Consider the following 57,671-nt stretch of genomic DNA (forward strand, 5'->3'; position numbering starts at 1 on the left):
AGGTGAGCCTCGTCATCGACGCCGTGGCGCACTCCAAGGGCCCCCACGAGCTGCCCGACACCGGCAGCCTCGAGGGCGACCTGAAGGCCATGTTCTGCGGGATGGGCGGCCTGGCCGACCAGGAGACGGTCGCGACGTTCGCCGCGGTCGTCACCGCCCTCACCCGGGACCCGGCCTTCGCCGAGGCGTTCCGCCGCGACGTCATCGGCCCCAAGATCGCGGCCTCCCGACTCGTCTGGGAGCGCGCCGCCGCTCGCGGCGAGCTCAAGGACGGCCTCGACCTCGACCTGTTCGAGCCGGCCCTCGCCGGCATCGTCATGCACCGCCTGTTCGTGATGGGCGAGATGCCCGACCCCGACCTGATCACCCGCGTGATCGACCAGATCATCCTGCCCTCGGCGACCCGCTGAGCGTGCGAGCAAACCCTCCGGCCACCACCCCGGAAGACCCAGAGAAGGAAATCCCTCCCATGACCGACACCGCGACTCCCCCGGTGCACGCCGCCACGGGCAAGGCGCTCCACCTCGGATGGGCCCTCGTGCTCATCTCGATGGCGCAGCTGATGGTGGTGCTCGACGCCTCCATCGCGAACATCGCGCTGCCCTTCATCGGCAACGACCTGAACATCAACGACGCCAACCTGACCTGGATCGTCACCGGCTACGCCCTCGCCTTCGGCGGCCTGCTGCTGCTCGGCGGCCGCCTCGGTGACCTTTACGGCCGGCGCCGCGTCTTCATGATCGGCCTCGCGGTCTTCGCGATCGCCTCGCTGCTCGGTGGCTTCGCCCAGAACGAGGCGCTGCTGCTCGCCTCCCGCGGCCTCCAGGGCCTCGGAGCGGCCCTGGCCTCCCCCGCCGCCCTGGCGCTGATCACCACGACGTTCCCGGCCGGCCCGGCGCGCAACCGCGCGTTCGCGGTCTACGCCGCCATGTCGGGTGCCGGCGCGGCCGTCGGCCTGATCCTCGGTGGCTGGCTCACCGGGCTCGACCCGGTCCTCGGCCTCGAGGGCTGGCGCTGGACCTTCCTGATCAACGTCCCGATCGGCCTCGTGGCGGCCTTCCTCGCCCCGCGCTTCCTCAACGAGTCCGAGTCGCACCCGGGCCAGCTCGACATCCCCGGCGCCATCACCGGCACCCTCGGCCTGCTCGGCCTGGTCTACGGATTCAGCCGGGCCGGCGAGGAGGCGCACGGCTGGGGCGACACCTGGACCATCGCGTCCCTGGCGGCCGGCGCCGTCCTGCTCGCCGTCTTCGCCGTCGTCGAGTCCCGGGTCGCGCACCCGCTGCTCCCCGTCCGGGTCTTCGCCAACCGCACCCGCGCCACCAGCTTCCTGGTGATGGCGCTCGTGCCGGCCGCGATGTTCGCGATGTTCTACTTCCTCAGCCTCTTCATCCAGCTGGTCGTGGGCTACAGCCCGCTGCACACCGGCTTCGCGTTCCTGCCGTTCTCGGTCGGCATCGTGATCGGCGCGGGTCTCTCGTCGAACCTGGTCAACCGGGTCGACCCCCGGTTCATCGCCGGCATCGGCACGCTGATGGCCGCGGTCGCCCTGTTCGGGTTCTCGCGCCTCGAGGTCCCCACCGGTGCAGCCGACCTGCTGGCCGTCACCCAGGACAACTTCCTCGGCGACGGCGTGAACTACTGGAGCTCCATCTTCCCGTTCATCGTCCTGATGTCGGTCGGCATGGGCATGGTCTTCGTGCCGCTCACCCTGACCGCGGTGCACCACCTCCGCGCCGAGGACTCCGGCATCGGCTCGGGCGTGCTGAACACGATGCAGCAGGTCGGCGGCGCGCTCGGCCTGGCCATCCTCAGCACGGTCTCGCTGCAGGCCGCGGACGGCACCAAGACCGACCTGTTCCGCGACCTGGTCGCCCAGGGCGCGACGCCCGACCAGGCCGGTTCGCTCGCCTTCCTCGGCTCGTTCACCGAGGGCGCGACCGCCGCGTTCCTGGTGGGCGCGGGCCTGATCGCCGTGGGCTCGCTCGCCACCTGGCTCTTCCTCAACGTCAAGCACGAGGAGCTCGCGACCGACGGTCCCGAGGGTGGGGTCCACGTGGGCTGACCGCCCACCACGCTCCACGTCGTACGACGGCCCGCCCGGTGATCCCGGGCGGGCCGTCGCTATTTGCTTGGCAGGGAGAACCGGTTCCACCTACGCTGATCGCCGACAGAACGGAACCGTTTCGTTCCATCTGCGGCCGCGACCGCCGAGGAGTGCCGATGACCCCGACCGAGGCCGCCGTCCAGCGCCCCCGGGTCGAGGGCGACCGCGAGCTGGAGATCCTCGCGGCCACCCTCGCCGTGCTCGCCGACGTCGGCTACGACCGGCTCACCATGGACGCCGTCGCCACCCGGGCCAAGGCCTCCAAGGCGACGCTCTACCGGCGCTGGACCAACAAGGTCAGCCTGGTCATCGACGCGCTCGTCCATTCCAAGGGCCCCCAGGAGGTCCCCGACACGGGCAGCCTGCAGGGCGACCTGGAAGCCGTCTTCTGCGGCATGGGCGGCCTCGTCGATCCCGAGACGGTGGCCACCTTCGGTGCCGTCGTCACCGCGCTGACCCGCGACCCCGCGTTCGCCGAGGCGTTCCGGCGCGACGTCCTCGGGCCCAAGATCGAGGCCTCCCGACTGATCTGGCAGCGCGCGGCCGAGCGCGGCGACCTCCGCGACGACCTCGACCTCGACCTCTTCGAGCCGGCGCTCGCCGGCATCGTGCTGCATCGCGTCTTCATCATGGGCGAGACCCCGGACCCGGGCCTGATCACCCGGGTCATCGAGCAGATCATCGTGCCGTCCGCCTCGCGCCCGGCCCCCTCCCAGCAGGCAGGAACCCCGTCATGACCGACACCACACGCGACACCGAGTCGAGCTCCGCCGCCGCGGGCCAGCACCTCGGCTGGGCCTTGGTCCTCATCTGCGTGGCCCAGCTGATGGTCGTGCTGGACGGCACGATCGCCAACATCGCCATCCCGTTCATCTCCAACGACCTCGAGATCGACGAGGCCAACCGGACCTGGATCGTCACCGGCTACGCCCTGGCCTTCGGCGGCCTGCTGCTGCTCGGCGGTCGCCTCGGCGACCTCTACGGCCGCCGCCGGCTGTTCATGACCGGCCTCATCCTGTTCGCGGTCGCCTCGGGCCTCGGCGGCCTGGCGACCAACGAGGCGATGCTCATCGGCTCCCGCGCGCTGCAGGGCGCCGGCGCGGCGATGGCGGCGCCCGCTGCCCTCGCGCTGATCACCACCACGTTCCCGGCCGGGCCCTCGCGCAACCGGGCCTTCGCCGTGTACGCCGCCATGTCCGGCGTCGGCGCCGCCGTCGGGCTGATCCTCGGGGGCTGGCTGACCGGCCTCGACCCTGAGCTCGGCTGGCGCCTCACCTTCTTGATCAACACCCCGATCGGCCTGGCCGCCGCCCTGCTGGCGCCCCGGTTCCTCGCCGAGTCGGAGCCGCACCCGGGCGAGATGGACGTCCCCGGCGCCATCACGGCCACCCTCGGTCTGCTCGGCGTCGTCTACGGCATCACCCGCGCCGGCGAGGACGGCTGGGGCGACACCTGGACCATCGCGAGCCTGGGCTCCGGCCTCGTGCTGCTCGTCGCCTTCGGCGTCATCGAGAGCCGGGTGGCCCACCCCCTGCTGCCGTTCCGCGTGTTCCTGAACCGCACCCGGGCGTCCAGCTTCGTGGCGATGTTCCTCGCGCCGGCGGCGATGTTCGCGATGTTCTACTTCCTCAGCCAGTACATCCAGCTGGTCATGGGCTACAGCCCGCTGCACGCCGGCGTCGCGTTCCTGCCGTTCTGCTTCGGCATCATGGCCGCGGCCGCGATCGGCTCCAACCTGATCAACCACGTCGACCCGCGCTTCCTCGCCGGGGTCGGCACCCTGATGGCGGCCGGCGGCCTGTTCGGCTTCTCGCGGCTCCCGTACGACGACACGTTCCCGCTCGGCCACACCGAGGCGAGCTACTGGACCGACCTGCTGCCGTTCATCCTGGTGATGTCGTTCGGCATGGGCATGACGTTCATCCCGCTGACCCTCACCGCGGTGCACCACCTGCGGACCGAGGACTCCGGCATCGGCTCGGGCGTCCTCAACACCATGCAGCAGGTCGGCGGCGCGCTCGGCCTCTCGATCCTGGCGACCGTCTTCACGACGGTCCTCAACAACCGCCAGGACGACGTCGCGGCCGCCGGGGCCAGCGGCACCAACCCCGGCGATCCCGCGGCGATCGCGTCCCAGCTCTTCACCGAGGGAGCGACCCACGCCTTCCTGGTGGGCGCGCTGATGATGCTCGCCGCCTCGGTCATCGTGTGGGTCTTCCTCGACGTCAAGCACGCCGAGCTGGCCACCGACGGCCCCGAGGGCGTGCACGTCGGCTGATCGTCAGGCGAGTGCGTCCTGCAGCGCCTTCTCGAGGGCACCGATGAACGCGGGCAGGTCGTCGGGGTCGCGGCTGGTGATCAGGCTGCCGTCCACGACGACCTCCTCGTCGACCCAGGTGCCGCCCGCGTTGCGGACGTCGTCGGCCAGCGAGGCGTAGCTGGTCAGCCGACGCCCCTCGGCGAGCCCGGCGGAGACGAGCAGCCACGGCCCGTGGCAGATCACCGCGGTCGGCTTGCCCGCGGCCAGGGCCTGCCGGACGATCTCCTGCGCGCGCGGCTCGGTGCGGATCCGGTCGGCGTTCACCGTCCCGCCCGGGACGACCACCGCGTCGACCGAGGCGACGTCGAGGTCGTCGAGGGTCCCGTCGACCTCGACCTTCCGCGTCGGGGAGGTGTCGCCCTCGACGGCCTGGATCGGGTCGGTCCCCGTCGAGTGGACCACCACCGTCGCCCCGGCCTCGCGCAGCGCGTCCCGCGGCTGCACGAGCTCGGCCTCCTCGAAGAAGTCGGTGGCGATGATGGCGACGGTCTTGCCGGTCAGGTCGGTCATGGCGGACCCGTACCCGACAGCGACCGCCGCGTCCCTCACCCGGTCAGGTGACCGGCGGCCTTCCCGAGCAGCGCCAGCGCCGCGCGGGGGTACGCCGAGCCGGCCCCGGCCAGCCCGCACGCCGGCGTCAGCACCAGCCGCTCCCCGACCTCCTCGGGGTCCAGCCCGAGCATGTCGAGCCACCGCAGCACCGACTCGGTGACCTGGGTGTCGGTCGGCAGGCTCGCGGGGTCGGTGCCCGGCAGCACACCGAGCGCGACCGTGTCCCCCGCCTCCAGCGCCTCGGCCAGCGGGTCGTGGTCGGCCGCGGCGAGCATCGCCAGGTCGACCGAGAGCCCGCGGGCGCCGGCCTTGCGGAGCAGCTCCCACGGCGCGCCCGGCGCGCAGGAGTGCACCCACGGCTCGGCCCCCTCGCCGCTGATCGCGTCGAGCACCCAGCCGAGGGTCTCGGACACCTCCGGCGGGTGCACGGTCCGGTGCCGGCCGAAGCCGGACGCGGTGCGCACCTGCCCGCCGAGGACGGCCGCGACGGACGGCTCGTCGACCTGCACGACCAGCCGCTCGACCCGCGGCAGACGGCGCCGTACGTCGCGGACGTGGTCGCGCAGCCCCTCGGCCAGGGCCTGGGCCAGCTCGCGCCGGGCGCCGTGGTCGGAGAGCACCTTGTCACCGCGCGGCTTCTCCACGCTGCTGGCCAGGGTCCAGGGTCCGGCGACCTGGACCTTGAAGGCCCCCGCGCACTCCTGCGCCTGCTCCTCCAGCCCGTCGAGGTCCTGCGCGAGCAGGCTCCGCGCGCGCCGGTGGTCGACGCCCGAGGAGCCCCCGCTGCCGGTGAGCCGCCAGCCCGCGGGCTGCAGGTCGACCCCGAGCTCGGCGACGAGGCCGAGCGCGCGGCCGACCATGCCCGCGGTGACGCCGCGCCCGGGCAGCTCCACGAGGTGGGGCAGGTCGCCCAGCTCGCCCAGGACGACGCGCTGGGACTCGGCGAAGTCCTCACCCGGCATCGACCCGACCCCGGTCGCGGTGCTCATCGGACGCTCATCGGACGGTGCTCACGATCGTCGCCGAGCCCACGACGCGGGTCCCGTCGTACACGACGGCGGCCTGGCCGGGCGCGATGCCGTACGCCGGGGCGTGCAGCTCGACGTCGACCTGCTCGCCCGCGACCGTGACCGTCGCCGGCAGCTCCTCGCCGTGCGCGCGCAGCTGCACGCTGCCGTGCAGCACCGCCGGGACGGTGCCGCACCAGCGCGGCTTGGTGCCGCTCAGCCGGTGCACGGCCAGCCGCTCGCGCGGGCCCACGGTGACCGTGCCCGAGACCGGCTCGATGTCGAGCACGAAGCGCGGCTTGCCGTCGGGCGCCGGCCGGCCGATCCGCAGGCCCTTGCGCTGCCCGATGGTGAAGCCGTAGGTGCCGTCGTGGCGGCCGACCTCCTCGCCGGTGGCCTCGTCGACGATCGCACCGCCGTGGTTGGGCGCGCGATTGCCGAGCTTCTCGCGCAGCCAGCCGGCGTTGTCGCCGTCGGCGACGAAGCAGATGTCGTGGCTGTCCGGCTTGTCGGCCACCAGCAGCCCCCGCCGGGCGGCCTCCTCGCGGACCTCGCTCTTGGGCGTGTCGCCGAGCGGGAACAGCGAGTGCGCGAGCTGCTGCTGGTCGAGCACGCCCAGCACGTAGGACTGGTCCTTGCCGTGGTCGACCGCCCGGTGCATCTCGATCAGCCCGTCGGCGCCGGTGCGGAGCTGGGCGTAGTGGCCGGTCGCGACCGCGTCGAAGCCGAGGGCCAGGGCCCGGTCCAGCACCGCGGCGAACTTGATCTTCTCGTTGCACCGCAGGCACGGGTTGGGCGTGCGGCCGCCGGCGTACTCGTCCATGAAGTCCTCGACCACGTCCTCGTGGAAGCGCTCGGAGAGGTCCCAGACGTAGAACGGGATGCCGATGACGTCGGCCGCCCGGCGGGCGTCGTTGCTGTCCTCGATGGTGCAGCAGCCCCGCCCCCCCGAGCGGTACGACGCGGGGTTGCGCGAGAGCGCGAGGTGGATGCCGGTGACGTCGTGGCCGGCCTCCGCGGCGCGCGCGGCCGCGACGGCGGAGTCGACGCCTCCGGACATGGCGGCGAGGACCTTCATCAGATCCGGGCCGCCCGGGCTCGTTCGACGCACGGGCCGATCGCCTCGACCAGCGCGGCGACGTCGGCGGCGGTGGAGGTGTGGCCGAGCGAGAACCGGAGCGAGCTGCGGGCGTCGGCCTCGGAGCGGCCCATGGCCAGCAGGACGTGCGAGGCCTGCGGGACGCCGGCCGAGCAGGCCGACCCGGTCGAGCACTCGATGCCACGGGCGTCGAGGAGCATCAGCAGCGAGTCGCCCTCGCAGCCCGGGAACGAGAAGTGGGCGTTGCCGGGCAGCCGGCGCTCCGGGTCGCCGTTGAGCACGGCGTCCGGCACCACCGCGCGCACGCCGCGCACCAGGTCCTCACGCAGCGTGGCGACCCGGGTCGCGTGCTCGGCCTGCTGCTTGACCGCCAGCTCCACCGCGGCCGCGAAGCCGGCGATGGCGGGGGTGTCGAGGGTGCCGCTGCGGATGTCACGCTCCTGACCGCCGCCGTGGACGAGCGGGGTGAGCTGCAGCTCACGTCGTACGACGAGCGCACCGACGCCGTACGGGCCGCCGACCTTGTGACCGGTCAGGGTGAGCGCGTCGACGCCCGAGCGGGCGAAGTCGACCGGCACCGCGCCGACGGCCTGGACGGCGTCGGTGTGCACCGGGACGCCGTGCCGGGCGGCGAGGGCGACGACCTCCTCGATCGGCTGGAGGGTGCCGACCTCGTTGTTGGCCCACATCACCGAGACCATCGAGACGGCGCGCTCGGCGAGCAGCGCGGCCAGCTCGTCGAGGTCGACCCGGCCGTCGCCGTCGACCCCGAGCAACCGGACCTCGGCCTCCTCGCCCTCGGAGAGCCAGTGCAGCGGGTCGAGCACGGCGTGGTGCTCGACGCTGCTGGAGACCAGCCGCGGGGCCGGGCCGAGCTCGGCGGCCCGGGACCAGTGCAGGCCCTTGATCGCCAGGTTGTCGGCCTCGGTTCCCCCGGAGGTGAAGACCACCTCGCCGGGGCGGCAGTTGAGCGCCTGCGCGATGGTCTCGCGCGACTCCTCGACCACCCGGCGGGCGTGCCGCCCGGAGGCGTGCAGGGAGCTCGGGTTGCCGACCTCGAGGAGGTGCTTCGTCAGTGCCTCGACCGCCGCGGGCACCATCGGGGTGGTGGCGGCGTGGTCGAGATAGACGGGACGGGCCATGACGGCTCCAGCGTACGGCGCGGTGCCCGCGCCGTACGCATCCGCTCAGCTGGCGACCGCGGAGGCCAGGTTGCCGAGGGAGTCCTCCAGCTGGTCCTCGGTGACCAGCGGGAAGCCGATCTGCCGCAGCAGGGCCCGGTCGGTGACCTTGGACCAGTCGTAGGTGAGTCGCACCTCGGTGCTCTCGCTGCCCTGCGCCTCCAGCTCCCAGACCCACTCCCAGCCGGGAGGCTCGGTGTCGGCGGGCGCGGTCTGCCAGGCCAGCAGGTGGTTGAGGTCGTAGCCGGTGACGGTGTTGTCGGTCTGGTAGTCGCCACCCATGTGGTCGCCGGTCATGTTCATCCGGAACACCTGGCCGCTGCCGGTGATCCGATCGGTCTTCTCGTCGCTGACGACGAAGCCGGAGCCGTCCAGGTCGACGTGACGCTCGGGGTTCGAGAGCACGTCGAACACGACGCTCGTCGGCGCGTCGATGGTGCGGCTGACGGTGATGCTCGTGTCGGAGGTCATGCCTCGACCGTTGCTCGCTCGACCGCCCCGTTCAAGCAAGTCACCCCGACGGGTGGGTCAGGTCCGGGCGACCTCGGCGACCAGGGCCCGGTGGTCGGAGCCGTCGATGCCGACGGTCCAGGTGCGGGTGGCCGTCCAGCCGTCGTCGACCAGCACGTGGTCGATCTGCACGACGGGGGGCAACAGGCCGCGGATCCCGGATCCGTCGGCGGGCCAGGTCGGCTGGAAGCCGCCTCCGGACAGCTCGGTGGCGTCCCGGTAGCCCGCCGCGAGCAGCCGCCGCACCGGCGCGTGGTCGAGGGTCGCGTTGAGGTCACCCACGATCAGGTCGGGTGCCTGCTCCTCGGCCGCGGCCAGCAGGGCGGCGTGCTCGTCGCGCCAGGCCTCGATGTGCAGCGGGTACGCCGGGTGCACCACGAACACGTCCGTCTCGCCGCCGATCCGCACCGACCACGACCCCATCACCGTCGGGAGCTGCTCGACGTCGGTGATCGGCTCGCGCGCGAAGACCATGGTCCCGGGCACCCCTCCCGGGTCGGGGGCACCCGCCCGGTAGGGGAACAGCTCGTCGAGACCGGCCGCCTCCATGTCCGCGAGCGCTCCGGTGCTCAGCTCCTCGACCGCGAGGACGTCCGCGTCGGCATCGGCCGCCGCGGCCACCAGCCCCGGGCCGTCGCCGACGTCGCCGAGCAGGTTGGAGGTCATCACCCGCAACGGCTCGCCGTCGGCCGCGGCCGCGCCGTCGACGTACCAGGGCGCGACCCAGGCCAGGTGCAGCACCAGGCCGGCCAGCGCGAGCACCGCCGTCAGCCCGGGCAGTCGCCGCGCGCCCCGTCGTACGACGAGCACGAGCAGCAGGACGAGCACGCCGGCGTACAGCAGGACGCCGGCCGGCGTGAACGACACCAGCTTCACCACCGGGGACGCGTCGCTGCCGGAGAGCCGGGCCGCGGTCAGGAGCACGGCGGGCACCAGCAGCAGTCCCGTGAGGAACCAGAGGACCACCCGCACGCGCACGCCCAGAACCTAGCGAGCGGCCACTAACGCACGGACTCCCGCACCCGGCTGGCCTCGCGGACCGCGGCCGCGTTGCGGACGCCGACCCGGGACCCGGCCAGCTTGGCGCGCACGTGCTCGTCGACGGTGACCGGCTCGTAGAGTGCCGGGTGCTCGTCGTCGATGCAGGAGGCGAGCGGTCCGACGACGGCGTCGGCGTTCCCGTCGTGGAAGAACGCGGCCGAGCGGCGCCGCTGGATGGTGCCGTCGACGACCGGCGGCTTGACCCGGTGCAGGGTGGAGAGCCAGCGCTCGTTGGTGAGCCGGGCCGTGAGGTCGCCGAGGTTGACCAGCAGCGCGCCGTCCTCGGGGCTCACGTCGTGCCACCGGCCGTCGCGCCCGAGCACCTGCAGCCCCTTCACCTGGTCGGCCCAGAGCACGGTGACGATGCCGTAGTCGGTGTGCTCCCCCATCCCCGTCAGGTCGCCGTCGAGGGTCACGTCGGTGCCCTCGGGCAGCGCGTAGTTGTTCATCCGCAGCACGTCGATCGAGTGGTCGGCGAGCGCGTCGAAGAACCCGGCCGGCAGGCCCAGCGCGTCGGCGAACACCTCGGTCAGGGTGACCGCCACGCGCGCGGCCTCCTCGAAGTACGCCGAGACCTGCGCCTCGAACCCGGCCACCTCGGGCCAGGTGTTGGTCGCGTAGTGGCCGGCGACCGCCTCCGGCAGGCCGGGGTAGTCGGCCACCGAGCGGCCGACGTTGTAGGCCTCGAAGAAGTCGTTCATCCGGGTCGCCGACTCGACGCCCAGGCTGAGGCTCAGCGATTCCGACTTCGGCGGCGTGTAGCCCCGGTTCTCGGCCGGCGGCCGGATCCAACCCCGCTTGGCGTCCAGGGACTGCGCGAAGAACGCGTCTATGGCCGCCCCGAGGCCGCTCAGCACCTCGGGCGGGACGCCGTGGCCGTGGACCTGGATGAAGCCGACCTCGCGGCAGGCGGTGTCGACGGCTGCGGCCACGGCCGCACGCTCGTCGGGGGTGCCGTCGGCGACGTAGGCCGTGAGGTCGACGGCGGGGACGGTGAACTCGGTGCTCATGGGCGCTCCTGCGGGATGGAGAACGGGACGTGCCCGGAGGTGTCCGTATCCCGACCCGGAGGGTCGCGTCTCTCGTTGAACTCGGGCGGTCGCCAGCGTACGGCGACCGCGTTTCGCCCGTGTGAACGCCGGCGGCCCGGTGCCGAAGCACCGGGCCGCCGGGTCGTACTGAGGGTCAGGTCAGCGGACCTTGATCTTGCCGATCTTCGCGTTCTCGCCCGGGTTCAGCGAGCAGCTCGCGTTGCTGATCAGCGCGTTGCCGTTCTGGTCCTGGGCACTGAACTTGAACTTCGTCGGCGCCTTGACGACCTGCGTGCCGCGCTTGCGGAGCTTGAAGGCGGCGGTCTTCCCGGAGGCCTTGATGGTCATCGCGCCGCTGGCCGGGACGGCCTGGTCCTTGAAGGCGACGTTCTTCAGGGCGACCTTAGTCTTGCCGACCGTGGCCTTGGCGCCCGCCGCGTTGCCGGACAGGCTGGTGATGCCGAACCCGCGCAGCGCGGTCGCGAGCTCCGGCGACAGCACGACCTTGAGCACGACCGTCTTGGCCGGAACCTTCTTGCCCTTCTTCACCTTCTTGGGGAGCGGCGCCTTGGTCGTCACCGTCACCACCTGCGGACCGAAGCTGGTCTGGCAGGTGTAGTCGGCCTTGCCGGAGACGGCGGCCTGCGCCGACGGCGAGACAGCGACGAGGCCGGCGGAGCCGACGGCGAGAGCCGCGCCGAGCGCGGCGAGCCTGGACGTGATCCGAGTGGTCAAGATGTTCCTCCTGGTCGTGGCGCGCCCTCCCGGCACGCCGCTCCCCCGACCGTAACGCGCGTCACAAACTGTCCGACAGTGGGGTCAGAGCAGGACGAGGTCGTCGCGGTGCACGACCTCCCTCTCGTACGCCGCCCCGAGCTCGCGCTTGAGGTCCTGGCTGGACCGGCCCACCAGGCTCGGCACCTCGCTCGCGTCGAAGTTGACCAGCCCGCGGGCCACCGGGACGCCGTCCGGCCCGACCAGGTCGACCGGGTCACCCGCATGGAACTCGCCCGTGCACCCGGTGACCCCGGCCGCCAGGAGCGAGGCCCGGCGCTCCACCACGGCGCGCACGGCCCCGGGGTCGAGCTGCAGGGTCCCGTGCGGCTCGGTGGCGTGCGCCAGCCAGAGCAGGCGGGTGGGCCGACGCTTGCCGGTCGCGTGGAACAGGGTTCCGACCGGCTCGCCCGCCACCGCAGGCCCGGCCTGGTCGGCCGAGGTCAGGACGACGGGGATGCCGGCCCCGGTGGCGATCCGGGCGGCCTCGACCTTCGTCTCCATCCCCCCGGTGCCCACCCCGGCGGCCCCGGTCCTGCCGATGCTGACCGCGGCCAGGTCCTCGACGCCGTGCACGTCGGTGACCCGCGAGGCGCCCGGCGTCCGCGGGTCCGCGTCGTAGAGGCCGTCGACGTCGGAGAGCAGGACCAGCAGGTCGGCGTGGACCAGGTGGGCGACCAGCGCGGCGAGCCGATCGTTGTCGCCGAACCGGATCTCGGTGGTGGCCACCGTGTCGTTCTCGTTGACGATCGGGAGCACGCCGAGCTCCAGCAGCTTGGCGAAGGTCTGGTAGGCGTTGCGGTAGTGGGAGCGGCGGGTGACGTCGTCGACGGTCAGCAGCACCTGGCCGGCCGTCAGCTCGTGACGGCGCAGCTCCTCGGTGTAGCGGTGCACCAGCAGCCCCTGGCCCACCGAGGCCGCGGCCTGCTGGGCGGGCAGTCCCTTCGGACGGCGCTTCAGCCCGAGCGGGGCCAGGCCGGCCGCGATCGCCCCGGAGGAGACGAGCACGACCTCGGCCCCGCGGCTCCGGGCCGCGGCGAGGACGTCGACCAACCGCTCGACCCGGGCGGGGTCGATGCCGCCGGCCGCCGTCGTCAGCGAGGAGGAGCCGACCTTCACGACGATCCGTCGCGCGTCGAGCACCTCCCGACGCAGGCTCACCCAGCCGTCCCGGGGTCGTCCTCGGCCCAGTCCGGGTCGTCGGCGGAGCCGATCTCGTAGGACATCGGGCCGACGCCGGAGCTGCGGGCGCTCTTGTCGATGCGCCGGGCCACGTCGGCCCGGGTCTCGCCCTCGGCGCGCTCCCCCAGTGCCTCCTGGATCTCGCGACGGCGGCCGTGGGCGGGCCGCTTCTCGTCGAAGCGCTGGTCCTCGCCGCGCCGGCCGAGCATCTCCGCACCGGCCTCGATGCCGGGCTTGAAGTCGAAGACCACCGCGTTGTCGGGGTCGCCGATCAGGACCGTGTCGCCCTCGACCGCACCCAGCTTGACCAGGCCGGTCTCGACCCCGAGCCGGTTGAGCCGGTCGGCGAGGAAGCCCACGGCCTCGTCGTTGCTGAAGTCGGTCTGGCGCACCCAGCGCTCGGGCTTGGTGCCGCGCACCCGCCAGCCGTCGCCGTCCTGGGTGACGGTGAAGTCGTCGCCGCCGTCGGCGCTCGGGGGGCGCAGCACGATCCGGGTCGCCTCGACGACCTCCTGCTCGGCGCGGGCCCGGGCGACCAGCTCGGCCATCGCGAAGGTCAGCTCGCGGATGCCCTCGCCCGACGCGGCGGAGATCGGGAACACGCGGTAGCCGCGCTCGCGCAGGTCGTCGGCGGTCATCTCGGCGATGTCGCGACCGTCGGGCACGTCGATCTTGTTCAGCGCGACCAGCCGCTCGCGGCCCTCGAGCCCGCCGTACTGCGCGAGCTCGTGCTCCATGGCGTCGAGGTCGTCGGCGGGGTTGCGGCCCGGCTCGATGGTCGCGGTGTCCACGACGTGGAGCAGGGCGGCACAACGCTCGATGTGGCGCAGGAAGTCGTGGCCCAGGCCGCGGCCCTCGCTGGCCCCCTCGATGAGGCCCGGGACGTCGGCGACCGTGAACGTCGTGTCGCCGGCCTTCACCACGCCGAGGTTCGGGACCAGGGTGGTGAACGGGTAGTCGGCGATCTTGGGCCGGGCCCGCGAGATCGCGGCGATCAGGCTGGACTTGCCGGCACTCGGGTAGCCGACCAGGCCGATGTCGGCGACCACCTTCAGCTCGAGGACGACCTCGATCTCGTCGCCGGGCTCGCCGAGCAGCGCGAAGCCGGGGGCCTTGCGCTTCGACGAGGCCAGCGCGGCGTTGCCGAGCCCGCCGCGACCGCCCTGGGCGATGACCATCTCGGTGCCGGGTCCGACCAGGTCGGCCAGCACCTCGCCGCCGCGGGTCTTGACGACCGTGCCGTCCGGGACCGGCAGCACCAGGTCGGCACCGTGCCCGCCGTTGCGGTGGGCGCCGGCGCCGTGGCCGCCGTTCTCGGCGGAGCGCTTCTTGCTGTGGTGGTAGTCGATCAGCGTGGTGACGTCGGGGTCGACCCGCAGCACCACCGACCCGCCCGGGCCGCCGTTGCCGCCGTCGGGCCCCCCGAGCGGCTTGAACTTCTCACGGTGGACCGAGGCCACGCCGTGGCCGCCCCGACCGGCGCTGATGTGCAGCGTCACCTCGTCGACGAAGGTGGGGACGGCCATGGTTGGTTCCTTGCTCTCAACTGCTCATGAAATGGACGAAGGACGCCCCGGAACGGGACGCCCTTCGGTGCTGCAGGTGGGGGTGAGCGTCAGCTCACGCGCCCGGGACGATGCTGACGACCCGGCGACCCCGACGGGTGCCGAACTCGACCGCACCGGCGGCCAGCGCGAACAGCGTGTCGTCGCCGCCACGGCCCACGTTGGCGCCCGGGTGGAAGTGGGTGCCCCGCTGGCGCACGATGATCTCGCCCGCGTTGACGAGCTGACCGCCGTACCGCTTCACGCCGAGGCGCTGCGAGTTGGAGTCGCGACCGTTCTTGGTGGACGCGGCGCCCTTCTTGTGTGCCATGAGTTCAGTCCTTTTGGGTTGCTGCCCGAGCGGTCGCTCAGAGGGAGATGTCGGTGACCTTGACCTGGGTGTACTTCTGGCGGTGGCCCTGGCGCTTCTTGTAGCCGGTCTTGTTCTTGTACTTCTGGATGATGATCTTCGGGCCCTTGGTGGCGCCGAGGACCTCGACGGTCACCGAGGCCTTGTCGAGGGCCGACGCGTCGGAGGTGACGGTCTCGCCGTCGACGGCGAGGACGACGGGCAGCGTCAGCGTCTCGCCGACCCCGGTCGTCACCTTGTCGATCTCGATGACGTCGCCCACGGCAACCTTCTGCTGCTTGGCGCCAGCGCGCACGATCGCGTACACCGCGGTCTCCTTCGTCGAATCTCGTCTAGCTTCGGGTGGTTCGTTCAGCCTGCAGCATGCTCCGGGGCGCCGACCGTCCGCTTGGATCAGCGGTGGGCCACGCAGAGCGGCACGCATGAACGCACCGAGGGTCAATAGTACGGATGGGGACCGGCCACAGCAATTCGGCGGCCGGCCCCGCACCGCCTACCGCTTGCGGGTGCCCTTCTTCTTCACGGGCACGTGCTCGATCACCGGGGTGTCCTCGCCGTCCTCGGCCTCCCCGGTCTCGGGCTCGATCGCCGCCGACTCGTCGACGGGCGGGCCCGCCGGCCGGTTGGCCGCGCGCCCACGGGTCCGGGTGACGACCTTGGGGGGCTCGGGCGCCGTCGCCGGAGCGGCGGGCTCGGCCTGCTCCTCGGGCTCGGGCACCGGCGCCGACTCGACGACGATCGGCTCCACGGGCACGGTCGCCGCCTCGGGCTGGCCGGCAGGGCGGTTGGCGCTGCGCCGGCGCGTCCGGGTGACGACCTTCGGGGCCTCGGGCTCGGCCGGGGTCTCCACGACCGGCTCCACGACCGGCTCGGCGACCTGCTCGGGGGTGGCCTCGACCGGCTCGGGCGTCGGCTCGGCCTCGACCGCCTCCGGGGCGGACTCGGTCCGGCCACCGCCGCGGCCGCCACGACGGCTGCGGGTCCGGGTGACGACCTTCGGGGCCTCGGGCTCGGCCGGGGTCTCCACGACCGGCTCCACGACCGGCTCAGCGACCTGCTCGGGGGTGGCCTCGACCGGCTCGGCCGTCGGCTCGGCCTCGACCGCCTCGGGGGCGGACTCGGTCCGACCACCGCCGCGACCGCCACGACGACCCCGGGTCCGGGTCACGACCTGGGGGGCCTCGGGCTCGGAGGCAGCCTCCACGGCCGTGTCGGCGGCAAGCTCGACGGCGGGCTCGGCGGCGGAGTCCTCCGCGGCCGCGGCGTCCTGACGGGCCATCGCGGCCACGTCGGCCGGCGTGGGGGGCTTGGGCGGCTGCGGGGCGGGAGCAGCGGAGCCCTCGTCACCACCGCGACCACGTCCGCGACGGCGACCACCACGGCCACCGCCTGCGGAGCCGGCGCTCGAGCCGGAGCCACCGTCGTCGCCGCGGCCACCGGACTCGACCGGGTGGTCGTGCACGACGACGCCCCGGCCGTGGCAGTGCTCGCAGTTCTCGCCGAACGCCTCCAGGAGGCCGGTGCCGATCCGCTTGCGGGTCATCTGCACGAGGCCCAGCGAGGTGACCTCGGCGACCTGGTGACGGGTCCGGTCGCGGCCCAAGCACTCGACCAGGCGGCGCAGCACCAGGTCGCGGTTGGACTCCAGGACCATGTCGATGAAGTCGACGACGATGATGCCACCGATGTCGCGCAGCCGGAGCTGGCGCACGACCTCCTCGGCGGCCTCGAGGTTGTTCTTGGTCACCGTCTCCTCGAGGTTGCCCCCGGAACCGGTGAACTTGCCGGTGTTGACGTCGACGACCGTCATCGCCTCGGTGCGGTCGATGACCAGCGAGCCGCCGGAGGGCAGCCAGACCTTGCGGTCCAGCGCCTTGGCGATCTGCTCGTCGATGCGGTGGACCGCGAACACGTCCTTGCCGTTCTCGCCCGGTGTGAACCGCTCCAGGCGGTCCTGCAGGTCGGGGGCGACGTGGGCGACGTAGCCGCTCACGGTCTCCCAGGCGTCGTCGCCCTCGATGACCAGCTTGCCGAAGTCCTCGGTGAACAGGTCGCGGACGACCTTCAGGGTCAGGTCGGGCTCGCCGTACAGGAGCTGGGGCGCGCCGCCCTTGGCCTTCTTCTCGATGTCCTCCCAGCGGGCCTTGAGGACCTCGACGTCGCGGGTGAGCTCCTCCTCGGAGGCACCCTCGGCCGCGGTGCGCACGATGACGCCCGCGCTGTCCGGGACGATCTCCTTCAGGAGGGTCTTCAGCCGGGTCCGCTCGGTGTCGGGCAGCTTGCGCGAGATGCCGCTGGTGGTGCCGTCGGGCACGTAGACCAGGAAGCGGCCGGCCAGGCTGACCTGGCTCGTGAGCCGGGCCCCCTTGTGGCCGATCGGGTCCTTGCTGACCTGCACCAGGACCGACTGGCCCGAGGAGAGGACCGACTCGATCTTGCGCGGCTGGCCGTCCTTGTGGCCGAGGGCCGACCAGTTGACCTCGCCGGCGTAGAGGACCGCGTTGCGGCCCTTGCCGATGTCGATGAAGGCCGCCTCCATGGAGGGCAGCACGTTCTGCACGCGACCGAGGTAGACGTTGCCGATCAGCGAGGTCTGCGACTCGCGGGCGACGTAGTGCTCGACGAGGACCTTGTCCTCGAGGACGCCGATCTGGGTCAGCTCGTCGCGCTGGCGGATCACCATGACCCGGTCGACCGCCTCGCGGCGGGCCAGGAACTCGGCCTCGCTGACGATCGGCGCCCGGCGCCGGCCGGCCTCACGGCCCTCCCGGCGGCGCTGCTTCTTGGCCTCCAGGCGGGTCGAGCCCTGGAGGGAGGTGATCTCGTCCTCGGCGTTGCGGGTACGGCGAACCCGGGTCACGGTGTTCTCGGGGTCGTCACCGCCCTCGCCGCTGTCGTCGCCCTGCCGGCGACGGCGGCGCCGCCGACGCGAGCTGCCCTCGCCGGAGGACTCCTCCTGCTCGTCGGCCGGACCGGAGCCGCTGTCGTCCCCGGACTCCTCGGAGGAGTCGGCGGCCTTGTCGCCGGCCTTGTCCTCGCCCCCGGAGTCGCCGCTCTTGCGGCGGCGGCGGCCGCCGCGACGGCGCCGGCGACGGCCGCCACCGGAGCCCTCGCCCTGCTCGTCGTCGCCGTCGTCGTCACCGTCCTCGTCACCGTCGGCGGCGTCCGTCTCGACGTCCTGGTCGTCGTCCTGCTCGTCGGGGTCCGCCGGCGTCTCCGTGGCGGGCTGCTCCTCGGAGAGGAGGTCGTCGAAGGTCACCTCGTCCGTGGACGCGGCGGCCACCTCGGCCGCGGCCTCCTCGGTCTCCTCCTCGGGAGCCGGCTCCGGCGCGGGAGCGGCAGCCTTCTTGGCGGCCGTCTTGCGGGTACGGCGGGTCCGGGTCGTCGTGACCACCGGCGCCTGGAACAGCGGGGCCACGCCGGGGGCGACGGGAGTGTCCGAGGCGGCCTCGGGCGCGGGCTCGACCACCGGCGTCGCCTCGACGACGGGGTCCGGCTCGGCCTCGGCGGCCGGCGCGGCCGCGGTCTTCTTGGCCGCGCGCTTGGCCGGGGCCTTCTTCGCGGCGGCCTTGCGGGCGGTCTTCTTGGCCGGCGCGGCGGGTGCCTCGTCCGGCGCCGGCGCGTCGGTGGCCGGCTCGAGAGCGGCCTCGACCGGAGCGGCGTCGACCGGAGCGGCGTCGACCGGGACGTCGAGCGGGAGCTCGGCCGGAGCGTCGGCGGGGGCGGCCGCGGCCTTCTTCGCGGCCCGCTTGGCCGGGGCCTTCTTGGCGACGGCCTTCTTGGCCGGCGCCTTCTTCGCCGCAGCCTTCTTGGCGGGCGCCTTCTTGGCCGCGGCCTTCTTGGCGGGCGCCTCGGCCTGGGTCTCGGCCGGCGTCTGGGCCGCGGACTCGGTGGGGGTGATGTCGTCGGGCATGTGCTGCTCCTCGGGCCCGTCCCGGGACGGGGCGGGTGTCGTGCACCGCGACCCGCGAGCTCAGGGCCGTCGGCGCAAAGCCTGGCGGTGGCGGCGACCCCCTCCGCGTGTGCGCCGCCGGGAGCCGATACGTCACCTGCCGCGGTCGCTGGGCCCCGTCCCCTGTCCGGGACGGTGTGGCCGACCCGCTGTCACCGAGCCTGCCGAGCCGCGTCGCGGTCTGGCGACGACCTGCACCCGCCGTGCCGCCCCTTCTCTGGGACCGGCGAGAACGTCGTCGGATCGGTTCCGGCGGAGGCTTCCGCGCGTCATCGACCGTGGCGAGTATCGCACACGGGTCGTGAATGTCCGCTAACTCGACCCGCCGAGCGGGTCGCCGACCGTGCCGTCCGCCCCGAGCGGACCCTGCGCGACCCGGGTCAGCCGCGGGGCCTGCCCGGCCTCCAGCCCGGCCACGGACCGGAGCCCGGTCAGCACGTCGTCGGGTCGGACCGAGGGCACCCCGTGCCGCAGCACCAGGTCGAGCCGGGCACCGCCGTCCCGCGGGCCGGCCGTCAGGCTGACCACCGCGCCCCGGCAGTCGAACTCACGCAGTCCCTTCTTGGTCATCCGCTCGACGCTCACGGACTCCTCGGCCAGGAACGCCTCGACCGCCGCCGCAGCGGCCTCGGGGTCGGCCGCGACATCGAGGGTCCAGTTGCTGGCCTCCAGCAGGTCGCTCAGCGACCCGCCCGGGGACTCGGCGATCGCGACCACGTCCAGCCCGTCCGGGAGCGCCTCCTCGAGGGCGACCCGGACCTCGACGAGGTCGACGACCTGGGCCAGCCCGATCTCGAGGTACTCCGCCTCGCTCGCCGACCCGGTCGGCGCGGCGCCGGCGTACGAGATCCGCGGGTGGGGGTTGAAGCCCGACGAGTAGGCCATCGGCAGCCGGGCCCGAAAGACCGCCCGCTCGAAGGCCCGACTGAAGTCACGGTGGCTGGTGAACCGGAGACGGCCGCGCTTGGCGTACCGGATCCGGAGTCGCTGGACCGGTGGAGCCTGCTGCTCGGGTTGCTGACGCACCGGCCAAGGCTACGCGCGGTCGCGGGCCCGCATCGCCACCGAGGGGTACACCGTGCTGATCCGGTGGCCGTCCAGCCACCGGGTGAGGCGGACCGCCTCCTCGTCGAGGGCGGCCCGCCCCGCGGCCGGCAGGTCCTCGAGCAGCCGGACCTCCACGACCCCGTCGGGGTCCTGGACCCAGCAGCCCACGATCCGTCCGTCCCACCACGCGGTGGTGCCGGCGTTGCCCGCGCTGTCGAAGAGGTGCGGCGCGTGCTCGCCGAGGTAGAAGCCGCGCTCCTTCCAGCCCATCACCGTCGGGTCCAGCACCGGCAGCAGCGCGGCCCACGGCGCCACCGCAGGCTCGGGGGCGACGTCCTCGGGGAGCAGCCAGCCGGTCCTCCCACCGTCGAGCGAGACCGCGACGGCGTCGATCTCGGCCAGCGCGAGCCGGACGGCGGACTTCGTGGCCCCCAGCCACCAGACGAGGTCGGCCTCGGTCCCGGGCCCGAAGGTCCGCAGCCAGCGTCGGACCAGCTCGACGTACCCCTCGGCCTCGGGGAGCGGATCGGGCCGCTCCCCCAGCCAGGCCTCCATCGCCGTCCACAGCGGCCGGGACGTGCGCCAGTGGACGGCGTTGCGGCCGCGCACCACCGCCCCTTCGAGGCCGAGCTGGGTGAGCACGCGCGGGGTGACCTGGACCTCCTGGGCCCACTTCCCGCTGCCCAGGACCACCTTGCCCGCGGCGAGGGGCGTCTGCTCGCGGACCTGCTGGGCGGACAGCTCGCGGCCGTCGGCCAGCAGGTCGAGGATCGCGGCGCGGGCCTCGGCGAGCCACGCGGGACCGTCGGCCGCGAGTCCCCCGAGCGCGACGTCCTTCTCGAGCCGTACGCCGTGCGCGCGGGCGACCCGTGCGGAGGCGCTCCCCCACGCGGCCGGCAGCAGGTCCCGCGGGAAGACGAAGAGGGTACGGCGCATCGCGAGCTGCTTGACCAGCGTGCGGTCGTCGTACAGGGCGCGGTCGACGTCGGCGACGGATACTCCGGGGACCCGGGCCCACAGGGCCAGGTGGACGCTCGGTGCCTCGGTCGCGTGCAGGACAGTCAGCGCACGGGTCGCGGACACCACGTCGGGCAGGCCCGCGTCCCCGGCCAGGCCGTGACGGCGGGCCAGGCGGGACCGGCGCTCGGTGTCGGGGAGGTGCCGCACGCCGCCATCCTGCCGGGTGGCAGCATCGGCCGGGTGTCCCGCCGCGCCGTCCCCCTGTTCCTCGTCGGGCTGGTGCTGCTGTCGGTGAACCTCCGGCCCGCGGCGGTGAGCGTCGGACCGATCCTCGACGAGCTCCGGGCGGCCTTCTCGATGTCGCCCGCCGCGGCCGGTCTGCTCACCTCGCTGCCGGTGCTGGCCTTCGCCTGCTTCGGCGCGCTCGCACCGGCGGCGGCCCGCCGCGTGGGCGTGCACCGGACGACGCTGCTGGCGCTGCTCGCCCTGGTCGCCGGCCTGGCCGGGCGTACGGCGACCTCCAGCGAGCCGGTCTTCCTCGCCCTCTCGATGCTCGCGCTGGCCGGGATGGCGGTCGCGAACGTGCTGCTGCCGTCGCTGGTCAAGCTGCACTACCCCGACCGCGTGGGGCCGGTGACCGCCCTCTACACGACCGTCCTGTCCGTCGGGCTGACCGCGGCCCTGGTGCTGACCGTGCCGATCTCGGACACCTTCGGCGGCTGGCGCGCCGGACTGGGCACCTGGGCGGCGCTCGCGCTGCTGGCGGTGCTGCCGTGGGTCGGGCTGGCCGCGCGGGACCGGGCCCTGGAGCCCGCACCACACCGGGTCGGTTTCACCGACGTGGCCCGCACCCGGCTCGGCTGGGCGATGGCCGGCTTCTTCGGACTGCAGTCCCTGCAGGCGTACGCGGTCTTCGGCTGGTTCGCGACCCTGTGGCGCGACAGCGGCTACTCGGCGACGACCGCGGGCGTGCTGGTCGGGCTGCTCGCCGCCACGGCCATCCCCTTCTCGCTGTGGCTGCCGGCGGTCCTGGGTCGCTCCCGCGACCCGCGGCGGATGCTGGTCGCGGTCGTCGGCTGCTACCCGCTCGGCTACCTGCTGCTGATCCTCGCCCCGCACACGCTCGCGGTGCCGGCCGCGCTCCTGGTCGGGATCGGGACCACGACGTTCCCCCTGATCCTGACCCTGATCGGGCTGCGCTCGCGGACCGCCGAGGGCACCGCGGCGCTCTCGGCGTTCACTCAGGCGACCGGCTACCTGATCGCCGGCCTCGGGCCGTTCGGGATCGGGCTGCTGCACGACGCGTCCGGCGGCTGGACGGTCCCGCTGGTCGTCCTCGTCGCCCTGACTGTGCCGCAGCTCCTCGTCGGTCTCCGGCTGGCCCGACCGCGGCACCTCGAGGATGAGCTCGCCGGGTCGACCTCGGTGGAGCCGTCGAGGCGATAACGTTCCGCCCGTGACCCAGCCCCCGCCGTACCCCGGCACCCCCGAGCCGTCGGACGAGCCGGGCGGCGCCACGCCGCCGCCGATCCCGCCGACCCAGCAGCCGCCGACGTACGGCGCGCCGGCAGCGCAGCCTCCCGCCTACGGCAACCCGTACGGCGCCCCGCAGCAGCCGGCGTACGGCGCACCCCAGCAGCCCTACGCCCAGCCGTACGGCGCCTACCCGGGCGGCCCCGGCGGGCCGGGCCAGGACCAGCCCTCCAAGGGGATGGCCATCGCCGCCCTGGTGCTGTCGTTCCTGGCCTGCACCTTCGTCGCGGGCGTCGTGGCGATCGTGCTGGCCATCGTGGTGCTGGTGCGCGGCAAGGACGGCCGCAACCACGGCAAGGGCCTGGCCATCGCCGCGCTGGTCATCAGCGTCCTGGTGATGCTCGCGACCGTCGGAGTCATCGTGCTGGCCGCGGACTTCGTCGAGGAGCAGTCGATCGACAACCTCGAGACCGGCCAGTGCATCGACGCCGAGAACCTGACCGACGCCAGCTCCGACTCGATCGGCCTGATCGACAAGGTGTCGTGCAGCGGCGACCACGACGGCCAGGTCGTGGCCACCTCCACGCTCACCGCAGCCCAGGCGTCGGCCGCGTCCGACGGGATCGACTGCACGCCCCTGGTCGAGCCGGGCCTGATGGCCACCCTCGATCCGGAGGAGATCGAGATCTACGGCCTCACCCAGGACACCAGCCCGGAGACCGGCGACGCCGTCGCCTGCGTGGCCGTCCGCGCCGACGGGGAGCAGCTGACCGAGAAGCTCGGCTGAGCCCCGAGGTCAGACCACGCTGAGGGGCAGCAGCGTCTTCCCGGTCGGACCGACCTGGATCTCGGTGTTCATCTCGGGGCAGACGCCGCAGTCGTAGCAAGGCGTCCAGCGGCAGTCCTCGACGTCGATCGAGTCGGGGTCGAGGGCGTCCTCCCAGTCGGCCCAGAGCCAGTCCTTGTCGAGGCCGGAGTCGAGGTGGTCCCAGGGCAGCACCTCGTCGTACCCGCGCTCGCGCGTGGTGAACCAGTCGAGGTCGACGCCGGTACCGGCGAGCGCGGACTCGGCGGCGGCGATCCAGCGGTCGTAGGAGAAGTGCTCGCTCCAGCCGTCGAACCGCCCACCGTCGCGCCACACCTGCTCGATGACCGCCCCGACCCGACGGTCGCCGCGGGACAGCAGTCCCTCGATCACGCCCGGCTTGCCGTCGTGGTAGCGGAAGCCGATCGCCCGGGCGAACTTCTTGTCCGCGCGCACCGTGTCGCGCAGCTTGCGCAGCCGCTCGTCGGTGGTCTCGACATCGAGCTGGGCGGCCCACTGGAACGGCGTGTGCGGCTTGGGCACGAACCCACCGATGGAGACCGTGCACCGGATGTCGTTGTGGCCGGTGACCTCGCGGCCCTTGGCGATCACCTTCCGGGCCAGGTCGGCGACCTGGAGGACGTCCTCGTCGGTCTCGGTGGGGAGCCCGACCATGAAGTAGAGCTTCACCTGCCGCCAGCCGTGGGAGTACGCCGCCGCGACGGTGCGGATCAGGTCCTCCTCGGTGACCATCTTGTTGATCACCTTGCGCATCCGCTCCGAGCCGCCCTCGGGCGCGAAGGTCAGGCCCGAGCGGCGGCCGTTGCGGGAGAACTCGTTGGCCAGCGAGATGTTGAACGCGTCGACCCGGGTCGAGGGCAGCGAGAGCGAGACGTTGGAGCCCTCGTAGCGGTCGGCCAGGCCCTTGGCGACCTCGCCGATCTCGGTGTGGTCGGCACTCGACAGCGAGAGCAGCCCGACCTCCTCGAAGCCGGACTTGCGGATGCCGTTCTCGACCATGGCGCCGATGGTCTCGATGGACCGCTCGCGCACCGGTCGGGTGATCATGCCGGCCTGACAGAACCGGCAGCCACGCGTGCAGCCGCGGAAGATCTCGACGGAGAACCGCTCGTGGACGGTCTCGGCGAGCGGCACCAGCGGCTTGGCCGGGTAGGGCCAGGCGTCGAGGTCCATGAGGGTGTGCTTGCGCACCCGGTGCGGGATGCCCGGCCGGTTGGGGACGACGGCCTCGATCGAGCCGTCGGCGGCGTAGGTGACGTCGTGGAAGCGGGGGACGTAAATGTTGCCGCTGACCGCGAGCCGCCGCAGCAGCTCGTCACGGCCGGAGCCCATCTCGCCGGCCGGTCGGCCCTCGGCCTTCCAGTCGCGCACCACCTCGGAGATCGCGAGCACGACCTCCTCGCCGTCGCCGAGGACGGCCGCGTCGAGGAAGTCGGCGATCGGCTCGGGGTTGAACGCGGCGTGCCCGCCGGCGAGCACGACGGGGTCCTCGTCCGTGCGGTCCGCGGCGTGCAGCGGGATCCCGGCCAGGTCGAGCGCGGTCAGCATGTTGGTGTAGCCGAGCTCGGTGGAGAAGCTCAGGCCGAAGACGTCGAACGAGCGCACCGGGCGGTGGGCGTCGACGGTGAACTGCGGGATCGGGCCCTGCGCGTCACCGGCGCGCAGCACGGCCTCCATGTCGGGCCACACCGAGTAGGTGCGCTCGGCGACGATCCAGTCGCGCTCGTTGAGCACTTCGTAGAGGATCTGGACGCCCTGGTTGGGCAGGCCGACCTCGTAGGCGTCGGGGTACATCAGCGCCCAGCGGACGGTCTCGCCCTCGGGAGCGCAGTCCCACTCCTTGACCGTCGAGTTCAGCTCGCCGCCGACGTACTGGATCGGCTTGGACACCGACGGCAGCAGCGGCTCGAGCCGGGGGAAGACGGACGCAGGCGCGGACATGCGGGAACCTCGCAGAGACGGGTGAGCGAAACCCCCAGCCTACCGTCAGACGGGTGGCTCGACCGACTCGTCGGAGCGGGCGGCCGCCTGCGCGGAGGTGGCGCGCAGCTCGACCGCCGGCATCAGCAGGAGCAGCAGGAACGCCACGACGCCGACCCCGGCCGAGATCAGGAAGACGGTGTCCATCGACTCGGCGAAGCCGACCTTGAACGGGTGGGCGACGGCGGGGTCCATCCGGTCGATGATCGAGGAGTCGTCCTGCACCTGCTCCAGGACCTCGGGCGACAGCGCGTCGGGGTCGTCGCGCAGTGCCTGCTGGAAGGCCGGCTCGTCCTGCGCCTCGTCGATCGCGGACGAGATGTTGCCGCCGACGGTCGAGAACAGCACCGACAGCAGGACGGCGACGCCGAGGGTGCCGCCGATCTGGCGGAAGAAGGTCGCCGAGCTCGTGGCGACGCCGATGGCGCTCGGCGGCACCGAGCTCTGCGCGATGAGCAGCAGCGGCTGCATGCACTGTCCCAGCCCGAGACCCAGCACGAACATGAACAGCGCCACGAAGGCGAGGGAGGTGTCGGCGCTGGTCAGCGAGAGCAGCAGCAGACCGACCACGACGAGGGCCGAGCCCACGATCGGGAAGAGTCGCACGTGGCCGGTGCGCGAGATGACCTGTCCGGAGCCGATCGAGGCGGTCATCAGGCCGGCCACCAGCGGGAGCATCAGGAATCCCGACTCGGTCGGTGACGCGCCGTGCACGATCTGCATGTAGAGCGGCAGGATCATCATGCCGCCGAACATCGCGACGCCGATGACCACGCTCGCGCCCAGGGTGACCGCCATCGCGCGGACCCGGAGCAGCTTCAGCGGGATGAGCGCGGCGTCGCCGATGCGGCGCTCGACGTACCAGAAGCCGACCAGGCCGACCGCGGCCACGACGAAGCAGGCCAGCGAGCGACCGGAGCCCCAGCCCCAGTCGCGGCCCTGCTCGGCGACGGTCAGCAGCGGCACCAGTCCCACGACCAGGGCCAGCGCGCCCCACCAGTCGATGCGTACGGCGCCGGCCGGCCGGGGCGTGCGGTGGACGTGGAGGGTGCGGAAGACGACGGCGAGCGCCGCGATGCCGATGGGCACGTTGACCAGGAAGACCCAGCGCCAGCCGGCCATGCCGAGCAGTTCGTCGCGGCCCGCGAAGAACCCGCCGACGACCGGTCCGAGCACGCTCGACGTCCCGAACATGGCCATGAAGTAGCCGGTGTAGCGGGCCCGCTCCCGCGGGGACACGATGTCGCCCACGATGGCCAGCACCAGGGTGAACAGGCCGCCGGCGCCCAGGCCCTGGAAGGCCCGGAACGCCGCGAGCTGGTACATCGACGTCGCGAACGAGCAGAGCGCGGAGCCCAGCACGAACAGCGAGATCGCGAACATGAACAGCTTCTTGCGGCCGTAGAGGTCGCCGAGCTTGCCGTAGATCGGCGTCGTGACGGTGGCGGTGATGAGGTACGCCGTCGTCACCCACGCCTGCACGGACAGGCCCTGCAGGTCGTCGGCGATCGTCCGGATCGACGTGCTCACGATCGTCTGGTCGAGCGCGCCGAGGAACATGCCCATCATCAGGCCGGACAGGATCGTGACGATCTGGGCGTGCGAGTACTCGGTGCCGGGGTCCGCGGGAGTGGTTGCCATCGGCAACGATGCTAGTGCTTCCGTAGTGTTCGGCGCATGAGTACGACGGCTGTGCGGGGCAGATTCCAGTGGACGGTCGCGGTCCCGATCGCCGCGGTGGTCGTGCTCGCGGCCACCTGGGCGAACCACGAGAGCCCCGTGGTGCTGACCGTGATCGCCGCCCTGCTGGTCGGCGCCATCCTTGCCGCGGTCCACCACGCCGAGGTCGTCGCGCACCGGGTCGGCGAGCCGTTCGGGTCGCTGATCCTCGCCGTCGCGGTCACCGTGATCGAGGTCGGCCTCATCGTGATGCTGATGACCGGCGGCGGCGAGGGCACCAGCACCTATGCGCGCGACACGGTCTTCGCGGCCGTGATGATCACCCTCAACGGCATCGTCGGCATCGCGCTCCTGGTCGGGGCGCTGCGCCACCACCTGGTCAGCTTCAACGCCTCGGGCACCGGCTCGGCCCTCTCGACCGTCGTGGTCCTGGCCGGCGTGACCCTGGTCCTGCCGAGCTTCACGACCTCCGCTCAAGGACTGCAGTACTCCGGCTCCCAGCTGGCCTTCGCGGCCGTCGCCTCACTGGTGCTCTACGGCGCCTTCGTGTTCACCCAGACCGTGCGGCACCGCGACTTCTTCCTGCCGGTCAGCAGCGACGAGTTCGGCCGGGTGACCGGCCTCCTCGACGAGGACGAGGACGGCCACGCCGACCCGCCGCCGGTCCGCGAGGCCTGGCTCAGCCTGGGGCTGCTCGTGGTCGCCCTGGTCGCCGTGGTCGGCCTGGCCAAGCTGCTCTCCCCCACCATCGAGGACGGCGTGAGGAGCCTCGGCTTCCCGTACGGCGTCGTCGGCGTCGTGATCGCCCTGCTGGTGCTGGCCCCCGAGTCGATCGCGGCGGTGCGCAACGCCAACCGCGACCGGGTGCAGATCAGCCTCAACCTGGCCTACGGCTCGGCGATGGCGTCGATCGGCCTGACCATCCCGACCATCGCGGTCGCCTCGATCTGGCTGGACGGTCCGCTGGAGCTGGGCCTGGAGCCCACCCACCTGGTGCTGCTCATGCTGACCGTCGCCGTCTCGACCTTCACCGTCGCCCAGGGTCGGGCGAAGGCCCTGCAGGGCGTGGTCCACCTGGTGCTGCTCGCGGCGTTCGTGTTCCTGTCGATCCAGCCGTAGGCCGCCCTCGGGACCCTCGGCGCCGGGAGTACGCTCGACAATAAACAACAGTTGTCGGAAAGGCAGTCCCATGCGCGCCGTGGTGTTCGAGAAGTACCAGTCCGCCCCCGTCCTCACCGAGGTGGAGAAGCCGACCCCGGGACCGGGCGAGGTGCTGCTGAAGGTCGCGGGGGCCGGGGCCTGCCACTCGGACGTGGCCGTCTTCCGGGAGTTCGACGAGGAGCACGGCCCGGCGCAGCTGCGGCCCTCCTTCGTGCTCGGTCACGAGAGCTCGGGCTGGGTCGAGGAGATCGGCCCCGGGGTGGGCGCCGGGATCGAGGTCGGCGCGGCGTACCTCGTCTACGGCCCGATGGGCTGTGGCCACTGCCCCGCCTGCTCACGCGGCCAGGACACCTACTGCGAGAACGCCGCCACCATGCCCCACCTCGCCGCCGGCCTCGGACGCGACGGCGGCATGGCGGAGTACGTCGCCGTGCCCGCCCGCAACCTGGTCCCGCTGGGCGACGCCGACCCGGTCGCCGCGGCGCCGCTGAGCGACGCGGGACTGACGCCGTACCACGCGATCAAGAAGTCGCTGCCCGTGCTCCAGAAGGGCGGGGCGACCGCCCTGGTCATCGGGCTGGGCGGTCTGGGGCAGCTCGGCGTACAGATCATCCGGGCCCTCACCGGCGCCACCGTGATCGCGACCGACACGAAGCCGGACGCGATGCGCCGGGCCGAGGAGTCGGGGGCCGTCACCGTGCCGGGCGGGCCGGACCAGGCCGCCGCGATCCGGGACATCACGGGCGGGCGCGGCGTGGACGCGGTCTTCGACTTCGTCGGCGCCGCCCCCACCATCGCGCTCGCGATGGCCAGCGTCGCCCTCCAGGGCCGGGTCACCGTCGTCGGCATCGCGGGCGGCACCTACGAGTGGGGCTTCTACGGCGTCCCGTACGAGGTCGAGCTGACCAGCACCTACTGGGGCACCATCGAGGAGCTGCACGAGGTCGTCGCCCTCTACCGCGCCGGCCGGATCACCCCCGACGTCGAGGTCTTCGAGCTCGACGACGCGCTGGAGGCCTACCGGCGTCTGGAGGCCGGCGAGCTGTCCGGGCGGGCGGTGGTGGCGCCGCACGGCACGGTCAGCGCGAGCTGACCAGCCGCACCGGCCGGTCCGCGGCCATCGTGTAGCGGGTGGGCGCGGGCGTGGTGGTGCGCAGGTGGATGTTCTGGAGCAGGCCCACGGCGAGCATGCCCGCGAACATCGAGCTGCCGCCGTACGACACGAACGGCAGCGGGACGCCGGTGACGGGCATGATGCCGAGGCACATGCCGATGTTCTGGAAGGCCTGGAAGCCGAACCAGCAGGCGATGCCCGCGGCCGCGACCCGGCCGAAGACGTCGTCGGTGCGGGTGGCGATGCGCAGCGCCCGCCAGAGCACCACGCCGAGCAGGGCGATCAGCGCACCGGCCCCGACCAGCCCGAGCTCCTCCCCGGCGACGGTGAAGATGAAGTCGGTGTGCTGCTCGGGCACGAAGCCGGAGCGCGTCTGCGAGCCGTCGAAGAGGCCCTGCCCGAAGAGCCCGCCGCTGCCGATCGCGACCCGGGCCTGCTCGACGTTGTAGCCGGCGCCGCGCGGGTCGAGGCCGGGGTTGGTGAACGCCATGAAGCGGTCGACCTGATAGGCCTTGAGCAGCCCGGCCGAGACCGCGGCGAAGGCGGCGGTGACCGCGCCCGCCGCGAGCAGGACCAGCCAGCGGCGTGGAGCGCCCGAGACGCCCAGGACGCCGAAGACGACGGCGCTCAGCACCAGCATGGTCCCGAGGTCGGGCTGCAGGACGATCAGCGCGGCCGGGACGCCGGCGACGACCAGCATCAGCACCACGTCGGTGAGACCGACCCGCGCCCGCCACTGCCCGGCGGCCCGCTCGGCGAGCACCAGGGCCATCCCGATGACCACCGCCAGCTTGGCGAACTCGGCCGGCTGGATCGACATCCCGCCGACCATCAGCCACGACTTCGACCCGTTCACGACGGTGCCCATGGTCAGCACCAGCACCAGGCCGGCGATCGAGGCGAGGTAGACGACCGGCGCGACCATCCGGACCCACCGATGGTCGGCCGCGATCACGACCAGCATCAGCACCAGGCCGATGGCCACGTTGACGACCTGCTTGCGCAGGTACGCCGCGGGGTCGCCGCCGGTGAGGTCGTCGCGGGCCGAGGTGGCCGACCAGACCAGCACGGTGCCGAGGACCACCAGGGCGAGGACGGCCACCATCAGCAGCCAGTCGATGCGGGGCGCGCGGGAGGAGCTCACTTCGTGCCCTTCTTCTTGCGGGCCGGCGGCAGGATCGCCCCGTCGTCGGTGAACGTCGGCAGCGTGGCGGGCGCGACCGTGCCGGGGATGGCGGTCTTCTTCGGGTCGACCTTCTCGCCCGTGACGCCGTACAGCGCCTCGTAGATCGCGCGGACGGCCTCGCCGTTGGAGCCCGAGCCGGTGCCGGCCTGGCTGACCATCATCACGACCACGTAGTCGTCGGTGTACGACGCGACCCAGCCGGTCGACTGCTTGCCGTAGACCTCGGCCGAGCCGGTCTTCGACCGGATCTGCACCTGGTCGAGCGGGAAGCCGGCCAGCTTCCAGTTCATGGTGCCGCGCGTCGAGACGCCCTTCAGGGCCGTGTCGAGGTAGGACAGCACCTTCTTCGGCAGCCCGACCGAGCCGGCGTTCGTCGGCTTGATCTCCCGCACGACCTCGCCGTCGGGCCCGACGACCGCCTTGGCGATCCGCGGCTCGTAGAGGGTGCCGCCGTTGGCGATGGCGCCGTACGCCCGGGCGAGCTGGAGCGGGGTGACGATGGTGTCGCCCTGGCCGATGGCGAAGTTCACCGCGTCGCCGGCCCGGTAGGCGTAGCCCTCGACGCAGAACTCACGGGCGAACTTGTAGACGAAGTCGCTGGTCTTGCCGTCCTGCGGCTTCTCGGAGATGCCGCAGTAGTAGTCCTTCATCTGCTCGTAGTAGGCGCGCTTCCACTTCCGGTCGGCGATCCGCCCGGAGGCCTCGCCCGGCAGGTCGACACCGGTCTCGGAGCCGAAGCCGAACGTCTTGGCCTCGTCGACGAGCGGGTCCTTCGCGTCGACGTCGTCGACGTCGGAGCCGAGCCGCTGCCAGAAGTCGTAGCCGACGCGGAAGAAGAAGGTGTTGCAGGAGACCTCGAGGGCCCGGTCGAAGCCGATCGAGCCGTAGGCGGCGGACTCGTGGTTGTGGAAGTCGCGGTTGCCGACCCGGAACGACGAGGAGCAGGCCAGCCGGGTGTCGGTGGAGTAGCCGTGGGTCAGCGCGCCGGCCGTCATGAACGGCTTCCAGGTCGACCCGGGCGCGAACTGGCCCTGGGTGGCCCGCCCGAGCAGCGGGGTGCCGGCGTCCTCGGAGTAGAGCCGGGCCAGCTCCTTCTTGGAGATGCCGCCCACCCAGGCCTCCGGGTCGTACGTCGGCTGGCTGGCCATCGCCACCACCCGGCCGGTCCTGGCCTCCAGGACGACGGCCGCGCCCGAGTCGGCCTCGTAGTTGCGCTTGGTCACCGGGTCGTAGGTCGCCCGCTGGCGCGCGATGGTCGCGGCCAGCTGCTGCTCGACCACGCCCTGCACCTTCGCGTCGATCGAGGTGACCAGGGTGCTGCCCGGCACCGCCTCGACCTCGCCGTCGTCGCCGAGCACGCGGCCCATCGAGTCGACGGCCACCCGCTGGTAGCCGGGCATGCCGCGCAGCCAGGCGTCGTACTGCTGCTCGACGCCGGCGCGGCCGACCGTCGAGGCACCGTTCAGGGAGGTGTCCTCGTCGGCCTGCGCGGCGTCGTACTCCTCCTCGGTGATGGGGCTGAGGTAGCCGAGCACGTGGGCCAGGTTGACCCCGAACGGCTTCGGGTAGGCGCGCACGGTCTGCTGCTCGGCCAGCACCGCCGGGAAGTCCTCGGGCTGCTCCAGCACCCGCAGCGCGACGTCCTGGGGGACGTCGGTCGCCACCGGCACCGCCTGGTACGGCGAGCCGTTCCAGCACTCGCCCGCGACCGACCCGTCGTCGCCGCAGGTGACCAGCGCGCGTTCGATCCGGCCCTTCCCCACCCCGACGACGTGGGCGAGCCGCTTGAGCAGCTGGGTCCGGCGCTCCTCGCCCATCCGCCCGAGCACGGTGCGGTCGACCGAGATCACCCAGGACGTGCGGTTGGTGACCAGGGGCCGGCCCTGGGCGTCGACGATGAGGCCGCGCTGCGGCTGCACCACGACCTCGCGGACCGACTGGGACGCGGCCTGCGCGGTGTACTCGTCGCCGGTGACGACCTGGAGGTAGTACAGCCGCCCCAGCAGGGTGGCGAAGAGCGAGAAGACCAGGGCCTGGACCACCACCAGCCGGAGCCGGCTGCGGCGGGACCCCTCGGCGGAGGCGGCCATCAGCGGGCGTACGCCCGGTCGGGCTCGAGACGTCGGAACAGGGTGGCGACCAGCGGCAGCACCAGCGGCGTGAGCAGGACGTCCCACACGACCGCCACCGCGATCACGCCGAGGAGCTCGCCGGTGCCGGTGGAGGTGTCGCCCAGCAGCAGCCCGGAGATCGCGAAGACGGAGGTGCCGACGAACGAGCAGGCGGCCACGGTGGCCACCACGGCCGTGGCCGTCGGGCGTACGTCGGGCCGCATCCGGCCCGCGACGTACCCGACCACGACCAGCGCGAGGGCCCAGCGGCCCGCGACGTGGTCGGCCGGCGGGGCCAGGTCGAGCAGCACCCCGGCGCCGAAGCCGAGCAGCATGGCGAACTGGGTGCCGCGGACCAGGGCCGAGGCGACCACCACCAGCAGGCAGAGGTTGGGGACCACGCCGGCCCAGGCCAGGTGCGGGAAGAGGGTGACCTGGAGGACCAGGGCGACGGCGATCAGGCCCATCGCGACCGTCCCGCGCAGCGCGTTCACTGGATGGTCCCGTCGGCCTCGATGACGGCGCGGTCGCTGCCCGTGCCGCTCGGCACCACGACGCCGACGACGTCGAGCGAGCCGAAGTCGACGTACGGCTCGATGACCGCGCGCTGGGAGGAGTCGCGGAGGCTGGAGAAAACGGTGGTCACCTTGCCGACCGGGACGCCGGCGACGTACGGCGCGCCGCCCTCGCTGCCCCAGGTGACCACGGCGTCGCCCTCGGCCGGGACGACCGACTCGTCGACCAGCTCGAGGTCGAGGCGGGCGTCCTCGCCGATCGCGCCGCGACCGTGCAGGAAGCCGACCTGCATGCTGCGCCCGATCCGGCCGCCGACGACCGAGTCGCCGTCGACCAGGAGCAGCACGGTGGCGGTCGAGCGGGTGACCCGCAGGACCCGGCCGACCAGGCCGTCGTCGTTGAGGACCGTCATGTCGGCACGCAGCCCGGCCTCGGAGCCCGCGTCGATGGTGACGGTGCTGGAGAAGGACTGGCTCGGGCCCACGCCGACCACGCGGGCCGGGACCAGGGCGAACCCGAGCTCGGAGGCGGAGGCCGTGAGGGCGTCGTACTCCTGAAGGCGGTTGCGGTCGTAGTCGGCCCGGTTCGCGTCGGCGCGGAGGCGGGCGTTCTCGGCCTCGAGGTCGTCGATCTGGTCGCGCATCCCGTCGCGGGAGCGGAACCAGTCCGGCACCGACGTGAACGGCCGCAGCACGGTCGTCGTCCCGCTCTCGACCGGGCCGAGGACCTCGCCGACGACGCGACGGGCTCCCTCGACCGGCGAGCCGTCGCCGCCGCGGGCGTCGAGCGTCATCAGGCTCAGGCAGGCCAGCACGAGGGCGACGACCAGCGAGGTCGGCGGCCGGCGGCGGTCGCCGTCGAGCCGGTCCGTGCTGCGCCAGCGCTTCTCGGGTGCGGCCATCAGTAGCGCCTCGGCTCGGTCACCAGCACCTGCTGCAGCGCCTCGAACTCCTCCACGCAGCGGCCGGCCCCCTGGGCGACCGAGGTCAGCGGGTCCTCGGCGACGTGCACCGGCATGCCGGTCTCGTGGCGCAGCCGCTCGTCGAGGCCGCGGAGCAGCGCACCCCCGCCGGTCAGCACGATGCCGCGGTCCATGATGTCGCCGGCCAGCTCGGGCGGAGTCTGGTCGAGGGTCGCGCGGACGGCGTCGACGATCGCGTGCAGCGGCTCCTCGAGCGCCTGACGGACCTCCGCACTGGAGACCACGACGGTGCGCGGCAGCCCGGAGACCATGTCGCGGCCGCGGATCTCGGCCTCGGGCTCGTCGGGCAGCGGGAACGCCGAGCCGAGGGTCATCTTGACCTCCTCGGCGGTGCGCTCGCCGAGCATCAGCGAGTACTCCTTCTTCATCCACGCGACGATCGCCTGGTCGAGGTCGTCGCCGGCGGTGCGGATCGAGAGGCTGGTGACGATGCCGCCGAGCGAGATGACGGCGACCTCCGTCGTACCGCCGCCGACGTCGACGACCATGTTGCCGGTGGCCTGGTGCACGGGGAGCCCGGCGCCGATCGCGGCGGCCATCGGCTCCTCGACGATGTAGACCCGGCGGGCGCCGGCCTGGTAGCCGGCCTCCTTGACCGCGCGCTGCTCGACCGCGGTGATGCCGCTCGGGACGCAGATGACCATCCGGGGCTTGGCGAGGTAGCGACGCCGGTGCACCTGCTGGATGAAGTAGCGCAGCATCTGCTCGGTCGCCTCGAAGTCGGCGATCACGCCGTCCTTGAGCGGCCGGATGGCGGCGATGTTGTCGGGGGTGCGCCCGATCATCCGCTTGGCCTCGTGGCCGACGGCCAGGATCTCGCCGGTCTTGTCGTTCAGCGCGACGACGCTCGGCTCGTCCAGCAGCACGCCCTTGCCGCGGACGTAGACCAGCGTGTTGGCGGTGCCGAGGTCGACGGCCATGTCGCGGCCGAAGAAGCTGTTCGCCATGCCGGGTGCCTCGCAGGGGTGCGTCGTACGTCGGGGAAGTGAGGCCTCCCCGCACGCGCTCAGCGCACTCGCACAGGATCGACCCTGCGAGCGAGCCTAGGTTTCAGCGCTCCCCGTTCCGGGACGCCACGCCGAGACGCGTGTGACTCGCGTGACCCCTGTGACTCAGCCTGTGGATGTTCCCGCCGAGTCGGCGCACCTGTGCGCCGACTCGGCGATGTTGTCCACAGGGTCAGAGGTTCGGGAACCAGATGCCGATCTCGCGGGCGGCGGACTCCTCGGAGTCGGAGCCGTGCACGAGGTTCTGCTGGACGGCCAGGCCCCAGTCGCGGCCCAGGTCGCCGCGGATGGTGCCCGGGGCGGCACCCGTCGGGTCGGTGGTGCCGGCCAGGGAGCGGAAGCCCTCGATGCTGCGCTCCCCCTCCAGCACGATCGCGACGAGCGGGCCGGAGAGCATGAAGTCGACCAGGGGCTGGTAGAACGGCTTGCCCTCGTGCTCGGCGTAGTGCTCGGCGAGCAGCTCGGGCGTCGCGGTCCGCAGCTCGAGGGCCACCAGGGCGTAGCCCTTGGCCTCGATGCGGCGGACGATCTCGCCGACCTGGCTGCGGCGGACGGCGTCGGGCTTGAGGAGGACCAGGGTGCGCTGGGTCATGCCCCGGAGGCTATCGCCCGTCGTACGACGCCGCGCGCGCGACCACGTCGGCAGGCACCCGGTCGTGCGAGTCCTCCCCCGACACCGCCCCGTCGCTGACCACCCGCAGCGGGACGTGGCCGCCCCACACGCCCGCCTCGACGTCGCTCGGCTCGTCGACCGGCCCCCCGGACCGGGCCTTCATCGACGCCTCGTGCAGGGGTACGGCGAGCACCGCCGTCGCGGCCAGCTCCTTGCGGGTGCTGGGCCGCAGCGTGGCCGCCCGCCCGGGGATCATGTGGTCGACGATGAGGTCCAGCGCGTGCGCGCGCTCCGCCTCGTCGTCGACGACCCGGGCCGCCCCAATCACCACCGCCGAGCGGTAGTTCATCGAGTGGTGGAACGCCGAGCGACCGGCGACCAGCCCGTCGAGCTCGGTGACGGTCACGCAGACGGTCGCGCCGGCGGCCTGCCGCAGCCACCCGGCCGCGACCGAGCCGTGGACGTAGAGGCTGCCGCCCTCGTCCGGCCCGTCGACGTCGACCGCGAAGGCGGCCGGCAGCACCAACGGGTGCTCCCCCACCACGACGCCGAGGTGGGCGACCAGCGCGACGTCCAGGAACCGGTGCAGCTCGTCACGGTCGGCCACCATCCGATTGCGGCCGCGGCTGACGGTGGTGCGGTCGGTCGGCGAGAGGGGGGTCGTCGTCATGGTCCTAGACTGGCCCAACGAGTGGCCTGCACGCACGGGCCAATTCCCAACGATCCGAACAGGACACTCGTGACCACCCTGGCCGTCTCCCTCGACCGGGCCGACCCGCGTCCGCTCGGCGCTCAACTGGCCGACCAGGTGCGTCACCAGGTGACCGACGGCCGGCTCGCCCCCGGTGACCGGCTCCCGAGCAGCCGCGCGCTCGCCGGCGAGCTGGGCGTCGCCCGCGCGGTGACCGAGCAGGCCTACGGCCAGCTGGTCGCGGAGGGCTGGCTGGAGGGGCGGCACGGCAGCGGCACCTTCGTCGCCGCCGGGCGGCCGGTCGCGCGACCGGCCGCGGCCCGCCGTACCCCTCGGGCGCCGGAGGCGGACCTGGTCCGCCTCGACGCCGGCACCCCCTGGATCGACCCGCGGCACGCCGCGTCCTGGCGCCGGGCCTGGCGCGACGTCGCCGCCGCCCGCCCGCCCCGGGGGTACGACGACCCGCGCGGCCTGCCCGAGCTGCGCGCCGAGCTCGCGGCGCGCCTGGGCCGCATCCGCGGGCTCGACGTCGACCCCGACGAGGTGCTGGTCACCGCCGGCACCACCGACGGGCTGCGCCACCTGCTCGGCGACCTGCCGCCCGGGCCGGTGACGGTCGAGGACCCGGGCTACCGCGCCGCGGCCGCGACGGTCAGGTTGGCCGGCCGCGAGGTGCGGGACCTGCCGGCGCTGGCCCCCGTGACCGACCTGGCCGGCTGCGCGGCGGCGTACGTGACCCCGGCCCATCAGCACCCGCTCGGCCCGACGATGCCGGGCAGCGCCCGCCTCGGCCTGCTCGAGGCGGCGCGACGCGCGGGCGCCGTGGTGGTCGAGGACGACTACGACTCCGAGTTCCGGTACGACGTCGCGCCGGTGCCCGCCCTGGCCAGCCTCGACCGCGACCGCGTCGCCTACCTCGGCACCGCCAGCAAGTCGGTCGCCCCGAGCATGCGGCTGGGGTGGCTGGTCCCGCCACCCGCCCTGCTCGACGCCGTCGAACGGACCCGCCAGGTCACCCACGACACCGCGTCCTGGCCGGTGCAGCGGGCGTTCCTCTCCCTGCTGCGCGACGGGTACGTCGACAAGGTGGTCCGCTCCGCACGCCGCGTGTACGCCGACCGCGCCGCCCGGGTGACGGGCGCGCTCGCGCCCCTGGCCACGCTGCGCGGGCCGGTGGCCGGCATGTACGCCACCGTCGAGCTGGACGCCGACGCGGCCCGCCGGGGTCAGGCCGCCGCCCGGGCCGCGGGCTTCGACGTACCGCTGCTGGCGGACTACTGCCGGACCCATCTCCGGCACGGGCTGATCATCGGGTTCGGCGGCTGCACGGACGCGGAGCTGGACGCCGCGCTGGTCGCGATCACGCGGGGGCTGGCGGGTTAGGGAGTCGGCGGGTTGGCCGCGTCGAACGCCGCGAACGCCGCGGCCCGCTCGCGCTCGATCCGGCGACCGAGCAGGTCGGCGGAGCCCCACAGCAGCGCGAAGATCCCGCCGAGCACGAACATCAGCGGGATCACGAACCCGAGCCCGACGGCGGCGACCTGGATGACCCAGCCCGCCGAGTAGGCCCACTCCTTGCGGAGCATGCCGGCCAGCAGCAGGCAGGCGACGGCCAGGCCGAGCCCGATGGCCAGCGACGTGCCGAGCGACACGTCGGCGACCTGGACGAGCACCGGGGTGGTCAGGCCCAGGGCGATCGCCTCCAAGCAGAGGATCGCCGCGCACATGCCGCGCCGCGGCGACCGCTCGCGCTCGTTGCTCACGCCCGACCCTCCCCTCGTCCGGGACGACGCAGCAGGGTCCGCGCCTCGCCCGCGGTCACGACCGACCCGGTCACCAGGACGGCGCCGGAGCCGAGCGGCGACCCGAGCGCCTCCCCCGCCTCGGCGAGCGTCGCGGCGGCGTGGATCGCGTCCTCGAGCCGCGGCTCGACGGTGACCCGGTCCTCGTCGAAGATCTCCCGAGCGACCGCGGCGAGCTGCTCGGCCGGCATCGCCCGGTCGGTGGAGTTCTGAGTGCAGATCACGTGGGCCAGGTGCGGCTCCAGGGCCGCGAGCAGGCCCTCGGCGTCCTTGTCGGCCATCACGCCGATCACCCCGATCAGCGGCGAGAAGGTGAACGAGTCCTCGATCGCCGCGGCGGAGGCGGCCGCACCGTGCGGGTTGTGGGCCGAGTCGAGCACCACCGTGGGCGAGCGGCGCACGATCTCGAGGCGAGCCGGCGAGGTCACCTCGGCGAACGCCGCGCGGACGAGCTCGTCGTCGAGCGGCTGCTCCCGGGCCGCGAACGCCTCGACGGCCGCCAGCGCGACCGCCGCGTTCTGGGCCTGGTGGGCGCCGTAGAGCGGGAGGAAGACGTCGTCGTACCGGCCGCGCAGACCCTGCAGCGAGACCACCTGGCCGCCGACGGCGGGCACCCTCGAGATGACACCGAACTCCAGGCCCTCGCGGGCCACGGTGGCACCGACCTCGGCGGCCCGCTCGAGCAGCACCGTGGCGACCTCGGGCTCCTGCTGGGCGAGGACGGCGAACGAACCCGGCTTGATGATCCCGGCCTTCTCGACCGCGATCTCGGCGGGCGTGCCGCCGAGGTACTTGGCGTGGTCGACGGCGATCGGCAGCACCACGGCGACCTGGCCGTCGGCGACGTTCGTCGCGTCCCACGAGCCGCCCATCCCGACCTCGACGACGGCCACGTCGACGGGGGCGTCGGCGAAGGCGGCGAAGGCCATCCCGACGACGGTCTCGAAGAACGAGAGGGGGTGCTCCTCGGAGGCGTCGACCAGGTGCGTGTACGGCGCCACGTCGTTGAACGCCTCGACGAACGCCTCGTCGTCCAGCGGCTCGCCGTCGACCGAGATCCGCTCGCTCATCTTCTCCACATGCGGGCTGGTGAACCGCCCGGTGCGCAGGTCGAGCGCCCGGAGCAGGGTGTCGATCATCCGCGAGGTCGAGGTCTTGCCGTTCGTCCCCGTCAGGTGGATGACCGGGTACGCCGCCTGCGGGTCGCCGAGCAGCTCGGTGAAGGCGCGGATGCGGTCCAGGGACGGCTCGAGCTTCGTCTCGGGCCACCGGGACAGCAGGGCGTCCTCGACCTCCGCGACGGTCTGGGCGAGGCGGGGGGCGGCGGGGTCTGCGGGCGTCGACATCGAACCCGATCCTACGGTCGGGACTACCGGTGACAGGAACTGAGAACAGGTTCTAGTTTGACGGCATGAAGACCACGGTCGCGATCGTCAACTCCCCTGGGGCAGCCTTCACCTTCGAGGAGGTGGAGCTGGAGGGTCCGCGCGCCGACGAGGTGCTGGTGCGGATCGTGGCCACCGGCCTGTGCCACACCGACGTCACGATGGGGTCGATGCTGCCCGCCGAGATGTTCCCGAACGTCTTCGGCCACGAGGGTGCCGGCGTCGTCGAGGCGGTCGGACCGGACGTCACCGGCATCGCGGTCGGCGACCACGTGGTCCTGTCGTTCCGCTCCTGCCGGTCGTGCGTCAAGTGCCAGGAGGGCCTGGTCGGCTACTGCGACTTCAGCCTGATGATCAACTACATGGGCATGCGGATGGACGGCTCGACGACGTACACCCGCGACGGGGCCCCGGTCTTCGGGTCCTTCTTCGGTCAGTCCTCGTTCTCCCGGCACGCCATCGCGTACGCCGACAACTGCGTCGTGGTCGACCCGGACCTCGACCTGACGCTGGCCGCGCCGTACGGCTGCGGCTTCCAGACCGGCGCCGGCACGGTGCTCAACGTGCTCAAGCCCGGACCCACCGACAGCCTCGTCGTGTACGGCGTCGGCGCGGTCGGCCTGGCCGCGATCGCGGCCGCGGCCGCGCAGGGCGTCGGCACCATCGTCGCGGTCGACCTGCTGGACAGCCGCCTGGCCGAGGCCGCGCGGTTCGGGGCGATCGGCGTGAACCCGTCGACCCTGGGCGAGCAGTCCGCCCCCGAGCGGGTCAAGGAGCTGACCGGCGGCGGCGCGACGTACGGCATCGACACCACGGCGGTCTCCGCCGTGGTCAAGCAGGCCCAACAGTCGCTCGGCATCCGCGGCACCCTGGTCGCGCTCGGCCTGGGACCCGACGAGTACGCCATCGACGCGATCGACCTGCTCCAGAGCGGCAAGCGGGTGATGGGCTCCATCGAGGGCGACTCCGATCCGCAGGAGATGGTGCCGCGGCTGCTGGCGATGCGTGCCGCCGGCACCTTCGACGTCGACGGGCTGATCCGGACCTACCCGTTCGAGCAGATCAACGACGCGGTCGCCGACGTCCACGCCGGCACGGTCGTGAAAGCGGTCCTCACCTGGTGACGGGTGCTCGCCCCTCCCGCGAGGCCGAGCGGCAGCTCAGCCGATCACCAGGTTGGCCATGTCGACGACGGGCCGGTAGCCGACCTCGGCATAGATCTTGTTCGACGTCGGGTTGGCCTGGTCGGTGAACAGGCAGGCCCGGTGCCCGGCGGCGACGATCCGCGCCGACACCTGGGCCACGGCCGCGCTCGCGTAGCCGCGCCGCCGGTGCTGGCGCGGCGTGATCACCGGTCCGACGCGGACCACGCCGTACGCCGGCGCGTTGTGGTGGGTCAGGTGCACGACGGTGCCGTCCGGGTCCTCCCACAGCCACACGTGCCCGGCCGCGACCCGCGGGGCCATCTCGTCCTCGGTGAGGGTCTCCGAGGCGTGCGGAGAGCTCCGGCCGGCCATCTCGGCGGCCAGCTCCCCGAAGTCGTTCCACCACGCCGTCGCCAGCGGTACGTCGGTCTCGACCGCCACCCGGAGCCGCCCCGGAGCCTCGTGGGCCACCAGGTCGCCCAGCTCCCAGAGCCGGGTCCGCTCCTCGACGACCACCGTGCCGCCACCGAGCCGGGCGGTCTCCTCCGCGAGCAGTTGAGCCGGCCGGAGCGCGCCGTTGACCCCGCCGAGCACCTCGCCCCGGGCGTGCAGCGCCCGGGCCAGTGCCACGGCCGCCTCGTCCGGCATCGGCAGCAGGAACGCCGGGTACGGCGCGAACGGCGCCGTCCGCATGGCCACGCCGACCACCCGGCCGCCGTCGTCGTCGTCGTCGTCGTCGAGCACGCTCACCCACCACCGCGGGTGCCCGCCCGGCCGCACCCCGCGGGCGTCCTCGTCGACCGCCCGAGCGGTCACCGAGGCGATCACCGTGGTGAGCACCGGATCGGCCGCCAGGTGCTCGCCGGAGAGGGCCAGGAAGGCGCTCGGATCGGTCGTCAGCTCGAGCCGGGTCATGGGTCCACGCTAGGGAGGGCGACAACCGGTTTTCGCAGGTGAGCGCCGCCACTCTAGGATTTCGGGTTATGACCGAGACCCCGCAGGACCAGGCCCCCGAGACGACCGACGCACCACGCGCCGTCGTCGTACCGGACAAGCCTGCGCTGGAGGGCCTCGAGCAGCGCTGGGCCGAGCACTGGAAGGCCGTCGACACCTACGCCTTCGACCGCACCCAGCCGCGCGAGAACGTCTACTCGATCGACACGCCGCCGCCCACCGTCAGCGGCAGCCTGCACGTCGGCCACGTCTTCTCCTACACCCACACCGACCTGATCGCGCGCTTCCAGCGGATGCGCGGCAAGACCGTGTTCTACCCGATGGGCTGGGACGACAACGGCCTGCCGACCGAGCGCCGGGTGCAGAATTACTTCGGCGTCCGCTGCGACCCGAGCCTGCCCTACGACGCCGACTTCACCCCGCCGGAGAAGCCGGACCCGAAGCGGCAGATCCCGATCAGCCGGCCCAACTTCATCGCCCTGTGCGAGCAGCTGGTCGAGGAGGACGAGCAGGTCTTCGAGTCGCTGTGGCGCACCCTCGGCCTCTCGGTCGACTGGAAGCAGCACTACACGACGATCGGGGCGAAGTCGCAGGTCGTCAGCCAGCGTGCCTTCCTGCGCAACTTCGCGCGGGGCGAGGCCTACCTGCAGGAGGCGCCGACCCTCTGGGACGTCACCTTCCAGACCGCGGTCGCGCAGGCCGAGCTCGAGGCGCGCGAGTACGCCGGCGCCTACCACCGGGTCGCCTTCCACCGCCCCGACGGTCAGCCGCTGCACATCGAGACCACCCGACCCGAGCTCATCCCGAGCGTCGTGGCGCTGATCGCCCACCCCGACGACGAGCGCTACCAGCCGCTGTTCGGGACCACCGTGACCAGCCCGGTCTTCGGGGTCGAGATCCCGGTGCTCGCCCACCCCGCCGCCGAGGCCGACAAGGGCGCCGGCATCGCCATGTGCTGCACCTTCGGCGACCTCACCGACGTCACCTGGTGGCGCGAGCTGCAGCTCCCCGTGCGCACCGTCATCGGGCGCGACGGGCGCTTCCTGCGCGAGACCCCCGAGTGGCTGGCCGCCGAGCCCGCGGCGGCGTCGTACGCCGACCTCGCGGGCAAGACCACGTTCAGCGCCCGCGAGACGATGGTCGCCAAGCTGCGTGAGACCGGCGACCTCGACGGCGAGCCGAAGCCGACCCAGCGAATGGCCAACTTCTACGAGAAGGGCGACAAGCCGCTTGAGATCGTGGCCACCCGCCAGTGGTACATCAAGAACGGCGGTCGCGACACCGCCCTGCGCACCGAGATGGTCGAGCGCGGCAGCGAGATCACCTGGGTCCCGACCCACATGAAGCACCGCTACGAGAACTGGGTCGGTGGCCTCAACGGCGACTGGCTGATCTCGCGCCAGCGGTTCTTCGGCATCCCGTTCCCGGTCTGGTACCCCCTCGACGCCGAGGGCGAGCCCGACTACGCCCACCCGCTGATGCCGAGCGAGGCCGAGCTCCCGGTCGACCCGTCGACCGACGCGCCGCGCGGGTACGACGAGGCGCAGCGCGGACAGGCCGGCGGATTCATCGGCGACCCCGACGTGATGGACACCTGGGCGACCTCGTCGCTCACGCCGCACATCGCGGGCGGCTGGGAGAGCGACGACGACCTGTTCCAGCGGGTCTTCCCGATGGACCTGGCCACCCAGGCCCACGACATCATCCGCACCTGGCTGTTCTCGCGCGTGGTCCGCTCCCACTTCGAGAACGGCGTCGCGCCCTGGCACCACGCGCTGATCTCCGGCTTCGTGGTCGACCCGGACCGCAAGAAGATGTCGAAGTCCAAGGGCAACGTCGTCGTCCCGACCGAGATCCTGGAGAAGTTCGGCGCCGACGCCGTCCGCTGGCGTGCGGCGATGTCGCGCCCCGGCCTGGACTCGCCGTTCGACGAGAGCCAGATGAAGGTCGGCCGCCGGCTCGCCATGAAGGTCCTCAACGCCTCCAAGTTCGTCCTGGGCGGCGTCGGCGCGACCGAGCTGCAGCCGTTCGCGGTCTCCGCCCCGGTCGACTGCGCCCTGCTCGCGCGGCTGGCGCTGGTCATCCGCCGGTCCACCGACGCGTTCGAGGCCTACGACTACACCACCGCGCTCGAGACGGTCGAGAAGTTCTTCTGGGAGTTCTGCGACGACTACCTCGAGCTGGTCAAGGAGCGCGCGTACGACGAGGACGGCGGCTCGGCCACCGCCTCGGCCAAGGCGACGCTGGCCATCGCGCTCGAGGTCCAGCTGCGGCTGCTCGCGCCGTTCCTGCCCTACGTGACCGAGGAGGTCTGGTCGTGGTGGCAGAAGGGCTCGATCCACCGAGCTGCCTGGCCGACCGAGCTCGACCTGGGCTCCGCCGCGGCCGCCGACCCGGCGACGGTCGACGCCGTCGCCGCGGTGCTCGTCGGCATCCGCGGCGCGAAGTCGCAGGCCAAGGTGTCGATGCGCGCCGAGCTCTCGCGGGTCGAGGTCACCGGCCCGGAGGCGCTGGTCCGGGCCGCCGAGCTGGCCGCCGACGACCTGCGCCGTACCGGCAAGGTCACCGGCGACCTCGTCTTCACCCCGACCGGCGAGACCGGCCAGGAGATCTCCGTCCACGCCGAGCTGGCCGAGACCCCCACCGAGTAGCCCGCCGAGTCGGCGCGAGTTGGGCGCCGAGCCGGCGCGAGCTCGCGCCGGCTCGGCGATCAGCGGCGCCCGCGGCCTCCACCGTGGCCGTGACCATGGTCGCCACCGTGGCGGTCGCCTCGCTTCTCCTGGTCCCTGCCCCGGTCGCCGCGATCCCGGTCGCCGCGGTCACCGCTGCCCTTCTCGGGCTCGCCATGGCCGCGCCCCTGCGAGTGCCCCTCCGAGTGCCCCGGGCCCCGGTGGCCGGACTCGTCCGGCCTCCCCTGCTTGTCCTGGTGGCTGCGGTGCCCGCGCCCGCGGTCGGGCCTCGGCTCCGATGCCGGCTCGGTCGAGGGTGCGGACGGGATAGTCGGCTGGGTGGTCGGCTGGGTGGCCGGCACGATCGGGGTATGGGCGGTGGCGACGACGCTCGGTCGTCGAGGCTTCGTGACCCGGACCTCCCCGACCACCCGGTGCGGCCTCGGTGACGTCGGGGCTGGGCGGGTCCGGGGCACGGCCGTGGGCACTGGCTCCGGCGGAGCGGCGGGGGGCTCCGCCAGCCGATCCACCTCGCTGCCGGCCAGGACCGACTGGACCTCCGGCGTCGGGAGGCCCAGGAAGCCGCGGACGGCCTCGCTGCGCAGACCGGAGACGATGATGACCGCGCAGGCCACCAGCACCACCACGAAGGCCAGCAGCGGCCGTCGATGCTCCTTGATCACTCCACAACCTTCCGAGAGCCCCGTCGCAGTCAGCGAGGCCCGCCGGGTCAACGGGGCCACGTGCCCACGGTGACGCAGGCGCGGGTTTCGTGCTGGAACGGTCCAGACCAGTCGGTGGTCCCGAGGGACGCTGCGCCGTCCAGCCTGGGGCGACGTGCGCGCGAGACCAGGACGGGTCTCGACACGCGCGTCGCGACTTCGTTCCTCAGTCGCGTTGCTCGCTCGACCACCGTCGACGGGTCCGCTGACGCGTCCCCGTCAGGCGGACTTCTTCTTCGGCTTGGACTCTCGGGGGACGAGGGTGGGCGGGACGTCGTCGGTGACGGTCTCGCGGGTCACGATCACCTTGGCGACGTCGCCGCGGGAAGGGACGTCGTACATCACGTGGAGGAGGACCTCCTCGATGATGGCGCGCAGCCCACGGGCACCGGTGCCGCGCTCCATCGCCGAGTCGGCGATCGCGGCGATGGCGTCCTCGGTGAACTCCAGGTCGACGCCGTCGAGGTCGAAGAGCTTCTGGTACTGCTTCACCAGGGCGTTGCGCGGCTCGGTCAGGATCTGCACGAGGGCGGCCTGGTCGAGCTTGGTGACGCTGGCGATCAGCGGCAGTCGGCCGATGAACTCGGGGATCAGACCGAACTTGGTGAGGTCCTCGGGACGGACCAGCGAGAGCAGGTCCTCGGCCTCCTTCTCGGCGGCGCCGCGGACCTCCGCGGTGAAGCCGAGGGTCTTCTTGCCGACCCGCTGCTCGATGATGTGCTCCAGGCCGGCGAAGGCGCCGCCCACCACGAACAGGATGTTCGTGGTGTCGATCTGGATGAATTCCTGGTGCGGGTGCTTGCGACCGCCCTGCGGCGGCACCGAGGCCGTGGTGCCCTCGATGATCTTCAGCAACGCCTGCTGGACGCCCTCACCGGACACGTCGCGCGTGATCGAGGGGTTCTCCGCCTTGCGGGCCACCTTGTCGATCTCGTCGATGTAGATGATGCCTGTCTCGGCCTTCTTGACGTCGTAGTCGGCGGCCTGGATGAGCTTGAGCAGGATGTTCTCGACGTCCTCGCCGACGTAGCCGGCCTCCGTCAACGCGGTCGCGTCGGCGATCGCGAAGGGGACGTTGAGCATCCGCGCGAGGGTCTGGGCGAGGTAGGTCTTGCCGCAGCCGGTCGGACCGATCACGAGGATGTTCGACTTCGCGACCTCGACGACCTCCTCCTTGCTGTGCTTGCCCGACACGGGCTGGAGGCCGGCCTGGACCCGCTTGTAGTGGTTGTAGACCGCGACCGCGAGCGACTTCTTCGCCTGCTCCTGCCCGATGACGTAGGAGTTGAGGAACTCGAAGATCTCCTTGGGCTTGGGCAGCTCTTCGAGGCTGACCTCGGCACCCTCGCTGAGCTCCTCCTCGATGATCTCGTTGCAGAGGTCGATGCACTCGTCGCAGATGTAGACGCCGGGACCGGCGATCAGCTTCTTGACCTGCTTCTGGCTCTTCCCGCAGAACGAACACTTCAGCAGGTCGCCACCGTCACCAATACGTGCCACGGCAGGTCATCCTCCACTCGACAAGGTGCAAAAACTCAGAAGCGACGGTACCCCGTGCCGATCCCGCAGGGGGGCCGACACGGGGCATTCGTCAGGACGGGCTGAGGGCGGGGGTGCCCTTGAGCGACTCGAGGACCGAGTCGATGAGGCCGTACTCCACGGCGCCCGCGGCGGTCAGGATCTTGTCGCGCTCGATGTCGCGGCTGACCTGCTCGATGTCGCGGCCGGAGTGGTCGCTGATCATCTTCTCCAGCAGCTCGCGCATCCGGAGGATCTCGTTGGCCTGGATCTCGATGTCCGAGGTCTGGCCGAACGTGCCCTCGGTGTAGGGCTGGTGGATCAGGATCCGGCTGTTCGGCAGCGCGAGCCGCTTGCCGGCGGTGCCGGCGGCCAGCAGCACGGCCGCAGCCGACGCCGCCTGGCCGATGCACACCGTCTGCACGTCGGGCTTGATGAACTTGATGGTGTCGTAGATCGCCGTCAGCGCCGTGAACGAGCCACCGGGGCTGTTGATGTAGATGCTGATGTCCTGGTCGGGGTTCATCGACTGCAGGCAGAGCAGCTGGGCGATCACGGCGTTGGCCACGTCGTCGGAGATCGGCGTGCCGAGGTAGATGATGCGGTCCTCGAACAGCTTCCCGTAGGGGTCGATCCGGCGGAAGCCGTACGACGTCCGCTCCTCCCACTGCGGGATGTAGTAGTTGGCGCTGGGGCCGCTGGGCGCCAGGCCGCCGGGGGCGGTGATGTCAGCCATGATCAGTCCTTCTTGTGGGCCGGGCGGCCGTCGTCGGCGGCTTCGCGGGCGCTCTTGACGACCTGGTCGACCAGGCCGTACTCGAGGGCCTGCTCGGCGGTGAACCACCGGTCGCGGTCGGCGTCGGCGATGACCTGCTCGATCGGCTGGCCGGTGTGCTCGGAGATCAGGTCGAGCAGCACCTTCTTGATGTGCAGGGACTGCTGGGCCTGGATCTTGATGTCGGAGGCGGAGCCACCCATGCCCGAGGAGGGCTGGTGCATCATGATCCGCGCGTGCGGCAGGGCGTAGCGCTTGCCCTTGGTGCCGGCGCAGAGCAGGAACTGGCCCATCGAGGCGGCCAGGCCCATGCCGACGGTGGCGACGTCGTTGGGGATGTAGTTCATCGTGTCGTAGATCGCCATGCCGGCGTCCACGGAACCACCCGGGGAGTTGATGTGGAGGAAGATGTCCGCCTCCGGGTCCTCGGCGGAGAGCAGCAGCAGCTGGGCGCAGATCGCGTTGGCGTTCTGGTCGCGCACCTCCGAGCCCAGGAACACGATCCGCTCACGCAGAAGACGCTGGTAGATGTGGTCGTCGAGGACGTTGAGGCCGCCGCCACCACCCATCCGGTGGTCGAGCGAGTCGCTGGAGTACTGGGTCACGCTGCGACCCTAGCCCGAAGGTCCGACACTTCCACGGACAATCCACGGCTGTTCGCCAACAGCGGATTTCCCTCAGTCCCCCGCCGCCGGTACGGCGTCCCGCAGCCGTTCGGCGGTCTGCAGCATCCCGGCCTCCAGCTCGTCGGCGTGGCCGGTCGAGCCGCCCAGGAAGGCGGTCGCGAACACCGCGCTCAGCCGGGTGAGCCGGCGCGGCACCGGGCGGCGGTGCACGACCGTCGTCCCTGAGCCCGTGGGCGCCAGCTCCCAGATCCAGCGGGCGCCGCTCGACCGGGTCTCCCAGGCGAGCACGCGACCCGGGTCGAGGCCGACGACGACGTTGCGCGTCGGCCACACGACCGCTCCGCGCCGGTTGATGCCGAGGTACTGCTGCCCGAGCCGCAGCCCGCCCGGCAGGAGCGGCATCATCCGCACCAGCTCCGGGCTCCAGTCGGACATCCGGCGCAGGTCGACGAGCACCTCCCACACTCGCGCGGGCGGGGCGTCGACGTGCACCTCGGCCCACAGCTCGCGGTCGGCAGCAGCAGTCACCCGAGCCACTCTCGCAGAGCACCGTGGACCCGCGGGTGGTTCAGCAGCCCGAAGTGGTCGGTGCGACCCACGTGCAGCACCGTCGCCCCCGGAAAGAGGCGCGCGCCCCAGCGGTCCCGGCCGTACGCCGAGGGCACCCGCACCAGCAGGTCGCCCACCACGTGGCCGACCGGGTGCCGCGGCGACGCGGTCAGCGTCGCCGCCACCAGCCGGTACGACGCGTGCGGCAGCGGCGGGACGTCCTCGGCCAGGCCGGCCACCAGGTCGTGCACGCCGACCGAGCGCCAGTCCAGGATCCGGCCGAACGCCGCCGTCTCCGGCAGCCGGCCGAGCCCGCGCGAGCCGTGCCCGATCCCCTGCGCGATCGGCGCCCCGAGGTGCGGGGTGCCGAGCGTCACCACGTCCGACACCAGCTCGGTCCAGGGTCCCTGCGGACCGCCCTCGTCGACGGCGGGCTCGGTCACCACCGCGCCCGCCGCCCGCAGGATCAGCCCGCCCATCGAGTGGCCGACCAGCGCGATCCGGGTGACCTCCTCGGGCCACTGCGCCACCAGATCCCGCAGGAGCGCGGCCAGCGCGACGCCGTTCTCGCGCAGCGGCAGTCCGGTGTTGGCGCGCAGGAAGACCGGCGTCCAGCCCTCGCCGGCCAGCATCTCGCCGTACGTCGTGCCGAGCTTCTCGCGCCCCCTGCGCCAGTAGGCCTCGGTCTCGCAGAGGCCGTGCAGGAAGACCACGACGCGCCCGGTGGCCGCGGGGAACGTCGCGGCCAGGGCGTCCCGCTCGGGCGCGACGTCCCGCCCCTCGTGGCGCACCGCCATCTCGATCGCCAGGCGCGGTCGCTCGCGGACCAGCCGGTCGCCGATGAGCCCGTTGACCGCGGAGCTGACGAACCGGCCACGCGGCCCGTCCTCCAGCCCGGGTCCGAGGCCGGCGGCGGCCGCCTTGTCGAGCCCGCGCGACGCGACCCGGAGCCCGGCGCCGACGCCGGCGTACACCGCGGACGCCACGCCCTGGCCGGGGTGGCCGCCGAACCGGTCGGCCCAGGCGAGGTGGGTGTCCCGCACGCTGCGCACCACGAGCTCGTCGGCGGCCTCGGAGAGCAGGGACAGGGCGTCCAGAAGCCGCGGTCCGGTGCTGGCGGTGGTCATCCGTCGAGCATAGGAGTCGAGTGAACGCTTGTACACTGACATCTGGACGCCATGCGGCTGTGGTTGGATGCGCAGCATGCTTCGAGTGACGCTGCGAGGCTCGGGCCTCCCCACCGTCACGCTCGGCTCGGGCGAGACCCTCCTCTTCGGACGATCCCCCCACGACGCCCTGCCCGAGGACGACTACGAGGACGCCCTGCGCACCACCGCCATCGCGCTCCCCCGCTGTGCGCCCCACGTCTCGCGGCTGCTCGGCGAGCTCGTGGTCGGCGACGAGATCGCCCGGCTGCGCTGGCACGGCTCGGGCGAGACCCAGGTCTCCAGCCTCTTCGACGCCCCGGGCGGCGCCCGCCGCGTCACCCTCGCCGAGGGCATGTCGCTGCTGCTCGACGAGGGCGAGAACCAGCTGGTCGTGATGCGCGGGCGCCAGGTCGCCCCCACCCAGTACGACGACCTCTCCATCATCGTCGAGGTCACCCCGTCCGCCCCCGCCCCGGCCCCGCGCACGCCCCCGCGCGGGACCGACCTGGAGGAGGACCGCACGGTGCCCGCGCCGCACCTGCCCCGCCTCTCGCGCGAGTGGTACGTCGCCCTCGCGCTGTCCGAGCCCTGGCTCTCCGGGACCGACGACTACCCGAGGCCGCCGTCCAACCGCGAGATCTACGAGCGGGTCCTGCACTGGCACGGCTACGCCTGGAACCTCGAGCGCGCCCAGCGGGTCGACGACGCGATCCGCTCCATCTCCTCGCTCGCGTTCGGCCCGAAGGACGACCCGTTCCGCGCGGGCAGCGGGCGGGCCCAGAACGTCCGCTTCGCGGTGGGCCGCCGTACGGCGGAGGTCCGGCTGGTCACGGTGGACGACCTGGAGACGGTGGAGCGGGCCGCGTCCGCGAGGAACGTTCCGCCGTCCTGACCCTGGCTCCGGGCGCCCCGAGCCGCCTACGTTCGCGACCACGGACGTCCCGGTAGCCACAGCGCGAGGAGGAGCAACGATGAGCAACAGCATGCAGGGCATGGACACCGACCAGGGCCGCGAGGTCGGGCAGAACATGGGGTCCCAGGCCGGGCAGGTCGCCGGCATGGTCTCCAGCATCAGCGCGATGATCCAGGGCCTGAAGTGGACCGGCTCCGACCGGGAGACCTTCGAGAGCGACTGGAGCGGCAGCTTCGCCCCCCAGGCGAACAACGCCTCTCAGACCCTCGAGGAGCAGGGCCGCACGCTGGTCTGGCACGCCGACCGGCAGGACGCCGCCAGCTCCTGACCCGGAGCTCCACGCATAGCCCGAACGAGGGGCCGTCGGACATCGTCCGGCGGCCCCTCGTCATGTGCGGAAACCGTTGTCCGGTCGCCCGAGGAGGACGGAAGTTTCCGCACACGCGGCTCTCGACCACGGGATGCGTGGCTGCCTAGCGTCATCGCCATCGCCACCGATCGGGAGGTGGCCCCAGACATGAGGAGGTGCCGATGTCGTTCCTGGGAGCAGACACCGATGAACTCCGCGAGGCTGGCCAGAAGTGCCAGGAGGGCAAGGACGTCACCGACCAGGTGATCCAGTACCTCCGCGCACTGATCGCCATCCTCCGGGCCGCGTCGTTCTTCAGCGGCGGCGCCAGCGCTGCGTACGCCCAGTACCTGGAGACGGTGGTCGTGCCGTGGCTGGAGAAGATCTCCGCCGCGCTCGGCCTGTTCGCCCAGGTCCTCGGCGCCAACGCCGACGCGCAGGACCAGGCCAGCCAGGGCGAGAGCGTCGACTTCGGCGCGCTGCCGACGTACACCTCGCAGGTCGGCGGCGCGAGCAGCGCGGTCACCCCGTTCAGCGGCTCGCTGATCGGTGACGCGATGGCCGGTGTGCAGATGGTCGAGGACATCGTCGACGTCATCAACGGCGAGTCGGGCGAGCAGGGCACCGGCAACGCCGACTCGGTGACCAGCCCGGCGGCGGCACCCTCCACGGTGGGCGCGACCGGCGGCATCGACGGCACCTCCGGGCGCGAGATCAGCGAGATGACGCTGCCCCGCGAGACCTCGACCGGCGCCGGCAGCATCGACGGCGGCTCGGGCGGTGGCTCGGGCGGCGGGACCGGCGGCGGGACCGGCGGCGGCTCGGCCGGCGGCGCCCTCGGCAGCGGATCCATCGACGGCGCCGGCGGCGACGCCGGCACCACCACGGCCCACAGCAGCCCCTCCACCACCGGCGACTTCGGCGGCACGGGCACCCCGGGCTCCGAGACCCTCGGCGCCGGCGGGCTGACAGGTGGAACCGGTGAGACCACGGCCGCGGGCGGCTCCGACGGCGGTCCGTCGTACGGCGCGGCCGCGGGCATCGCCGGTGGCGCCGCGGCCCTCGGGCTCGGCGGGGCGGCACTGGCCAACCGCGGCAGCGGCGGCGGCGACCCCCGCATCGACCAGCTGGCCGGGCAGAACGCCCGCGGCAGCAAGGGCGAGGGCGTCCGCGAGCTGCAGGAGCGGCTGACCGGCGCGGGCTACGACACGAAGGGCGCCGACGGCACCTGGGGCCCCAACACCCAGGCCGCCTACGACGCCTACCGGGCCGAGAACCCGCTCCAGATCACGCCGGGGCAGGGCTACAGCAGCCCGAACGGCTACGACTACACCCAGATCACCGGCGTGCAGGGCAACCCCAACGTCACCCCGGAGTTCCTGCGCGAGGTCGAGGGCGTGGCCCAGCGGGTCGGCGCCCAGCCCGAGCACCTGATGGCGGCGATGAGCTTCGAGACCGGGGGCAGCTTCGCGTCCGACGTGCAGAACCCCCGCAGCTCGGCGACCGGCCTGATCCAGTTCATGGACAGCACCGCCAAGGGCCTCGGCACCACCACCGGCCAGCTCGCCCAGATGAGCCCGACCGAGCAGCTGCAGTACGTCGAGAAGTACTTCGAGCCGTACCGCGGCCGGCTGAACGAACTGGAGTCGGTCTACACGACGATCCTGGCCGGCAGCCCGCACGAGTCCGGCGACGTGCTGTTCAGTCAGGGCGAGAAGGCGTTCGGGCCGAACCGCGAGCTCGACGTCAACCACGACGGCCGCATCACGGCCGCCGAGGCCACGGCCCACGTCCGCGACCGCATGGGCGCCGGGCGCTGAGCCACCCGCTGAGCCCCCTCAGCACCACCCACCGTTCACCCACCCCACACCGCAACACCCCACCGCAGTAACCGACGAAGGGAAGCAGAACCATGGCCATGAAGGGTATGGACGTCGAGGCAGGTCGTCAGTCCGCGCAGCAGATCACGCAGGGCGCCTCCGAGCTCGAGCAGCTGACCGGTCGCCTCACGCAGGTGATCGAGGGCTTCGAGTGGATCGGCCCCGACGCCGAGCGCACCCGGCAGTCCTGGCAGTCCGACTACCGCACGATGCTCGCCCAGGTGACCAACTCCCTCCAGGAGTTCTCGACCCTGATCAACAACCAGGCGCAGGAGCAGGAGCAGGTTTCCAACTGATCCACCCCTGGTAAGACGCCTGCACGCCAGAACGACCGACGGAGGCCCGACATGCAGAGCTGGATCCTGTCCCTCAGGCCGGCTCCCGAGTCGGGCCTCCCGTCGGTCGACGTGCACGTCCAGGCCCGGCCGGGCGCGACGGTCGCCGACCTCGCCCGGGCCTTCGGCCGCCATGTGGCCCCCGATCAGGCGAGCCTGCACCTGGTCCCCCTCGACGGCGGCCACCCCTGGCCCGCCGACCGGCCGCTCGCCGAGTGCGGACTGCGCACCGGCGACCTGGTCGACGTCGTCAGCGCCCCGCCCTCGTGGCTCACCCGCGCCGGCAACGCCTCCCGGCCGCGTGCCGTCCTCCGCGTCACCGACGGCCCCGACCGCGGCCAGCGCCTGCACGTGCGCTCGTCCTCGCTGACCCTGGGCCGGGCGTCGACCTGCACGCTGACGCTCACCGACCCCCTGGTCTCCCAGCAGCACGCCCGGATCGTCCTCGGCACCCGCCCCACGGTGTACGACGAGGGCTCGGCCAACGGCACCACCGTCGCCGGCGAGGCGATCACCACCGCCCGCGAGATCGACTGGGGCACGCCGATCCGGCTGGGCCGCAGCACCCTGGTCGTCGAGCCGGGCGAGGTCCCCGGCGACGACCCGGCCGTCTCGGTCTACCGGCCGCCCCGCTTCGGCGAGCCGCTGGTCACCGACGTGCTCGACTTCCCGTCGCCGCCGACGAAGAACCGGCCGTCGCCCCTCCCGTGGGCGATGCTGATGCTGCCGATGGTGATGGGCATCGCGATCTTCATGCGCTCCCAGAGCGCCTACAGCGTGATCTACATGCTGGCCTGGCCGATCCTCGGCTTCGTCGGCTGGCGCCAGCAGAAGCGCCAGGCCGAGAAGCAGTTCCAGGAGGACCTCGCCGACTGGCGCACCGACGTCGACGAGATGCTCACCCTGCTCGACGCGCAGGCCGTCCGCCAGCGGCGTCAGTTCCACGACGACTACCCCGATCCCGAGACGGTCCGGGCCCGCGCGGCGTCCCGCGACAAGTACCTGTGGGCGCGCGCCGAGGACCGCCAGGCCTTCCTGGCCACCCGGCTCGGCATCGGCACCGTCCCGGCGATGCTCCGCGGCTCGATCAAGGACGGCGGCGACCGGACGGCCCGCCGCGGCGTGGCGGGCGAGCTCGCCGAGCGCGACACCCTCCCCGACATGCCCGTGCTGGCCGAGATCGCCCAGCACACGGTCGTCGCCCTCACCGGCGACCCCGACCGGGTCGACGCGCTGGCCCGCTCCATGGTGCTGCGCCTCGCCTTCGACCACTCCCCCTCCGACCTCACCGTCGCCGGCTGCTTCGGCCGCGGCCGCAGCCACCACGAGGCCTGGCTGCGCTGGCTGCCGCACGCCACCACCCGGCTGGGCGGTCAGCCGCCGGTGGCCATCGGCGCGAAGGCCGCGACCGCCCTGCTCGACCACCTGGTCGCGGAGGACGCGGACCGCGGCCACACCCTCTGCATCGTCGACGAGGGCGCGGGCATCCCCCGCCGTACCCTCGAGTCGGCGGCGGCCGCCGCCACCGCCCGCAACCTGCACCTGGTCTGGCTGGGCTCCACCCCCGAGGAGGTCCCGGCCGCCACCGGTCTGCGGATCGACCTGGCGACCGGCGAGGTCGGGGTCCGCGACCGCGGCGGGATCAGCGTCCTCGACGTGCCCGACGCCGTGACCCTCGACCACGCCTGGCGCAGCGCCCGCTCGATGACGGGGTACGTCGACGAGGCCGCGGTCCTGCCCGCCAGCACGGCGATCCCCTCGGTCGTCCGGCTGCCCGAGGTCAGCAGCGACTTCTCCGACCTCGACGACATCGTGGCCGTGCTGCGCCGCTGGTCGCAGTCGTCGGGACTGCGCGCCCAGATCGGCGCCGGCGTCGACGGTGTGGTCACCATCGACCTGCGCGAGGACGGCCCGCACGGCCTGGTCGCCGGCACCACCGGCTCCGGCAAGAGCGAGCTGCTGCAGTCGCTGATCTGCTCGCTGGCGCTCAACAACCCGCCGTCGCGGATCAACTTCCTGCTCGTCGACTACAAGGGCGGTGCGGCCTTCCGCGAGTGCGCCGACCTGCCGCACACCGTCGGCTACATCACCGACCTCACGCCCGCCCTGGTCTCGCGGGCCCTGACCTCGCTGGGCGCCGAGATCACCGCCCGCGAGCACCTGCTCGGCGAGTACGGCGTCAAGGACCTGGTCCAGCTCGAGCGCGAGCACCCCGAGGCGGCCCCGCCGGCGCTGCTGATCTGCGTCGACGAGTTCGCGGCGCTGACCAGCGAGGTGCCCGACTTCGTCGACGGCATGGTCAACCTGGCCCAGCGCGGCCGCTCGCTCGGCATGCACGTCCTGCTGGCCACCCAGCGGCCGGCCGGCGTCGTGACCGGGCCGATCCGGGCCAACACCGACCTGCGGATCGCGCTGCGCGTCTCTTCGGTCGACGACTCGCGCGACGTCATCGACTCCCCCGAGGCGGCCCGGATCTCCCGTCGTACGCCGGGGCGCGCGTGGATCCGTCGTACCGGCCACGGCACCGCCGACCTGGTGCAGTCCGCGTGGACCGGCGCCCGGCAGGCCGTCGACGGGGCGGAGTCCCCGGTCCGGGTCCAGGCGTTCAGCGCCGCCGGTGCCCTCGACCACGGCCCGGGCGAGGACCTCCGCCTCGACCCGCGCACCGACCTCGAGCGCTGCGTCACCACCATCCGCACCGCCTTCGCCCGCACCGAGGCCGCCCCGCCGAAGCGTCCGTGGCTCCCGCCGCTGCCCGGCGAGCTGCTGCTCGAGCCGGACGCGGTGATGGCCGCCGCCGCCAGCCGCTCCACCGGGCGGGTCGTGCTGGGCCGGGTCGACGAGCCGGCCAGCCAGACCCAGCCGGAGCTGATGCTCGACTTCGCCTCCGTCGGCCACGTGCTCGTCTACGGCGCCTCCGGCTCCGGCAAGACCGAGCTGCTGCGCACGACGGTCCTCTCGGCCTCCCTCGGCGACGCGTACGGCGCCCAGGGCGTCGCGCCGTACGTCTACGGGCTCGACTTCGCGGGTGGCGGGCTCGCGGCCATCGCCGGGTTGCCGACGGTCGCGGCGATCGTCCCGGAGAGCCAGCAGGGTCGGGTGCTGCGCCTGCTGCGCCTGCTGCGTCGTACGGTCGCCGACCGCACGTCGGCGCTGGCCGCCCGAGGCTGCTCCGACCTCGACGACCTGGCCCGGATGGGCACCGTCCTGCCACGGGTCTATGTCGTCATCGACAACCTCCCGGCACTGGTCGACAGCCTGGAGTCCTCGGGCGGCGTCGCCCGCGAGCACCTCGACCACGTCTCCAACGTGCTCCAGAACGGCCGTCGCGTCGGCATCCACGTGGTCGCCACGGCGCCCGGCCGCACCGGCGTCCCGACCTCGATCGGCGCCACCTTCGGCCGCCGGATCATCCTGCGGATGACCACCACCGACGACTACCTGATGCTCGGCGCCCCGGCCAACGTCCTCGACGCCGACAGCCTGCCGGGAGCCGGCATGCTCAACCGCAGCAGCGTCCAGGTCGCCACGACCGGCGGCGCCGGCACCCCGGTCCAGGCCGAGCGGGTGCGCGCCATCAGCGACCTGCTCGCGCCCCGGGTGGCCGGCCGCGGCACCGCTGCCGTGCCCAACATGCCGGCGCGCCTCGACCAGGACCAGCTGCCCGCCCCCGCCGGCAGCCGGGTCGCCCTCGCCGTCGACGCGGACGCCGTCGCCGTGGTCGAGGTCGACCTGCTCGGCGCCCCGGTGCTGCTGGCCGGCCGCTCCCGCTCGGGGCGTACGACGGCGCTGGCCGGTGTCGAGGCGCTGGTCCGTCGGTCCGAGCGGCCCCCGCGGGTGATCCGCGGCGACGACCTGGTCGCCGCCGCCCGGGAGGTCGAGGCCTGGTCGGCCCGCGACGCCGAGGACCCGGCGACCGAGGACTGGGCCCTGCTGCTGATCGACGACGCGCACCTCTGGGACGCCCGCACCGACGAGGAGACCCGCGCCGCGCGCGAGGTCGTCGTACGGGCGATGGGCGACCGCGGACGTCGGCTCGGTGCCGTCGTCACCGCCGACGTCACGGTCGCCAAGCAGCGGGGCGGACCGGAGGGCATCGTCAGCGCCGCACGCGCCGGGCGACGGGGTTTCATCGTCGGACCCGAGTGGAACGATGGCGATGTCCTCGGCGTGACCGTGCCCAGCAAGACGACCGAGCCACTGACCGGCCCCGGCCGGGGCCTGTGGTGCGAGTCGGGCTCGTCCTGGGTGGCGCAGCTGGTCACGTCGACGATCGAGGACACCACGCACGCTCGGGAGGCGTCATGAGCTGGGCTCGGGACACAGCAGGTCGATGGCGCGCGCGGGTGCCGCGGCGCCGGGAGTCCTCCCGGCTGCGCACCGGCCGAGGCGCCGCCGAGGTCTCGGTGGTCGTCGTGACCGCCTCGCTGATCGCGGGCGTCCTCTTCGGCAACGGCCTGACCCGCACCTCGGTCGACATCGCCGACGGGCTGACGTGGTTCGCGGACGATCCCACCGGTGAGGTCATCCAGGTCAACCCCGCCACCGGCCGCCCCGAGGTCCGGGTGAAGGTCGGCGAGAAGGGCGACGAGCTCAGCATCGAGCAGTGGGACGGCCGGATGGTCGTCACCAACCGCAGCACCGGCGAGCTCACCTCGTGGGACCTCGCCAACATCCTGGCCTCCGGCCAGCGCCGCGTGGCCCCGGGCAGCGGCAGCGAGGTGCTCCACCACGACGGCGACATGTTCCTGGTCGACCGCGACCGCGGCACGCTCGCCGCCGTGGACGAGGTCTCCACCGACGCGATCGGCGAGATGTGGAACGCGCCCGCCGGCATCGCCGACGCGGTGGTCGACCGCGACGGCCGGATCTGGGCGCTCGACT

49 protein-coding genes (2 of these 49 only partly in view) are annotated in these 57,671 nt (G+C 72.9%); 17 read left to right on the forward strand and 32 right to left on the reverse strand.

Annotated elements, in window-relative coordinates; all coding sequences use genetic code 11:
* From V7S47_RS04655 to V7S47_RS04670, 4 genes are all read left to right on the forward strand, one after another.
* On the forward strand, positions 1-410 hold the 3' portion of the coding sequence (locus V7S47_RS04655; RefSeq protein WP_336560479.1) for a TetR/AcrR family transcriptional regulator. It extends 181 nt beyond the left edge of the window; 410 of the gene's 591 nt are visible here — the last part of the coding sequence; the start codon falls outside the window, past its left edge; its stop codon occupies positions 408-410.
* Between the two features lie 59 nt (positions 411-469).
* Positions 470-2,065: an MFS transporter gene (locus V7S47_RS04660; protein ID WP_336560480.1), complete on the forward strand. Its 1,596-nt coding sequence runs from the start codon at positions 470-472 to the stop codon at positions 2,063-2,065.
* 158 nt (positions 2,066-2,223) lie between these two features.
* A complete protein-coding gene (locus V7S47_RS04665) occupies positions 2,224-2,844 on the forward strand; it encodes a TetR/AcrR family transcriptional regulator (protein WP_336560481.1) in 621 nt (206 codons plus the stop codon).
* A complete protein-coding gene (locus V7S47_RS04670; RefSeq protein ID WP_336560482.1) occupies positions 2,841-4,385 on the forward strand; it encodes an MFS transporter in 1,545 nt (514 codons plus the stop codon). The genes V7S47_RS04665 and V7S47_RS04670 overlap by 4 nt, the downstream gene beginning before the upstream one ends.
* Before the next feature lie 3 nt (positions 4,386-4,388).
* Here V7S47_RS04670 and V7S47_RS04675 read toward each other — a convergent pair whose 3' ends face one another.
* The 15 genes from V7S47_RS04675 to V7S47_RS04745 all read right to left on the reverse strand — a co-directional run bounded on the left by V7S47_RS04675 (position 4,389) and on the right by V7S47_RS04745 (position 20,884).
* Positions 4,389-4,937: a type 1 glutamine amidotransferase domain-containing protein gene (locus V7S47_RS04675; RefSeq protein WP_336560483.1), complete on the reverse strand. Its 549-nt coding sequence runs from the start codon at positions 4,935-4,937 to the stop codon at positions 4,389-4,391.
* 35 nt (positions 4,938-4,972) lie between these two features.
* The gene (locus tag V7S47_RS04680) at positions 4,973-5,968 is read right to left on the reverse strand and encodes a methionine synthase (protein WP_336560484.1); all 996 of its coding nucleotides are present in this window, start codon (positions 5,966-5,968) and stop codon (positions 4,973-4,975) included.
* 7 nt (positions 5,969-5,975) lie between these two features.
* Positions 5,976-7,064, reverse strand: coding sequence for a tRNA 2-thiouridine(34) synthase MnmA (gene mnmA / locus V7S47_RS04685; protein WP_336561004.1), 1,089 nt, complete (start codon positions 7,062-7,064; stop codon positions 5,976-5,978).
* Positions 7,064-8,227 carry a cysteine desulfurase family protein gene (locus V7S47_RS04690; RefSeq protein ID WP_336560485.1) on the reverse strand — a complete coding sequence of 388 codons (1,164 nt, stop codon included), beginning with the start codon at positions 8,225-8,227 and terminating at the stop codon, positions 7,064-7,066. Before V7S47_RS04690 ends, mnmA begins: the two co-directional genes overlap by 1 nt.
* Before the next feature lie 45 nt (positions 8,228-8,272).
* Positions 8,273-8,737: an SRPBCC family protein gene (locus V7S47_RS04695; RefSeq protein WP_336560486.1), complete on the reverse strand. Its 465-nt coding sequence runs from the start codon at positions 8,735-8,737 to the stop codon at positions 8,273-8,275.
* A gap of 57 nt (positions 8,738-8,794) precedes the next feature.
* Entirely contained in the window at positions 8,795-9,754 is a 960-nt protein-coding gene (locus tag V7S47_RS04700; protein ID WP_336560487.1) for an endonuclease/exonuclease/phosphatase family protein, read from the reverse strand.
* A gap of 23 nt (positions 9,755-9,777) precedes the next feature.
* The gene (locus tag V7S47_RS04705; protein WP_336560488.1) at positions 9,778-10,827 is read right to left on the reverse strand and encodes an isopenicillin N synthase family dioxygenase; all 1,050 of its coding nucleotides are present in this window, start codon (positions 10,825-10,827) and stop codon (positions 9,778-9,780) included.
* A 180-nt stretch (positions 10,828-11,007) separates the two neighbouring features.
* Positions 11,008-11,583 (reverse strand): DUF6801 domain-containing protein, encoded by a 576-nt coding sequence (locus V7S47_RS04710; protein WP_336560489.1) that lies wholly within the window; start codon positions 11,581-11,583, stop codon positions 11,008-11,010.
* A gap of 84 nt (positions 11,584-11,667) precedes the next feature.
* Positions 11,668-12,783 carry a glutamate 5-kinase gene (proB, locus tag V7S47_RS04715; RefSeq protein WP_090853229.1) on the reverse strand — a complete coding sequence of 372 codons (1,116 nt, stop codon included), beginning with the start codon at positions 12,781-12,783 and terminating at the stop codon, positions 11,668-11,670.
* Positions 12,780-14,330 carry a GTPase ObgE gene (obgE, locus tag V7S47_RS04720; protein ID WP_336560490.1) on the reverse strand — a complete coding sequence of 517 codons (1,551 nt, stop codon included), beginning with the start codon at positions 14,328-14,330 and terminating at the stop codon, positions 12,780-12,782. The genes proB and obgE overlap by 4 nt, the downstream gene beginning before the upstream one ends.
* A gap of 94 nt (positions 14,331-14,424) precedes the next feature.
* The gene (rpmA, locus tag V7S47_RS04725) at positions 14,425-14,679 is read right to left on the reverse strand and encodes a 50S ribosomal protein L27 (RefSeq protein WP_336560491.1); all 255 of its coding nucleotides are present in this window, start codon (positions 14,677-14,679) and stop codon (positions 14,425-14,427) included.
* 37 nt (positions 14,680-14,716) lie between these two features.
* Complete coding sequence (rplU, locus tag V7S47_RS04730) at positions 14,717-15,025, reverse strand: 50S ribosomal protein L21 (protein ID WP_090853238.1); 309 nt, start codon at positions 15,023-15,025, stop codon at positions 14,717-14,719.
* Between the two features lie 186 nt (positions 15,026-15,211).
* The gene (locus V7S47_RS04735; protein ID WP_336560492.1) at positions 15,212-18,631 is read right to left on the reverse strand and encodes an Rne/Rng family ribonuclease; all 3,420 of its coding nucleotides are present in this window, start codon (positions 18,629-18,631) and stop codon (positions 15,212-15,214) included.
* Between the two features lie 351 nt (positions 18,632-18,982).
* Entirely contained in the window at positions 18,983-19,696 is a 714-nt protein-coding gene (locus V7S47_RS04740; protein ID WP_336560493.1) for a TIGR03936 family radical SAM-associated protein, read from the reverse strand.
* A gap of 9 nt (positions 19,697-19,705) precedes the next feature.
* The gene (locus V7S47_RS04745; protein ID WP_336560494.1) at positions 19,706-20,884 is read right to left on the reverse strand and encodes a winged helix DNA-binding domain-containing protein; all 1,179 of its coding nucleotides are present in this window, start codon (positions 20,882-20,884) and stop codon (positions 19,706-19,708) included.
* 33 nt (positions 20,885-20,917) lie between these two features.
* Between V7S47_RS04745 and V7S47_RS04750 the strand changes: the two genes are divergently transcribed.
* Both V7S47_RS04750 and V7S47_RS04755 read left to right on the forward strand, forming a co-directional pair.
* Entirely contained in the window at positions 20,918-22,123 is a 1,206-nt protein-coding gene (locus V7S47_RS04750; RefSeq protein WP_336560495.1) for an MFS transporter, read from the forward strand.
* Positions 22,124-22,133: 10 nt separating this feature from the next.
* The gene (locus V7S47_RS04755) at positions 22,134-22,937 is read left to right on the forward strand and encodes a hypothetical protein (protein ID WP_336560496.1); all 804 of its coding nucleotides are present in this window, start codon (positions 22,134-22,136) and stop codon (positions 22,935-22,937) included.
* A gap of 9 nt (positions 22,938-22,946) precedes the next feature.
* Here V7S47_RS04755 and V7S47_RS04760 read toward each other — a convergent pair whose 3' ends face one another.
* Positions 22,947-24,917 (reverse strand): TIGR03960 family B12-binding radical SAM protein, encoded by a 1,971-nt coding sequence (locus tag V7S47_RS04760; RefSeq protein WP_336560497.1) that lies wholly within the window; start codon positions 24,915-24,917, stop codon positions 22,947-22,949.
* A gap of 45 nt (positions 24,918-24,962) precedes the next feature.
* A complete protein-coding gene (locus V7S47_RS04765) occupies positions 24,963-26,597 on the reverse strand; it encodes an MDR family MFS transporter (RefSeq protein ID WP_336560498.1) in 1,635 nt (544 codons plus the stop codon).
* Positions 26,598-26,633: 36 nt separating this feature from the next.
* On the opposite strand from V7S47_RS04765, the gene V7S47_RS04770 reads away from it, so the two are divergent.
* Together V7S47_RS04770 and V7S47_RS04775 are read left to right on the forward strand one after the other, a co-directional pair.
* Positions 26,634-27,755, forward strand: coding sequence for a calcium:proton antiporter (locus V7S47_RS04770; protein WP_336560499.1), 1,122 nt, complete (start codon positions 26,634-26,636; stop codon positions 27,753-27,755).
* Between the two features lie 70 nt (positions 27,756-27,825).
* Positions 27,826-28,890: an NAD(P)-dependent alcohol dehydrogenase gene (locus V7S47_RS04775; RefSeq protein WP_336560500.1), complete on the forward strand. Its 1,065-nt coding sequence runs from the start codon at positions 27,826-27,828 to the stop codon at positions 28,888-28,890.
* Here V7S47_RS04775 and rodA read toward each other — a convergent pair.
* The 7 genes from rodA to V7S47_RS04810 form a co-directional block, all read right to left on the reverse strand.
* On the reverse strand, positions 28,877-30,055 hold the full coding sequence (rodA, locus tag V7S47_RS04780) for a rod shape-determining protein RodA (RefSeq protein ID WP_336560501.1): 1,179 nt from the start codon (positions 30,053-30,055) through the stop codon (positions 28,877-28,879). The genes V7S47_RS04775 and rodA overlap by 14 nt on opposite strands.
* Positions 30,052-32,187, reverse strand: a complete 2,136-nt coding sequence (mrdA, locus tag V7S47_RS04785) for a penicillin-binding protein 2 (protein ID WP_336560502.1) — start codon at positions 32,185-32,187, stop codon at positions 30,052-30,054. The genes rodA and mrdA overlap by 4 nt, the downstream gene beginning before the upstream one ends.
* On the reverse strand, positions 32,187-32,702 hold the full coding sequence (gene mreD / locus V7S47_RS04790; protein ID WP_336560503.1) for a rod shape-determining protein MreD: 516 nt from the start codon (positions 32,700-32,702) through the stop codon (positions 32,187-32,189). Before mreD ends, mrdA begins: the two co-directional genes overlap by 1 nt.
* Positions 32,699-33,625 carry a rod shape-determining protein MreC gene (gene mreC / locus V7S47_RS04795; RefSeq protein ID WP_336560504.1) on the reverse strand — a complete coding sequence of 309 codons (927 nt, stop codon included), beginning with the start codon at positions 33,623-33,625 and terminating at the stop codon, positions 32,699-32,701. Before mreC ends, mreD begins: the two co-directional genes overlap by 4 nt.
* Positions 33,625-34,653: a rod shape-determining protein gene (locus V7S47_RS04800; RefSeq protein WP_336560505.1), complete on the reverse strand. Its 1,029-nt coding sequence runs from the start codon at positions 34,651-34,653 to the stop codon at positions 33,625-33,627. The genes mreC and V7S47_RS04800 overlap by 1 nt, the downstream gene beginning before the upstream one ends.
* Positions 34,654-34,885: 232 nt before the next feature.
* Entirely contained in the window at positions 34,886-35,305 is a 420-nt protein-coding gene (ndk, locus tag V7S47_RS04805) for a nucleoside-diphosphate kinase (RefSeq protein ID WP_090853278.1), read from the reverse strand.
* Between the two features lie 10 nt (positions 35,306-35,315).
* Positions 35,316-35,996 (reverse strand): pyridoxamine 5'-phosphate oxidase family protein, encoded by a 681-nt coding sequence (locus V7S47_RS04810; protein WP_336560506.1) that lies wholly within the window; start codon positions 35,994-35,996, stop codon positions 35,316-35,318.
* A 69-nt stretch (positions 35,997-36,065) separates the two neighbouring features.
* Here V7S47_RS04810 and pdxR point away from each other — a divergent pair, with 69 nt between their 5' ends.
* Positions 36,066-37,400 carry a MocR-like pyridoxine biosynthesis transcription factor PdxR gene (pdxR, locus tag V7S47_RS04815; RefSeq protein WP_336560507.1) on the forward strand — a complete coding sequence of 445 codons (1,335 nt, stop codon included), beginning with the start codon at positions 36,066-36,068 and terminating at the stop codon, positions 37,398-37,400.
* Here pdxR and V7S47_RS04820 read toward each other — a convergent pair.
* A complete protein-coding gene (locus V7S47_RS04820; protein WP_336560508.1) occupies positions 37,397-37,780 on the reverse strand; it encodes a DUF4233 domain-containing protein in 384 nt (127 codons plus the stop codon). The genes pdxR and V7S47_RS04820 overlap by 4 nt on opposite strands.
* Entirely contained in the window at positions 37,777-39,165 is a 1,389-nt protein-coding gene (gene folC / locus V7S47_RS04825) for a bifunctional tetrahydrofolate synthase/dihydrofolate synthase (protein ID WP_336560509.1), read from the reverse strand. Before folC ends, V7S47_RS04820 begins: the two co-directional genes overlap by 4 nt.
* 65 nt (positions 39,166-39,230) lie before the next feature.
* On the opposite strand from folC, the gene V7S47_RS04830 reads away from it, so the two are divergent.
* The gene (locus V7S47_RS04830) at positions 39,231-40,328 is read left to right on the forward strand and encodes an NAD(P)-dependent alcohol dehydrogenase (protein ID WP_336560510.1); all 1,098 of its coding nucleotides are present in this window, start codon (positions 39,231-39,233) and stop codon (positions 40,326-40,328) included.
* A 36-nt stretch (positions 40,329-40,364) separates the two neighbouring features.
* On the opposite strand, the gene V7S47_RS04835 is transcribed toward V7S47_RS04830, so the two are convergent.
* Positions 40,365-41,264 carry a GNAT family N-acetyltransferase gene (locus V7S47_RS04835; protein ID WP_336560511.1) on the reverse strand — a complete coding sequence of 300 codons (900 nt, stop codon included), beginning with the start codon at positions 41,262-41,264 and terminating at the stop codon, positions 40,365-40,367.
* A gap of 68 nt (positions 41,265-41,332) precedes the next feature.
* On the opposite strand from V7S47_RS04835, the gene valS reads away from it, so the two are divergent.
* Positions 41,333-43,954: a valine--tRNA ligase gene (gene valS / locus V7S47_RS04840; protein ID WP_336560512.1), complete on the forward strand. Its 2,622-nt coding sequence runs from the start codon at positions 41,333-41,335 to the stop codon at positions 43,952-43,954.
* Between the two features lie 959 nt (positions 43,955-44,913).
* On the opposite strand, the gene clpX is transcribed toward valS, so the two are convergent.
* The 5 genes from clpX to V7S47_RS04865 all read right to left on the reverse strand — a co-directional run bounded on the left by clpX (position 44,914) and on the right by V7S47_RS04865 (position 49,289).
* Complete coding sequence (gene clpX, locus V7S47_RS04845; RefSeq protein ID WP_090853305.1) at positions 44,914-46,194, reverse strand: ATP-dependent Clp protease ATP-binding subunit ClpX; 1,281 nt, start codon at positions 46,192-46,194, stop codon at positions 44,914-44,916.
* A gap of 91 nt (positions 46,195-46,285) precedes the next feature.
* Positions 46,286-46,948 (reverse strand): ATP-dependent Clp protease proteolytic subunit, encoded by a 663-nt coding sequence (locus V7S47_RS04850; protein WP_090853308.1) that lies wholly within the window; start codon positions 46,946-46,948, stop codon positions 46,286-46,288.
* 2 nt (positions 46,949-46,950) lie between these two features.
* The gene (locus tag V7S47_RS04855) at positions 46,951-47,556 is read right to left on the reverse strand and encodes an ATP-dependent Clp protease proteolytic subunit (RefSeq protein WP_090853518.1); all 606 of its coding nucleotides are present in this window, start codon (positions 47,554-47,556) and stop codon (positions 46,951-46,953) included.
* Between the two features lie 108 nt (positions 47,557-47,664).
* The gene (locus tag V7S47_RS04860) at positions 47,665-48,141 is read right to left on the reverse strand and encodes an SRPBCC family protein (RefSeq protein ID WP_336560513.1); all 477 of its coding nucleotides are present in this window, start codon (positions 48,139-48,141) and stop codon (positions 47,665-47,667) included.
* On the reverse strand, positions 48,138-49,289 hold the full coding sequence (locus V7S47_RS04865; RefSeq protein ID WP_336560514.1) for a lipase family alpha/beta hydrolase: 1,152 nt from the start codon (positions 49,287-49,289) through the stop codon (positions 48,138-48,140). The genes V7S47_RS04860 and V7S47_RS04865 overlap by 4 nt, the downstream gene beginning before the upstream one ends.
* A gap of 76 nt (positions 49,290-49,365) precedes the next feature.
* Here V7S47_RS04865 and V7S47_RS04870 point away from each other — a divergent pair, with 76 nt between their 5' ends.
* The 6 genes from V7S47_RS04870 to V7S47_RS04895 all read left to right on the forward strand — a co-directional run.
* On the forward strand, positions 49,366-50,202 hold the full coding sequence (locus V7S47_RS04870; RefSeq protein ID WP_170866975.1) for a hypothetical protein: 837 nt from the start codon (positions 49,366-49,368) through the stop codon (positions 50,200-50,202).
* A 79-nt stretch (positions 50,203-50,281) separates the two neighbouring features.
* Positions 50,282-50,551, forward strand: a complete 270-nt coding sequence (locus V7S47_RS04875; protein WP_090853319.1) for a hypothetical protein — start codon at positions 50,282-50,284, stop codon at positions 50,549-50,551.
* 203 nt (positions 50,552-50,754) lie between these two features.
* Positions 50,755-52,392, forward strand: coding sequence for a peptidoglycan-binding domain-containing protein (locus tag V7S47_RS04880; protein ID WP_336560515.1), 1,638 nt, complete (start codon positions 50,755-50,757; stop codon positions 52,390-52,392).
* Between the two features lie 92 nt (positions 52,393-52,484).
* Complete coding sequence (locus tag V7S47_RS04885; RefSeq protein ID WP_336560516.1) at positions 52,485-52,748, forward strand: hypothetical protein; 264 nt, start codon at positions 52,485-52,487, stop codon at positions 52,746-52,748.
* 51 nt (positions 52,749-52,799) lie between these two features.
* Positions 52,800-57,095, forward strand: coding sequence for an FtsK/SpoIIIE domain-containing protein (locus tag V7S47_RS04890; RefSeq protein WP_336560517.1), 4,296 nt, complete (start codon positions 52,800-52,802; stop codon positions 57,093-57,095).
* On the forward strand, positions 57,092-57,671 hold the beginning of the coding sequence (locus tag V7S47_RS04895; RefSeq protein ID WP_336560518.1) for a fibronectin type III domain-containing protein. It continues 1,889 nt past the right edge of the window; the window shows 580 of its 2,469 coding nt (coding positions 1-580); it begins with the start codon at positions 57,092-57,094; the stop codon falls past the right edge of the window. Before V7S47_RS04890 ends, V7S47_RS04895 begins: the two co-directional genes overlap by 4 nt.

This window comes from Nocardioides sp. CCNWLW216, assembly GCF_037120545.1.
Classification (GTDB): domain Bacteria; phylum Actinomycetota; class Actinomycetes; order Propionibacteriales; family Nocardioidaceae; genus Nocardioides; species Nocardioides lianchengensis.

Excerpts from the sequence above, each read along its gene's own strand:
- V7S47_RS04660 (WP_336560480.1), top strand. The coding sequence starts at position 470 with ATGACCGACACCGCGACTCCCCCGGTGCACGCCGCCACGGGCAAGGCG.
- V7S47_RS04665 (WP_336560481.1), top strand. The coding sequence starts at position 2,224 with ATGACCCCGACCGAGGCCGCCGTCCAGCGCCCCCGGGTCGAGGGCGAC.
- V7S47_RS04670 (WP_336560482.1), top strand. The coding sequence starts at position 2,841 with ATGACCGACACCACACGCGACACCGAGTCGAGCTCCGCCGCCGCGGGC.
- V7S47_RS04675 (WP_336560483.1), bottom strand. The coding sequence starts at position 4,937 with ATGACCGACCTGACCGGCAAGACCGTCGCCATCATCGCCACCGACTTC.
- V7S47_RS04680 (WP_336560484.1), bottom strand. The coding sequence starts at position 5,968 with ATGAGCACCGCGACCGGGGTCGGGTCGATGCCGGGTGAGGACTTCGCC.
- mnmA (WP_336561004.1), bottom strand. The coding sequence starts at position 7,064 with ATGAAGGTCCTCGCCGCCATGTCCGGAGGCGTCGACTCCGCCGTCGCG.
- V7S47_RS04690 (WP_336560485.1), bottom strand. The coding sequence starts at position 8,227 with ATGGCCCGTCCCGTCTATCTCGACCACGCCGCCACCACCCCGATGGTG.
- V7S47_RS04695 (WP_336560486.1), bottom strand. The coding sequence starts at position 8,737 with ATGACCTCCGACACGAGCATCACCGTCAGCCGCACCATCGACGCGCCG.
- V7S47_RS04705 (WP_336560488.1), bottom strand. The coding sequence starts at position 10,827 with ATGAGCACCGAGTTCACCGTCCCCGCCGTCGACCTCACGGCCTACGTC.
- obgE (WP_336560490.1), bottom strand. The coding sequence starts at position 14,330 with ATGGCCGTCCCCACCTTCGTCGACGAGGTGACGCTGCACATCAGCGCC.
- rpmA (WP_336560491.1), bottom strand. The coding sequence starts at position 14,679 with ATGGCACACAAGAAGGGCGCCGCGTCCACCAAGAACGGTCGCGACTCC.
- V7S47_RS04735 (WP_336560492.1), bottom strand. The coding sequence starts at position 18,631 with ATGCCCGACGACATCACCCCCACCGAGTCCGCGGCCCAGACGCCGGCC.
- V7S47_RS04760 (WP_336560497.1), bottom strand. The coding sequence starts at position 24,917 with ATGTCCGCGCCTGCGTCCGTCTTCCCCCGGCTCGAGCCGCTGCTGCCG.
- V7S47_RS04765 (WP_336560498.1), bottom strand. The coding sequence starts at position 26,597 with ATGGCAACCACTCCCGCGGACCCCGGCACCGAGTACTCGCACGCCCAG.
- V7S47_RS04770 (WP_336560499.1), top strand. The coding sequence starts at position 26,634 with ATGAGTACGACGGCTGTGCGGGGCAGATTCCAGTGGACGGTCGCGGTC.
- V7S47_RS04775 (WP_336560500.1), top strand. The coding sequence starts at position 27,826 with ATGCGCGCCGTGGTGTTCGAGAAGTACCAGTCCGCCCCCGTCCTCACC.
- mrdA (WP_336560502.1), bottom strand. The coding sequence starts at position 32,187 with ATGGCCGCCTCCGCCGAGGGGTCCCGCCGCAGCCGGCTCCGGCTGGTG.
- mreC (WP_336560504.1), bottom strand. The coding sequence starts at position 33,625 with ATGGCCGCACCCGAGAAGCGCTGGCGCAGCACGGACCGGCTCGACGGC.
- V7S47_RS04800 (WP_336560505.1), bottom strand. The coding sequence starts at position 34,653 with ATGGCGAACAGCTTCTTCGGCCGCGACATGGCCGTCGACCTCGGCACC.
- ndk (WP_090853278.1), bottom strand. The coding sequence starts at position 35,305 with ATGACCCAGCGCACCCTGGTCCTCCTCAAGCCCGACGCCGTCCGCCGC.
- V7S47_RS04810 (WP_336560506.1), bottom strand. The coding sequence starts at position 35,996 with ATGACGACGACCCCCCTCTCGCCGACCGACCGCACCACCGTCAGCCGC.
- folC (WP_336560509.1), bottom strand. The coding sequence starts at position 39,165 with ATGTCGACGCCCGCAGACCCCGCCGCCCCCCGCCTCGCCCAGACCGTC.
- V7S47_RS04830 (WP_336560510.1), top strand. The coding sequence starts at position 39,231 with ATGAAGACCACGGTCGCGATCGTCAACTCCCCTGGGGCAGCCTTCACC.
- V7S47_RS04835 (WP_336560511.1), bottom strand. The coding sequence starts at position 41,264 with ATGACCCGGCTCGAGCTGACGACCGATCCGAGCGCCTTCCTGGCCCTC.
- valS (WP_336560512.1), top strand. The coding sequence starts at position 41,333 with ATGACCGAGACCCCGCAGGACCAGGCCCCCGAGACGACCGACGCACCA.
- V7S47_RS04850 (WP_090853308.1), bottom strand. The coding sequence starts at position 46,948 with ATGGCTGACATCACCGCCCCCGGCGGCCTGGCGCCCAGCGGCCCCAGC.
- V7S47_RS04855 (WP_090853518.1), bottom strand. The coding sequence starts at position 47,556 with ATGGGTGGTGGCGGCGGCCTCAACGTCCTCGACGACCACATCTACCAG.
- V7S47_RS04865 (WP_336560514.1), bottom strand. The coding sequence starts at position 49,289 with ATGACCACCGCCAGCACCGGACCGCGGCTTCTGGACGCCCTGTCCCTG.
- V7S47_RS04870 (WP_170866975.1), top strand. The coding sequence starts at position 49,366 with ATGCTTCGAGTGACGCTGCGAGGCTCGGGCCTCCCCACCGTCACGCTC.
- V7S47_RS04875 (WP_090853319.1), top strand. The coding sequence starts at position 50,282 with ATGAGCAACAGCATGCAGGGCATGGACACCGACCAGGGCCGCGAGGTC.
- V7S47_RS04880 (WP_336560515.1), top strand. The coding sequence starts at position 50,755 with ATGTCGTTCCTGGGAGCAGACACCGATGAACTCCGCGAGGCTGGCCAG.
- V7S47_RS04885 (WP_336560516.1), top strand. The coding sequence starts at position 52,485 with ATGGCCATGAAGGGTATGGACGTCGAGGCAGGTCGTCAGTCCGCGCAG.
- V7S47_RS04890 (WP_336560517.1), top strand. The coding sequence starts at position 52,800 with ATGCAGAGCTGGATCCTGTCCCTCAGGCCGGCTCCCGAGTCGGGCCTC.